The 57671-nt window shown below is 31.0% G+C and carries 61 protein-coding genes and 1 tRNA gene (2 of these 62 cut by a window edge); 20 read left to right on the top strand and 42 right to left on the bottom strand.

Features of this window, described 5'->3' with window-relative positions; translation table 11 throughout:
• Together mraY and murD are read left to right on the top strand one after the other, a co-directional pair.
• Window positions 1–642 carry the 3' portion of a phospho-N-acetylmuramoyl-pentapeptide-transferase gene (gene mraY / locus AAH949_RS01510; RefSeq protein ID WP_348518764.1) on the top strand. The gene continues 420 nt to the left of window position 1, outside the view, so the window shows 642 of its 1062 coding nt (coding positions 421–1062); its start codon lies off the left edge, out of view; the stop codon is at window positions 640–642.
• Window positions 642–1853, top strand: a complete 1212-nt coding sequence (murD, locus tag AAH949_RS01505; RefSeq protein WP_134237614.1) for a UDP-N-acetylmuramoyl-L-alanine--D-glutamate ligase — start codon at window positions 642–644, stop codon at window positions 1851–1853. Before mraY ends, murD begins: the two co-directional genes overlap by 1 nt.
• A gap of 152 nt (window positions 1854–2005) precedes the next feature.
• Here murD and rsfS read toward each other — a convergent pair whose 3' ends face one another.
• Both rsfS and nadD read right to left on the bottom strand, forming a co-directional pair.
• Window positions 2006–2332: a ribosome silencing factor gene (rsfS, locus tag AAH949_RS01500; protein ID WP_348518763.1), complete on the bottom strand. Its 327-nt coding sequence runs from the start codon at window positions 2330–2332 to the stop codon at window positions 2006–2008.
• Window positions 2333–2360: 28 nt separating this feature from the next.
• A complete protein-coding gene (gene nadD / locus AAH949_RS01495; RefSeq protein WP_348518762.1) occupies window positions 2361–2906 on the bottom strand; it encodes a nicotinate (nicotinamide) nucleotide adenylyltransferase in 546 nt (181 codons plus the stop codon).
• A 59-nt stretch (window positions 2907–2965) separates the two neighbouring features.
• Between nadD and gap the strand changes: the two genes are divergently transcribed.
• Genes gap through AAH949_RS01470 form a run of 5 tightly spaced genes read left to right on the top strand, consistent with a single transcriptional unit; the run spans window position 2966 to window position 8167 of the window.
• Window positions 2966–3964 carry a type I glyceraldehyde-3-phosphate dehydrogenase gene (gap, locus tag AAH949_RS01490; RefSeq protein WP_348518761.1) on the top strand — a complete coding sequence of 333 codons (999 nt, stop codon included), beginning with the start codon at window positions 2966–2968 and terminating at the stop codon, window positions 3962–3964.
• A gap of 2 nt (window positions 3965–3966) precedes the next feature.
• Complete coding sequence (locus AAH949_RS01485) at window positions 3967–5169, top strand: phosphoglycerate kinase (RefSeq protein WP_348518760.1); 1203 nt, start codon at window positions 3967–3969, stop codon at window positions 5167–5169.
• On the top strand, window positions 5166–5837 hold the full coding sequence (locus tag AAH949_RS01480; RefSeq protein ID WP_348518759.1) for a triose-phosphate isomerase: 672 nt from the start codon (window positions 5166–5168) through the stop codon (window positions 5835–5837). The genes AAH949_RS01485 and AAH949_RS01480 overlap by 4 nt, the downstream gene beginning before the upstream one ends.
• Before the next feature lie 3 nt (window positions 5838–5840).
• The gene (gene fabI / locus AAH949_RS01475; RefSeq protein WP_348518758.1) at window positions 5841–6665 is read left to right on the top strand and encodes an enoyl-ACP reductase FabI; all 825 of its coding nucleotides are present in this window, start codon (window positions 5841–5843) and stop codon (window positions 6663–6665) included.
• Window positions 6666–6667: 2 nt separating this feature from the next.
• Complete coding sequence (locus AAH949_RS01470) at window positions 6668–8167, top strand: hydrogenase small subunit (RefSeq protein WP_348518757.1); 1500 nt, start codon at window positions 6668–6670, stop codon at window positions 8165–8167.
• Here AAH949_RS01470 and feoB read toward each other — a convergent pair.
• The 8 genes from feoB to AAH949_RS01430 form a co-directional block, all read right to left on the bottom strand.
• Complete coding sequence (gene feoB / locus AAH949_RS01465) at window positions 8164–10200, bottom strand: ferrous iron transport protein B (RefSeq protein WP_348518756.1); 2037 nt, start codon at window positions 10198–10200, stop codon at window positions 8164–8166. The two genes, AAH949_RS01470 and feoB, sit on opposite strands and share 4 nt — an antisense overlap.
• Entirely contained in the window at window positions 10197–10427 is a 231-nt protein-coding gene (locus AAH949_RS01460; RefSeq protein ID WP_134237605.1) for a FeoA domain-containing protein, read from the bottom strand. The genes feoB and AAH949_RS01460 overlap by 4 nt, the downstream gene beginning before the upstream one ends.
• Before the next feature lie 84 nt (window positions 10428–10511).
• The gene (locus AAH949_RS01455; protein ID WP_134237604.1) at window positions 10512–10874 is read right to left on the bottom strand and encodes a RidA family protein; all 363 of its coding nucleotides are present in this window, start codon (window positions 10872–10874) and stop codon (window positions 10512–10514) included.
• Window positions 10875–10946: 72 nt separating this feature from the next.
• Window positions 10947–12278 carry an MmgE/PrpD family protein gene (locus AAH949_RS01450; RefSeq protein WP_348518755.1) on the bottom strand — a complete coding sequence of 444 codons (1332 nt, stop codon included), beginning with the start codon at window positions 12276–12278 and terminating at the stop codon, window positions 10947–10949.
• 9 nt (window positions 12279–12287) lie between these two features.
• Complete coding sequence (gene purB, locus AAH949_RS01445; RefSeq protein ID WP_348518754.1) at window positions 12288–13655, bottom strand: adenylosuccinate lyase; 1368 nt, start codon at window positions 13653–13655, stop codon at window positions 12288–12290.
• A gap of 9 nt (window positions 13656–13664) precedes the next feature.
• Entirely contained in the window at window positions 13665–14828 is a 1164-nt protein-coding gene (locus AAH949_RS01440; protein WP_134237601.1) for a PLP-dependent aspartate aminotransferase family protein, read from the bottom strand.
• A 12-nt stretch (window positions 14829–14840) separates the two neighbouring features.
• Window positions 14841–16280 (bottom strand): C4-dicarboxylate transporter DcuC, encoded by a 1440-nt coding sequence (gene dcuC / locus AAH949_RS01435; RefSeq protein WP_134237600.1) that lies wholly within the window; start codon window positions 16278–16280, stop codon window positions 14841–14843.
• A 3-nt stretch (window positions 16281–16283) separates the two neighbouring features.
• On the bottom strand, window positions 16284–16646 hold the full coding sequence (locus tag AAH949_RS01430; protein ID WP_134237599.1) for a RidA family protein: 363 nt from the start codon (window positions 16644–16646) through the stop codon (window positions 16284–16286).
• A gap of 163 nt (window positions 16647–16809) precedes the next feature.
• Between AAH949_RS01430 and AAH949_RS01425 the strand changes: the two genes are divergently transcribed.
• Window positions 16810–17484, top strand: coding sequence for a PAS domain-containing protein (locus AAH949_RS01425; RefSeq protein WP_134237598.1), 675 nt, complete (start codon window positions 16810–16812; stop codon window positions 17482–17484).
• Between the two features lie 2 nt (window positions 17485–17486).
• Here the strand turns inward: AAH949_RS01425 and AAH949_RS01420 are convergent, their stop codons facing one another.
• The 23 genes from AAH949_RS01420 to AAH949_RS01310 all read right to left on the bottom strand — a co-directional run bounded on the left by AAH949_RS01420 (window position 17487) and on the right by AAH949_RS01310 (window position 36830).
• The gene (locus AAH949_RS01420; protein WP_134237597.1) at window positions 17487–17954 is read right to left on the bottom strand and encodes a Cj1386 family hemin-binding protein; all 468 of its coding nucleotides are present in this window, start codon (window positions 17952–17954) and stop codon (window positions 17487–17489) included.
• A 59-nt stretch (window positions 17955–18013) separates the two neighbouring features.
• Window positions 18014–19438 carry a catalase gene (locus tag AAH949_RS01415; protein ID WP_348518753.1) on the bottom strand — a complete coding sequence of 475 codons (1425 nt, stop codon included), beginning with the start codon at window positions 19436–19438 and terminating at the stop codon, window positions 18014–18016.
• 207 nt (window positions 19439–19645) lie between these two features.
• On the bottom strand, window positions 19646–20137 hold the full coding sequence (fldA, locus tag AAH949_RS01410) for a flavodoxin FldA (RefSeq protein ID WP_134237595.1): 492 nt from the start codon (window positions 20135–20137) through the stop codon (window positions 19646–19648).
• Window positions 20128–20865, bottom strand: a complete 738-nt coding sequence (locus tag AAH949_RS01405; protein WP_348518752.1) for a hypothetical protein — start codon at window positions 20863–20865, stop codon at window positions 20128–20130. Before AAH949_RS01405 ends, fldA begins: the two co-directional genes overlap by 10 nt.
• A gap of 3 nt (window positions 20866–20868) precedes the next feature.
• On the bottom strand, window positions 20869–21186 hold the full coding sequence (locus AAH949_RS01400) for a DUF2325 domain-containing protein (RefSeq protein WP_134237593.1): 318 nt from the start codon (window positions 21184–21186) through the stop codon (window positions 20869–20871).
• A 142-nt stretch (window positions 21187–21328) separates the two neighbouring features.
• Entirely contained in the window at window positions 21329–24094 is a 2766-nt protein-coding gene (locus tag AAH949_RS01395) for a RecB-like helicase (protein ID WP_348518751.1), read from the bottom strand.
• The gene (locus AAH949_RS01390; RefSeq protein WP_348518750.1) at window positions 24091–26466 is read right to left on the bottom strand and encodes a PD-(D/E)XK nuclease family protein; all 2376 of its coding nucleotides are present in this window, start codon (window positions 26464–26466) and stop codon (window positions 24091–24093) included. The genes AAH949_RS01395 and AAH949_RS01390 overlap by 4 nt, the downstream gene beginning before the upstream one ends.
• The gene (locus AAH949_RS01385) at window positions 26466–27026 is read right to left on the bottom strand and encodes a FixH family protein (protein WP_348518749.1); all 561 of its coding nucleotides are present in this window, start codon (window positions 27024–27026) and stop codon (window positions 26466–26468) included. The genes AAH949_RS01390 and AAH949_RS01385 overlap by 1 nt, the downstream gene beginning before the upstream one ends.
• Entirely contained in the window at window positions 27019–27612 is a 594-nt protein-coding gene (locus AAH949_RS01380) for a hypothetical protein (protein WP_348518748.1), read from the bottom strand. Before AAH949_RS01380 ends, AAH949_RS01385 begins: the two co-directional genes overlap by 8 nt.
• Window positions 27609–27710, bottom strand: a complete 102-nt coding sequence (locus AAH949_RS01375) for a hypothetical protein (RefSeq protein WP_134237588.1) — start codon at window positions 27708–27710, stop codon at window positions 27609–27611. The genes AAH949_RS01380 and AAH949_RS01375 overlap by 4 nt, the downstream gene beginning before the upstream one ends.
• A complete protein-coding gene (locus AAH949_RS01370; RefSeq protein ID WP_134237587.1) occupies window positions 27707–27925 on the bottom strand; it encodes a DUF4006 family protein in 219 nt (72 codons plus the stop codon). Before AAH949_RS01370 ends, AAH949_RS01375 begins: the two co-directional genes overlap by 4 nt.
• Complete coding sequence (ccoP, locus tag AAH949_RS01365) at window positions 27925–28803, bottom strand: cytochrome-c oxidase, cbb3-type subunit III (protein ID WP_134237586.1); 879 nt, start codon at window positions 28801–28803, stop codon at window positions 27925–27927. The genes AAH949_RS01370 and ccoP overlap by 1 nt, the downstream gene beginning before the upstream one ends.
• Window positions 28803–29066 carry a cytochrome c oxidase, cbb3-type, CcoQ subunit gene (locus AAH949_RS01360; protein WP_348518747.1) on the bottom strand — a complete coding sequence of 88 codons (264 nt, stop codon included), beginning with the start codon at window positions 29064–29066 and terminating at the stop codon, window positions 28803–28805. Before AAH949_RS01360 ends, ccoP begins: the two co-directional genes overlap by 1 nt.
• Window positions 29067–29071: 5 nt before the next feature.
• Window positions 29072–29737, bottom strand: coding sequence for a cytochrome-c oxidase, cbb3-type subunit II (gene ccoO / locus AAH949_RS01355; RefSeq protein WP_348518746.1), 666 nt, complete (start codon window positions 29735–29737; stop codon window positions 29072–29074).
• Window positions 29738–29746: 9 nt separating this feature from the next.
• Window positions 29747–31213, bottom strand: a complete 1467-nt coding sequence (ccoN, locus tag AAH949_RS01350) for a cytochrome-c oxidase, cbb3-type subunit I (protein ID WP_134237583.1) — start codon at window positions 31211–31213, stop codon at window positions 29747–29749.
• Window positions 31214–31330: 117 nt separating this feature from the next.
• Window positions 31331–32017, bottom strand: a complete 687-nt coding sequence (locus AAH949_RS01345) for a response regulator transcription factor (RefSeq protein WP_134237582.1) — start codon at window positions 32015–32017, stop codon at window positions 31331–31333.
• A gap of 21 nt (window positions 32018–32038) precedes the next feature.
• Window positions 32039–32695, bottom strand: coding sequence for a sulfite exporter TauE/SafE family protein (locus AAH949_RS01340; RefSeq protein WP_134237581.1), 657 nt, complete (start codon window positions 32693–32695; stop codon window positions 32039–32041).
• Complete coding sequence (carA, locus tag AAH949_RS01335; RefSeq protein ID WP_134237580.1) at window positions 32692–33810, bottom strand: glutamine-hydrolyzing carbamoyl-phosphate synthase small subunit; 1119 nt, start codon at window positions 33808–33810, stop codon at window positions 32692–32694. The genes AAH949_RS01340 and carA overlap by 4 nt, the downstream gene beginning before the upstream one ends.
• Window positions 33807–34358, bottom strand: coding sequence for a DUF507 family protein (locus AAH949_RS01330; protein WP_134237579.1), 552 nt, complete (start codon window positions 34356–34358; stop codon window positions 33807–33809). Before AAH949_RS01330 ends, carA begins: the two co-directional genes overlap by 4 nt.
• A gap of 96 nt (window positions 34359–34454) precedes the next feature.
• Window positions 34455–34994, bottom strand: coding sequence for a MotE family protein (locus AAH949_RS01325; RefSeq protein WP_348518745.1), 540 nt, complete (start codon window positions 34992–34994; stop codon window positions 34455–34457).
• Window positions 34987–35412, bottom strand: coding sequence for a flagellar export protein FliJ (locus AAH949_RS01320; RefSeq protein ID WP_348518744.1), 426 nt, complete (start codon window positions 35410–35412; stop codon window positions 34987–34989). The genes AAH949_RS01325 and AAH949_RS01320 overlap by 8 nt, the downstream gene beginning before the upstream one ends.
• Complete coding sequence (locus tag AAH949_RS01315) at window positions 35409–36659, bottom strand: adenylosuccinate synthase (RefSeq protein WP_348518743.1); 1251 nt, start codon at window positions 36657–36659, stop codon at window positions 35409–35411. The genes AAH949_RS01320 and AAH949_RS01315 overlap by 4 nt, the downstream gene beginning before the upstream one ends.
• A 76-nt stretch (window positions 36660–36735) precedes the next feature.
• Window positions 36736–36830, bottom strand: a tRNA-Sec gene (locus AAH949_RS01310).
• Between the two features lie 160 nt (window positions 36831–36990).
• On the opposite strand from AAH949_RS01310, the gene AAH949_RS01305 reads away from it, so the two are divergent.
• The 5 genes from AAH949_RS01305 (at window position 36991) to AAH949_RS01285 (ending at window position 42573) form a co-directional block, all read left to right on the top strand.
• Complete coding sequence (locus tag AAH949_RS01305; protein WP_348518742.1) at window positions 36991–38166, top strand: capsule biosynthesis protein; 1176 nt, start codon at window positions 36991–36993, stop codon at window positions 38164–38166.
• A gap of 84 nt (window positions 38167–38250) precedes the next feature.
• The gene (locus tag AAH949_RS01300) at window positions 38251–39396 is read left to right on the top strand and encodes a DUF829 domain-containing protein (RefSeq protein ID WP_348519175.1); all 1146 of its coding nucleotides are present in this window, start codon (window positions 38251–38253) and stop codon (window positions 39394–39396) included.
• Window positions 39397–39401: 5 nt separating this feature from the next.
• Window positions 39402–40781 (top strand): cytochrome P450, encoded by a 1380-nt coding sequence (locus tag AAH949_RS01295; protein WP_348519174.1) that lies wholly within the window; start codon window positions 39402–39404, stop codon window positions 40779–40781.
• On the top strand, window positions 40778–41131 hold the full coding sequence (locus AAH949_RS01290) for a hypothetical protein (RefSeq protein ID WP_348518741.1): 354 nt from the start codon (window positions 40778–40780) through the stop codon (window positions 41129–41131). The genes AAH949_RS01295 and AAH949_RS01290 overlap by 4 nt, the downstream gene beginning before the upstream one ends.
• A 167-nt stretch (window positions 41132–41298) precedes the next feature.
• Complete coding sequence (locus AAH949_RS01285; protein WP_348518740.1) at window positions 41299–42573, top strand: major outer membrane protein; 1275 nt, start codon at window positions 41299–41301, stop codon at window positions 42571–42573.
• A 16-nt stretch (window positions 42574–42589) separates the two neighbouring features.
• Here AAH949_RS01285 and AAH949_RS01280 read toward each other — a convergent pair whose 3' ends face one another.
• Together AAH949_RS01280 and AAH949_RS01275 are read right to left on the bottom strand one after the other, a co-directional pair.
• Window positions 42590–43774, bottom strand: a complete 1185-nt coding sequence (locus AAH949_RS01280) for a replication-associated recombination protein A (protein ID WP_348518739.1) — start codon at window positions 43772–43774, stop codon at window positions 42590–42592.
• Complete coding sequence (locus tag AAH949_RS01275; RefSeq protein WP_348518738.1) at window positions 43774–44985, bottom strand: DUF945 family protein; 1212 nt, start codon at window positions 44983–44985, stop codon at window positions 43774–43776. The genes AAH949_RS01280 and AAH949_RS01275 overlap by 1 nt, the downstream gene beginning before the upstream one ends.
• A gap of 162 nt (window positions 44986–45147) precedes the next feature.
• Between AAH949_RS01275 and AAH949_RS01270 the strand changes: the two genes are divergently transcribed.
• Window positions 45148–46689 carry a class I SAM-dependent methyltransferase gene (locus AAH949_RS01270; protein WP_348518737.1) on the top strand — a complete coding sequence of 514 codons (1542 nt, stop codon included), beginning with the start codon at window positions 45148–45150 and terminating at the stop codon, window positions 46687–46689.
• Between the two features lie 60 nt (window positions 46690–46749).
• On the opposite strand, the gene AAH949_RS01265 is transcribed toward AAH949_RS01270, so the two are convergent.
• From AAH949_RS01265 to AAH949_RS01255, 3 genes are all read right to left on the bottom strand, one after another.
• Complete coding sequence (locus AAH949_RS01265) at window positions 46750–47721, bottom strand: iron-sulfur cluster assembly scaffold protein (protein ID WP_134237568.1); 972 nt, start codon at window positions 47719–47721, stop codon at window positions 46750–46752.
• Between the two features lie 12 nt (window positions 47722–47733).
• Window positions 47734–48915, bottom strand: coding sequence for a NifS family cysteine desulfurase (locus AAH949_RS01260; protein WP_134237567.1), 1182 nt, complete (start codon window positions 48913–48915; stop codon window positions 47734–47736).
• A gap of 110 nt (window positions 48916–49025) precedes the next feature.
• Window positions 49026–50168, bottom strand: a complete 1143-nt coding sequence (locus tag AAH949_RS01255; RefSeq protein WP_134237742.1) for a hypothetical protein — start codon at window positions 50166–50168, stop codon at window positions 49026–49028.
• Window positions 50169–50325: 157 nt separating this feature from the next.
• Between AAH949_RS01255 and rpmI the strand changes: the two genes are divergently transcribed.
• Both rpmI and rplT read left to right on the top strand, forming a co-directional pair.
• Window positions 50326–50517 carry a 50S ribosomal protein L35 gene (gene rpmI / locus AAH949_RS01250; protein WP_002862434.1) on the top strand — a complete coding sequence of 64 codons (192 nt, stop codon included), beginning with the start codon at window positions 50326–50328 and terminating at the stop codon, window positions 50515–50517.
• Between the two features lie 93 nt (window positions 50518–50610).
• A complete protein-coding gene (gene rplT, locus AAH949_RS01245; protein WP_134237566.1) occupies window positions 50611–50967 on the top strand; it encodes a 50S ribosomal protein L20 in 357 nt (118 codons plus the stop codon).
• 42 nt (window positions 50968–51009) lie between these two features.
• Here the strand turns inward: rplT and AAH949_RS01240 are convergent, their stop codons facing one another.
• The gene (locus AAH949_RS01240; protein WP_134237565.1) at window positions 51010–51489 is read right to left on the bottom strand and encodes a cysteine permease; all 480 of its coding nucleotides are present in this window, start codon (window positions 51487–51489) and stop codon (window positions 51010–51012) included.
• A gap of 2 nt (window positions 51490–51491) precedes the next feature.
• Window positions 51492–52364: an HDOD domain-containing protein gene (locus tag AAH949_RS01235; RefSeq protein ID WP_134237741.1), complete on the bottom strand. Its 873-nt coding sequence runs from the start codon at window positions 52362–52364 to the stop codon at window positions 51492–51494.
• Between the two features lie 253 nt (window positions 52365–52617).
• Between AAH949_RS01235 and AAH949_RS01230 the strand changes: the two genes are divergently transcribed.
• Entirely contained in the window at window positions 52618–55167 is a 2550-nt protein-coding gene (locus AAH949_RS01230; protein WP_348518736.1) for a hypothetical protein, read from the top strand.
• 1 nt (window position 55168) lies between these two features.
• Here the strand turns inward: AAH949_RS01230 and AAH949_RS01225 are convergent, their stop codons facing one another.
• Together AAH949_RS01225 and AAH949_RS01220 are read right to left on the bottom strand one after the other, a co-directional pair.
• Window positions 55169–56509 carry an MFS transporter gene (locus AAH949_RS01225; protein ID WP_348518735.1) on the bottom strand — a complete coding sequence of 447 codons (1341 nt, stop codon included), beginning with the start codon at window positions 56507–56509 and terminating at the stop codon, window positions 55169–55171.
• A complete protein-coding gene (locus AAH949_RS01220; RefSeq protein WP_208335046.1) occupies window positions 56509–56658 on the bottom strand; it encodes a highly acidic protein in 150 nt (49 codons plus the stop codon). Before AAH949_RS01220 ends, AAH949_RS01225 begins: the two co-directional genes overlap by 1 nt.
• Window positions 56659–56750: 92 nt before the next feature.
• Here AAH949_RS01220 and moaC point away from each other — a divergent pair, with 92 nt between their 5' ends.
• The 3 genes in view from moaC to AAH949_RS01205 are tightly spaced (at most 11 nt apart) and all read left to right on the top strand, a layout consistent with a single transcriptional unit that may run on beyond the window.
• Window positions 56751–57224, top strand: coding sequence for a cyclic pyranopterin monophosphate synthase MoaC (gene moaC / locus AAH949_RS01215; RefSeq protein WP_348518734.1), 474 nt, complete (start codon window positions 56751–56753; stop codon window positions 57222–57224).
• Complete coding sequence (locus tag AAH949_RS01210; protein WP_348518733.1) at window positions 57202–57465, top strand: DUF493 family protein; 264 nt, start codon at window positions 57202–57204, stop codon at window positions 57463–57465. The genes moaC and AAH949_RS01210 overlap by 23 nt, the downstream gene beginning before the upstream one ends.
• 11 nt (window positions 57466–57476) lie before the next feature.
• On the top strand, window positions 57477–57671 hold the beginning of the coding sequence (locus AAH949_RS01205) for a hypothetical protein (protein WP_348518732.1). It continues 936 nt past the right edge of the window; the window shows 195 of its 1131 coding nt (coding positions 1–195); it begins with the start codon at window positions 57477–57479; the stop codon falls past the right edge of the window.

Genomic DNA, 57671 nt, shown 5'->3' with positions numbered 1-57671 from the left:
ACACCTTTGTACTTTAGTCCAGAATTTAATACGCAATTTTACATTCCTTTTTATAAATATCCACTTTTTAATATGCAAATCTTTGCCATAGCTTTTTGGATTTTGGTTTTGATTTCAAGTTCTAATGCTGTAAATTTAACCGATGGACTTGACGGACTTGCAACCGTTCCTAGCATTTTTTCTTTGGCAACTTTAGGGATATTTTTATATTTAAGTGGAAATTTAAACTATAGCGAATATTTACTCCTGCCAAAATTTCAAGGCTTAGGCGAAGTTGTGATTATTTGCGCGGCTTTAATTGGTGCTTTGATGGGCTTTTTGTGGTATAACTGCTATCCTGCACAAATTTTTATGGGAGATAGTGGAAGTCTAAGTCTTGGAGCTTTTATCGGTTTCTTGGCTATTATCAGTAAAAATGAAATATTGCTTTTACTTATAGGTTTTGTTTTTGTTTTAGAAACCATTTCGGTTATTTTACAAGTGGGTAGTTTCAAGATTTTTCATAAAAGGGTGTTTAAAATGGCACCAATCCATCATCATTTTGAAAAAATAGGCTGGGTAGAAAATAAAATCATCGTGCGTTTTTGGATGATTGCCTTACTCACAAATTTACTAGCCCTTGCTTCACTAAAGATAAGATAATGAGAAATTCACTTTTTGGTTATGGAAAAACTACTCGTGCTATCGCAGAAATTTTGGGAAAGAAATTTGGTGGTTTTGATATTTATGATGATAAATTTCAAAACCAAGACGAAGATGAATTTGGTAACCGTCTTTTAAATCCTAAAGATTTTAATGAGAATTTAAGCAAGCTTGAAATTCCAAGTCCTGGTTTTCCAAAAGATCATATTTTGATTAAAAAGGCAAAAAATTTACAAAGCGAGTATGATTTTTTTTACGATGCAATGCCAAAATCTGTTTGGATTAGCGGGACTAATGGTAAAACCACAACCACACAAATGACACAACATTTATTAAAGCATATTGGTACACAAATGGGTGCAAATGTAGGTACACCTCTTGCTAAGCTTGATCCTTATGCTAAACTTTGGATCTTAGAAACCTCATCCTTTACCCTGCATTACACTAAAATAGCAAAACCTGAAATTTACGCACTTTTGCCTATCACGCCTGATCATCTTTCATGGCATGGAAATTTTGATAATTATGTTAAGGACAAATTAAGCGTTTTAGAAAGAATGAATGAAGGTAATGTAGCTATACTGCCAAAAATTTACGCTAAAACACCGACAAAAGCTTATGTTATAACTTATGAAGATGAATTTGAACTCGCTAAAAGATTTAGTATTGATACGCAAAAAATTAATTTTAAAACCCCATTTTTACTTGATGCTATCATGGCTTTGAGTATAGAAAAAATTTTACTTGATCGCGCTAGTATTGATTTTTTAAATACCTTTGTGATGGAAAATAATAAATTAGAAGAATTTAAAGATAAAAAAAATAGACTTTGGGTCAATGATACAAAAGCTACCAACGAAAGTGCCGTAATGGCGGCTCTGAATCGCTACAAGGATAAAAAAATTCATCTCATTATAGGTGGTGATGATAAAGGGGTAGATTTAAACCCCTTGTTTGAATTTATGAAAAATTTTGATATAGAACTCTACGCCATAGGAACTAGCACTAAAAAAATGCTTGATTATGCTTTAAAAACGAATTTGAAAGCTCACAAATGTGAAATCCTAGAAAAAGCCGTGCAAGAAATTTCTAAAGTTTTGCAAGAAAATGAAGTAGCCTTGCTTAGCCCAGCTTGTGCAAGTTTGGATCAATTTAGCTCATATTTAGAACGCGGAGAAACTTTTAAAAAGGAAGTGGCAAAAATTCAATAATTTTTAACTTTTATAAAACAACGGTTGTAAAAACAAAGTTTTCTAAAAAATTCAGCAAAAAGAATCTTTCAAAAAATATCCAAGCAATAAAGATCTTTAATAAGTAAAAATTTATCAAAAATCTTATTTATTTCAAATTTTATATTTTAAAGTTAAGTCTTGCTTTTTTTAAGGCTTTCTAATAATTCTTCTATATTATAAATTCCTCTATGTTCTGGGGTTAAAAGATGGATAAGTATGTCGCCTAAATCAATCACACTCCATTCTTCGCTGCTTTCTATGTTTAAAAACTCTTCGCCCTTGGCTTTTAGCTTGGTTTTAAGCTCATCGATTAAAGATAAAGCGTGCCTTTCACCCAAAGTTGCAGCAATGATAACATATTTTACAAAGTATTCTTGCTCGCTCATATCGAAAGTTTTTACATCTTCTGCTTTTTTTTCATCTAAAATTTTAACGATTAAATCTACTCTTTCTTGCATTTTTTTCCTTTAAATTTTTGAAATTGTATCAGTTTTTTTGTAATTTTTCATAATAGCTTTTTACCTCATCTTTAATCTCATCACAAACTTCATTAGTATCTAAAGTACTTCGTATAAAAGATGAAGCAATTTTTATATCGGTTTTTAAATCTTTAAAATTCTTTGGGATTTCTATACCATTGCGATTTGCAATGATAAATTCCACTAAAGAATTTAATTTTTCAAATTCGTGCCAAAGATGAAGTTTTTCTAAATGATCTGCACCGATTAAAAGATAAAATTTACTAGGATGATAAATCTTATAAAGATACTCCACGCTTTCAATGCTTGGTACAGGGCGTTTTTGCTTGATTTCAAAGTCGCAAATTTCTACTTTTTCTAAATTCCCCCAAAGTTTTTCCACCCAAAAAAATCTTTGCTTTTCATCGGCAAAAAAGCCTTTTTTAAAAGGATTAATAAAAGTAGGCATGATCACAAGCTTATCAATATCAAGTTTAGCTAAAGCTTCTGTTACAATAGCGTTATGTCCTTTATGTGGCGGATCAAAACTACCACCAAAAAGTGCGATTTTCATTAAATTTTTAACCTTTTTTTTGTAGAATAGTAGCATTTTATTTTGCAAAAGGAAATTAAATGGCTATAAAAGTTGCTATAAATGGTTTTGGGCGTATAGGAAGATGTGTTGCAAGAATTATTTCGGAGCGTGATGATATCGAGCTTGTGGCAATTAATGATACCACAGATATTGAACTTACAAAATATCTTTTTAAATATGACACGGTGCATGGTGAATTTAAAGGTGAAGTAGATAGCAAAGGTAATGATTTAATCATCAATGGCAAGTTAATCAAAGTATTTAAAAGTCGCGATGTAAAAGATCTTGACTTTGCAAAATACGGTGCACAAATTGTTTTAGAATGCACCGGTGCACATTTAACGAAAGAAAAATGTCAAGGCTTTTTAGATATGGGAGTGCAAAAAGTGATCATGAGCGCTCCGGCAAAAGATGATACACCTACTTATGTTTTAGGGGTAAATTCACAAAATTATCAAGGTGAAAATATCATTTCAAATGCAAGTTGTACTACAAACTGCTTAGGACCTGTGTGCCGTGTTTTACAAGATAGTTTTGGCATAGAAAAAGGTCTTATGACGACCATACATGCTTACACAAACGGACAAAGCATTATTGATGCAAAAGCCAAAGATAAACGCCGTTCTCGCGCTGCAGCACAAAATATCATCCCAACTTCTACAGGTGCTGCAAAAGCTATGAAACTTGTAATGCCAGAACTTAATGGCAAACTTCACGGACAAAGCATGCGTGTGCCAGTGATTGATGTTTCAAGTGTGGATTTAACCGCACAACTTAGCAGAAAAGTTAGCAAAGAAGAGCTTAATGAAGCTTTTAGAAAAGCTGCTAATGGAAATTTAAAAGGCATTTTACTAGTAGATGATGATGAGAGAGTATCAAGCGATTTTATCACTTCGCCTTATGGGGCTATTGTAGCAAGTGATTTAACTCAAGTGATTGCAGATGATTTTATCAAAGTGATTGCTTGGTATGATAATGAGTGGGGCTATTCAAGCCGCTTGGTAGATATGGCTGTGTATATTTCACAAAAGGCTTAATAATGAGTGATATTATTTCCATAAAAGATATTAATTTAGCAGGTAAAAAAGTTTTTATAAGATGTGATTTTAATGTTCCGCAAGATGATTTTTTAAATATCACTGATGATAGACGCATCAGATCGGCAATTCCTACGATAAGATATTGTTTGGATAATGGTTGTAGCGTGATTTTAGCCTCACATTTAGGTCGTCCAAAAGAAATTAGTTCAAAATATTCCCTAGAACCTGTTGCAAAACGCTTAGCAAGACTAATGAGTAAAGATGTGATTATGGCTAAAGATGTTATAGGCGAAGATGCAAAAAATAAAGCTACAAATTTAAAAGCAGGCGAAATTTTATTGCTTGAAAATTTGCGTTTTGAAAAAGGCGAAACTAAAAACGATGAAAATTTAGCTAAAGAATTAGCTTCTTTTGCAGAAGTTTATATCAATGATGCTTTTGGTGTGTGTCATAGAGCACATTCTAGCGTGGAAGCTATTACTAAATTTTTTGATGAAGAACATAAAGGCGCAGGATTTTTACTTCAAAAAGAAATCGATTTTGCTCAAAATCTTATCAAATATCCTACTCGTCCTTTTGTAGCCGTTGTAGGCGGATCAAAGGTAAGTGGAAAATTACAAGCTTTAACTAATCTCTTACCAAAAATCGACAAACTCATCATCGGTGGTGGTATGGCTTTTACTTTTCTAAAAGCACAAGGTTATGATATAGGAAATTCACTTTTAGAAGAAGGATTGATAGAAGAAGCAAAAAATATTCTCACAAAAGGCAAAGAACTAGGGGTTAAAATTTACCTACCTGTTGATGTGATCGCAGCACAAACTTGCTCCCAAGAAGCCGTGATGAAATATGTGCCAATTCAAGAAATTCCTGCAGGTTGGATGGGGCTTGATATTGGTCCTGCAAGTGGAAGGCTTTTTAGGGAAGTTTTAGCTGATGCTCAAACCATTTGGTGGAATGGACCTATGGGCGTTTTTGAGATCGATAAATTTTCAAAAGGTAGCATTAAAATGAGCCATTATATTAGCGAAAGCAATGCCACAACCGTTGTGGGTGGTGGCGATACTGCTGATGTTGTAGCTCGTGCTAGAGATACAGATGAAATGACTTTCATTTCTACAGGTGGTGGTGCCTCACTTGAGCTTATCGAAGGTAAAGAACTTCCAGGTGTTAAGCCTTTAAAAGCCAAGGTTATAGAATGATATTTGCCGCAAATTTAAAATGCAATCATACAAGATCAAGTTTTAAACTTTATGCAAATACCTTAAACAAAGCCCTTGAAAGCACAAACGATGAAATCATTGTTTTTCCACCAAGCATAGCTTTCTTAGAAGATAAGTGCAATTTCATACAAGGGGCGCAAAATTTTTATCCTTGTGTAAATGGTGCATTTACAGGCGAAATAGGTAAAATGCACTTGGATGAATTTAGCATAAAATGCGTTTTAATAGGACATTCTGAAAGAAGAGCTTTGGGTGATGAAAATCTTATTAAAGCTAAATTTGATTTTGCAAAAGAGCATGGTTTTAAAATTATTTTTTGCATAGGCGAGGATTTAGAAATCAAAAATCAAAATAAAACCTTAGAATTCTTAGAAAAACAATTAAAAATAATTGACTTAAATTATGAAAATTTAATCATTGCTTATGAACCTATTTATTCCATAGGAACTGGAGTGAGTGCTACAAAAGAAGATATTAACAAGGTGCTTGAATTCATTTCTTCGCTTAGCAAAGCACCTTTACTTTATGGCGGAAGTGTGAATGAAAATAATATTAAAGAAATTTTAGCTATTAATCATTGTAGCGGGGTTTTAATTGGATCTGCTGCTTTAAAAGTAGAAAATTTTATAAAATTAATTAAAGGATAAAAAATGATAATGAAAGGTAAAAAAGGTCTTATTGTAGGTGTTGCAAATAATAAATCCATTGCTTATGGTATAGCAAAAGCTTGCTTTGAGCAAGGGGCGAGTTTGGCTTTTACTTTTTTAAATGATGCTTTAAAAAAACGCGTTGAGCCTATCGCAGAAGAGTTTAATTCTAAATTTGTTTATGAACTTGATGTGAATAATGAAGAACATTTAGCAAGCATAGCCGATAAAGTTAAAAAAGATTTAGGCGAGATCGATTTTATAGTTCATGCAGTAGCTTACGCACCAAAAGAAGCCTTAGAAAATTCCTTTTTGGAAACTTCAAAAGAAGCCTTTGATATTGCAATGGGAACTTCTGTGTATTCTTTACTTTCTTTAACAAGAGCAGTGCTTCCAGTGCTTAAAGAAAATGGTTCAATTTTAACACTAAGCTATCTTGGTGGTGTTAAGTATGTACCTCATTATAATGTTATGGGTGTGGCAAAAGCAGCACTTGAAAGCTCTGTGCGTTATTTAGCAAGAGATTTGGGCATAAAAGGAATTCGCGTTAATGCAATTTCAGCAGGACCTATTAAAACTTTAGCAGCAAGCGGGATAGGCGATTTTAGAATGATACTAAAATACAATGAAATCAATGCCCCATTAAAACGCAATGTAAGCACTCAAGATGTAGGAAATTCAGCAATGTATTTACTTAGCGATTTAGCACGAGGGGTAACTGGCGAGGTGCATTATGTCGATGCGGGATATAATATCATGGGTATGGGCGATGTAGAAAAAGATGAAAATGGAAATACCATACTTTGCTGGGACAAACAAAAAGGATAAAAATGACAAAACTTAGCAATGAGGAATTAAAAGAAATACTCACAAAACGCATTGAAAAAATCAAAAATTCAAGTTTAGTAGATGAAAAAAACATCAACGAAGAAAGCGTTAAAACTCTTGCTAAGCATTTATCTTTAGGCAATGAAATTCCGCCTTTAGCAGCGAAATTTTTTCAAATTGCACCGAAAATGAAAGTCGTTTGGCTTCATCTTTGCGAATGCACGGGGTGTAGTGAGAGTTTGTTGCGTTCAGAGCTTCCTAGTTTTGATGAATTTATTTTTGATTTTTTTTCTTTAGAATACCACGAAACCTTAATGGCTGCAAATGGGACTAAGGCTGAAGAACTTTTAGAGGAAGTTTTAGAAGATGAATTTGTTTTGGCTGTAGAAGGCGGTGTTGCAGCTATTGATACCTTTTTTCTTACTATCGGATCAAAAGGCGAAAGTGGCTTTGAAATTCTTAACAAACTAGCTACTAAAGCTAAAGCTATTTTTGCAGTAGGTACTTGCTCAAGCTATGGTGGAATCCAAGCTGCTTATCCAAATCCTAGTAAAACTTGCGGTATAAGCGAAGTTTTAAGCCAAAAGGTAGTTAATATCCCCGGTTGTCCGCCAAGTGATGTTAATATCATAGCAAATTTAGCTTTTTATGCACTTTTTGATACCTTACCAGAGCTTGACGCACAAAATAGACCTGTATGGGCTTATGGAAAATGTTTGCACGATTTATGCGAAAGAAAAGCGAAATTTGAAAGTGGCATTTTTGCGGATACTTTTGATGATGAAAAGGCTAAAAATGGAGCTTGTTTATTTAAAATAGGTTGCAAGGGACCTTATACTTATAATAATTGTCCCAAAGTAAAATTTAATTCCAAAACCTCATGGCCAGTAGCCGCAGGGCATGGATGTATCGCTTGTAGTGAAAAAAATTTCTGGGATGAATTTGGAAATTATGAAAAACCTATGGCAAATATTTTTTCTTATGCTAAGCTTACAAATGAAAAACAAAATATAGAATTTACGCTCAAAGAGCAGATTGAAATTTTATCAACTATGGACTTTGAATTTGAAAGCAATGTTAAACTTATTTTACAAAATATAGCTAAAAATAAACTTGGGGCATCATTGATAGAAAATTACAAAAAAGCATTTGAAAAAAATTATCATTTTATAGAACAAAATTTTGATGAAAATTCTCAAATTTCAAATGATATTTGGAAATATTTTGAAATTAATTTTATTTTAGCCAAGGGTGAATTTTTAAAAGATAAAAATGACTTTTTAAATGCAGCAAAAAATTATGCTTTTAAACATGCAAGTCCTTATGATTTTAAACTCACTCTTGCCGAAAAATCAAAGCTTGATATTAGCAAATCCTTTCGTATGCCTTTAATTTATCTTTGCGGTGGACTTGATTTTGAAGGTATTGCTTATAGTGCTTTAAAAGCTTTTGAAAAAAGCATTCAAAGCGTGGTGGAATTTAACAAGCAAAAAATAGGTTAATTTAACACAAATTTTGTAATATTTAAACCCACAAAAGCGACTATATAAGCCACAGTGCAAGTAAAGATAAAAAGATATAAAGTATATTTAGCTTTACCGCTTTCTTTTGAAAAGACTATAGTAGCTGCAAAGCAAGGATTGTAAATCATTACAAATAAAATATAAGCTACCGCAGTTGGAAATGGGATAGTCTTTGCAATGGTTTCTCTTAAAGCTAAATTTTCTTCATCTACTTCAGAACCCAAAGAATAAAGCACTCCCATGGTTGAAATCATCACTTCTTTTGCCGCTAAACCGCTGACTAAAGAAACGCTTAATTTCCAATCAAGCTCAAGCGGAGCAAACACAGGCTCAATAGCCTTGCCAAACTGTCCTAAATAACTATTTTCAATAGCAAGCTCTTGTTTTTCTAATTCACTCAAATTTACATCAGCAACATTATTTTGCGGAAAGTTACTCGCAAACCATATAAGTAAAGATGCTAAAAGTATGAAAGTTCCAGCCTTTTTAAGATACATTTTAGCTTTATTGTAAACCATAAACCAAACTAAATGCCAATTTGGCATACGGTATTTTGGCATTTCCATTACAAAAGGCTCATCAAATCCACGAAAAGCTGTCATTCTTAAAAGTTTTGCCGCACAAAGTCCTAAAATCGCACCTAAAATGTAAATTCCAAAAAGATAATTTCCTGCTTTTTCGCTTGGAAAAAAAGCCCCGATGAAAAGTACATAAACAGGAAGTCTCGCACCGCAACTCATAAAATTTATAACAAAAAGAGTTAAAAGTCTATCCCTTTTATTCTTTAGCGTTCGTGTAGCCATAAAAGCCGGCACAGAACAACCAAAACCAGTAATAAGTGGAATAAAACTTTTTCCATGTAAGCCAAATTTATGCAAAATTCCATCAAGCAAAAAAGCGACTCTTGACATATAACCTGTTGTCTCTAAAAGTGCGATGCCAAAAAACAAGATGATAATATTTGGCAAAAACAATACCACAGCACCCACACCACCTATTATTCCATCAGCCAAAATAGAAGCTAAAAGTTCATTAGAAATATACTCTTTGCATAAATTACCAAAGGCGGCAAATCCACTCTCTATATAATCCATAGGAATTTGTCCTAAAGTAAAAGTTAGCTGAAATAAAGCCCACATAAAAAATAAAAATATAGGAATTCCTAAATATTTATTTGTCAAAATAGCATCAATATTTTTGGTGAGATTTTTATTCTTTTTTTTGCTTTGGCTTAAAACCTTCATCGCTACCGCTTTTGCAAAAGCCATTAAATTTTCTCTAAAAATCATATTTAAATCTTGAGTGTCGTACTCCATAAATAACCTATTACGCGCACTATTAATAAGTGAATTTAACTCATCAAATTCACTTTGCTGTTTTCCTAACAATAAATCAAAAGCAAATTGCCTATTAGAAAGATCATGGTGATTTAATTTTTTATTATTTAAAAATTCAGTGATTTTGTCAAGTTCATTTTCAATAACATCGCTATAAATTCTTTGCGGAGCGATGAACTGTTTTTCGTGATTTTGGATAATAAGTTCTAATAAGCTATTTAAATTTTGCTTTGTTTTTGCAGAAACACTAATACAAGGAATTTTTAAAAGCTCTTCTAGAGCCTTGTCATTAATCCAAGCACCTTCATTGTGCGCCTCATCTTGCATATTTAAAGCTAAAATCATTTTTTTATTTATATCCAAAAGTTGCATACTTAAAGCAAGATTGCGTTCTAAATTTGTAGAATCTAAAACATTAACAATAATATCGTAATTTTCATTTTCTATGTAATTTTTTGTGATTTTTTCTTCTTCAGAATAACCATCTAAGGCATAAGTTCCAGGCAAATCAATAAATTTAATTTCATAATCTTTATAATATGCCTTTGCCACAGCCTTTTCAACGGTTACACCTGGGAAATTTCCCACTTTCATATTAGCTTTACACAAAGCATTAATCAAAAGACTTTTACCCACATTAGGTTGCCCTACAAGTACAACATTAATTTTTTTCATTGCGTTATCTTTTGTATTTTAATTGTTTTTGCTTCATTGGCTCTTAAAATCACGCAACTATTTTCGAGTTCCACCATTAAAGTAGATTTTCTTAAAGATGATGAAATTTTTTTAATTTTTCTCCCTTTGATAAAACCAAAACTAAAAAATCTATTTTTAAGCTCATCAGAAGCATCAATATCAATAATTAAAGCTACTTCATCATCTTTTAAAACATCAAGCGTCATTTTGCATCCTTAAGAAACAATAAATAAAAAATTGTAACATTTTTAAGATAAATCATATCTTAATTTTGATAACGATTAGCAAATTTATTTTTTAAATGCTATAGCTTCAATTTCAACCTTTACACCCTTAGGAAGATCTTTAACGGCAATAGCTGAACGCGCAGGATAAGGGGCTTTAAAAAACTTGGCATAAATTTCATTCATTGGAGTAAATTCATTAATGTCTGCTAAAAAAACCGTTGTTTTCACTACATTTTCAAAACCAAGTCCATTTTCTTCTAATATAGCTTGCAAATTCTTTAAAACTTGAGTGCTTTGCTGAGCAATATCTCCATTTACAACTTCACCATTTTGCGGATCAATAGGAATTTGACCTGATATAAAAATAAAACTATTCGCTTCTCTATAAGCCGAATATGGACCAATAGCTTTTGGATATCTTTGCATAAATTTTCCTTTCAAAATACAATAAAATCAAATTTTAGCAAAGATATGTAATTTTTAAGTTTTTATTAAAAGCTAAAAAGAAAAAGTTTGTAAATTTTCTAGATCTTGAATTTGATTTATTATATTTTGTGCTCTTTTTAGTTCGACACTTCTTAAGGCATTATCTAAAAATTTAGCCTTTAGCTCTTCAAAGCTCAAAGGATTATCGAAATTACCTTTATTTATAAATACATCCTTTTTAATCACTCTTCTATCTTGCAAAATAGCTTCTATATGCCCTGGGAAATACTTTGGAAAGCCGCTTGATTTTCTTTTTTCATAAGTGATTTTTTTAGCAAATTCTAGTACTTCATCTCTTTTTAAATTTTCATAAGAAGTCAAGGTAATTTTGCCATCAAAAAAACCTAAAGCCATCAAAAAAGGCATGGAAAATTTAGCCGCGTAAGCACTATTTGGGGTATATTTTGCTTCTAAAGGATCACAAATAAAAGAAATAGGCACCTCATCTACAAAACAATGTATGCTTTTAATTTCGTCTGCTTTTAAGCCGTCATTTCTTAAAGCAATAGCACAATCAATAAGCCCATGTGCAAAATGACAACTCGGATAAGGCTTTATAGAAACTTGCATAACTTGCCAAATTTCACCCAAAGCTTCACAAAGTTTAGCTTTATCGCAATCTTGCTCTATGCCAAAACATCTAAAGATATTATCCCTTCCTTCAAAGATACTAAGAGGACCACTCATACCATTTTTAGCGCAATTTGCAACAAAAATTCCATTCTTTATAGCATTGGCAATATGCAAAACTTTTGAATTTGATCCATTCGATAAAAATTCATTTACCCCACTTGCAAAGCTTCCTGCAAGCCCTAAAGCATTAATGATTTGTTCTTTATTTAAATCAAGCATGACACAACTCGCACTCACACTTCCAAAAATTCCAGCAATAGCAGTAGTATGAAAACCGCGTTTGTGAAAACTTCCCTTACTTGCAATGCCAACTCTAGCAGCTACTTCCCAGCCTATGATAAAAGCTTTGATGATTTTTTTAGCATCTTTACTCACACTAAAACCATAACTCAAACAAAGCGGAGTTAAAATAGCACTTGCATGTAAAATAGCTTCTGTGTGCGTATCATCAAAATCAAGCGCATGGGCTGCTATACCATTAAGCATAGCAGCGCTTATAGCGTCAATTTTTTCCTCTTTGCCCCAAATTTGAGTATCACCTTTAGTATTAAAAACTTTTAAAGCATTATTAACACATTCTTCATTACTTGCAGCCAAAGCTGTCCCAAGGCTATCGAGCATTAATTCCTTAGCCCTTTGCACTACACTTGATGGGATATCTTCAAATTTAAGCCCTACGATAAAATCAGCTAAAATCTCGCTATAAAGCATTTTTATTTCCTATTTTAAAATTTCAGATGAAGCGATTTTTTCTAAAAATTCATCTACAAGTTTTGGTGCATAACCCACATAAGTAGTCGCATCAAGCAAGGCATCAATGTCTTTTTCATTTAATACTTTACTTACTCTTTCATCACTTAATAATACTTCTTTAAATGTTTTATGACCTTCTATGCCTCTCATCGCATTTTCATAAACAATCTCATGTGCGTGTTGCTTTCCATAATGATCACTTAATGCAAACATAACGCGTTCTGCTAAAACAAAGCCATCTAAAATATTTAGATTTTTAAGCATTTTGTCTTTTTTAACTTCTAAATCACTAAAAACAAATTTCATATTTGCCAAAACCACTGAAAGCATTAAGAAAATTTCAGGTAAAAGTTTCCATTCCATTTTCCAAACTTGTCCATCTCTTTCATGCTCATGTCTTTCAATATCACTTAAAATCGCAATATTTGCTCTTAAAGCATTACTAACAGTTACTGCATTTTCACTTACCGCAGGATTTCTTTTGTGTGGCATAGTGCTTGATCCAACTTGTCCTTTGCCAAAAGGCTCTGCTATTTCATCTATTTCATTGTGTGTAAGGATTAAAAGCTGATGTGCTATTTTGTTAAAGGTTGCATTAATATTTCCTAAAACATAACCAAGCTCTATAAAACGATCTCTTGCAGGCTGCCAAGAAATATCAGGTACATTTAAATCTAAATTTTCCAAAGTTAGCTTTTCTACTTCATTACACTCATCGCTTAAACTTGCTTTAGTTCCTACTGCACCTACGATTAAACCTACATATAATCTTTTTTCAAGCTCCATTATCCTATCATAATGGCGGTTTAATTCACTAAGCCAAATAGCAACTTTGTGTCCAAAAGTTATAGGTAAAGCTTGCAAAGCTAAAGTTCTTCCCATCATAGGGGTGTTTTTATGTGTTTTAGCAAGTTTTGCTAAATCTTTTGCTATAGCCTTTAACTCGCTTTTTATGATTTGCATTGCTTCTTTAAATTGCAAAACAAGTCCAGTATCAATAATATCTTGAGTAGTAACTCCAAAATGCACAAATTCGCCCAAACCATTTTCACAAGCCTTTTCTAAACCACGAACGGTCGGCACTAAAGGATGTTTGGTTTTTTTAAATTCAGCATAGATAAAATCCATATCCATAAATTCATAATGAGCTTTTTTTGCTATCTCTTCTGCGGCATCTTCTGGTATGATTTTAAGCTTTGCTTGTGCTTTTGCTAGGGCAGCTTCTACATCAAGCCATTTTTGAATTCTATTTTCTTCACTAAAAATAGCTCTCATTGCAGGAGTGCTCCAAGAATCTGCTAATAATCTATGATCAAATACACTAATTCCTGTCATTTTATCCCCTTATTTTTTAATACTATCAAAAGCCTGTGTTAAATCAGCAATTAAATCTTTTGTATCTTCAAGCCCTATATGAAATCTTACAAATGGACCTCTTGCACTCCAATCGGTTGCTGTTCTTGGCGGAGTAGTAACGGTTGCTAAACTTTCATATCCACCCCAACTAGCACCTATTGAAAAATACTCTAATTTATCTACGAATTTAATAGCATCTTCTTTGCTATACCCATTTGCAAATTCAATTGTAACCATACCATTTGCACCTTTATGATCACGCATAAAAATTTCATGATTTGGATGAGTTTTAATTTTTGGATAAAAAATAGTTTTTATTTCTTTTCTTGTTTGTAAAAACTCTACGATTTCATCAGCACTTTTTTCATGAGCTTTCATTCTAACATCTAGCGTTCTCATACCGCGAAGTACTAAATAAGCATCATCAGGACTTGTTGTAAAACCTAAAGCTTCAGGAAGTTTGTCAAAATTCTTCCATTCTTTTTCATTAATCACTACTATACCCATAGTAACATCTGAATGTCCACTTAAATATTTAGTTGCAGCAATAACTGAGATATCTACACCAAGCTCAAGTGGATTTAAAAAATACCCACTAGAGTATGTATTATCAATAGCTACAGGAATATTGTGAGCATGTGCTATTTTGCAAAGTTTTGGCAAATCTATGATTTCATAAAGTATAGAACCTGGACTTTCACATAAAATAAGTTTTGTATTTGGTTTAATTTTTTCTTCTACATCAGAAGCATCTGCTTTTAAGAAGTCAATTTCTACACCCATTTTTGCTAAAAATAAATCACAAATAGTTCTAACAGGTCCATAAATAGCATCAGTAATTAAAAAATGAGCATCTTTACTAGCATAATTTAAAAGCACCATAGCTAAAGCTGCAAGTCCTGTTGGGAAAAGTTGAGCTCTATGTCCGCCTTCTAGCTCACAAATTAATTTTTCTAACTCAAAATTTGTAGTCGTTCCTCTAGCGCCGTAACTTAAAACACGCTGAGTTTTTCTTAATTCTCTGTATTCTTGCCAAGTAGCGTGATCTTTAAAAAGTATGGTTGATGCACGCATAAGTGTAGGGTTAACCGATCTTACAGGAACATTTTGATCTCCTCTACCACAATGGATAAGTTTAGTTTTTGAATTCATTTTTTCTCCTTTTTATAAATAAATATAAGTCATAATAATATTAGTAATCGCAGCCACCAACATAGGAATAGCTGTTCTTTTAACCACTTGCAAAGGATTTACTTTTGCAATAGCTGAAATTGCCAAAATTGCCGGTGCTATAGGACTAACACATCTTCCAAAACCTGTCATAATTTGAATTGGTGCTATCATAGTAATGGTTTCAACACCAAAATGTTTTGCTATGTTTGGAATTAATGGCGCAAAAGAAAAAAATGCTGCATTTCCAGAACCCATCAAAAAAGCACAAACTGCAAGTAAAATAGATACTGCAATAATAATAGCAAGCACGCCAAATCCAGCACTTTGGCAATATCCTATCAAAGTATCCACAAAACCAACCGATAAAAGTCCATTTGCAAAGACCTGACCGCAAACTATCAAAGAAACTGTGATTACAAATAAATGCCCCATTCCTTTAAAGAAAATCATAATAGAATTAAGAGTTTCTACTATACTTTTATAGCGTATCATTTCAAAAATAATAGCCACAAAAGTTGAAATTACCATTGCTACTGGAACATTCATTTTAATTGCAGTGCTAGCAGCTGCTTCAACCTCTTCGACACTACTAATTCCAATCAAAACTAAAAAACTATCTAAAACCGAACTAAAACCTAATATTAAAACTAAAGGGATTATAGGCAAAATAGCATAAATTCTTGGTGGTTTTTTTAATTCTTTTTCTTTGTCCTCATTTTGACTTAATTCTTTTTCTACTTCTTGAGCGTTGAAAACAAAATTATCTCTTTTATCAAAGAATTTATTGCTAAGATAAATCGCAAGTCCCACTGCTAAAATGATTGGTAAAGTTGTAGGCAACTGATAATTTACAAAATAGATCGCAGGATCAATATCAGCCACTTTTGAAGCCATGATAACATTACCACTTCCAGGTCCATGATCTATGTATTGACAAATTGCAATCACGCTTAAGGCAGATAGTTTTGAAACACCCGAACGCACCAAAATAGGATACATGGTAACCATAAGCAAAAGTCCAAGTCCTGCATGAGATGGGATAAAAAGAACTAAAAATTGCACGATAAAATATGCAATTATAAGCAAAACATAGGGAGATTTTACCATTTTTAGAGGTTTTTCAAAAACCTTAAAAAGTGCATAGGAAGCCCCAACATGATCCATATAAGCAGAAAATCCAGCAATACACATTAAGGTAAGACCAAGACCTGCTAAAGTACTTGACATTGTTTGGTTAAAAACTTGAAAAATATCAAAAAAGGCTAAATTTAAAGAGCCTTTTTCAATAACATGTGGAGAAAGCCCAAAAATAGCAGCCAAAGAAAGCAACAACAAACCACTTAAAAGCAATGCCATGTGAGCATTGACTTTTTTATAAAGCATAAAAACAAGTAAAATTACGCTTAATAAAGAAAAACTAAGACCTAGCATGGCTTATCCTTTTGAGGCTATGACTTCTATTTCAATTTTTGCTCCTTTTGGTAGATCTTTTACCGCAAAAGCGCTTCTAGCAGGATAAGGAGCTTTGAAAAACTCGGCATAGACTTCATTAAAAGCTAAAAAGTCAGAAATTTCAGCTAAAAAACAAGTCGTTTTAACAACTTTATCGTAAGAAATTCCATTCTCTTCTAAAATAGCACCAATATTTTTTAAAGATTGTCTAGTTTGTTCTTTGATATCCAAACTTTCAATCTCACCTGATGTAGGGTTTATAGGTAACTGTCCCGAAATAAAAAGCATACCATTTGCTTCTCTATAGGCCGAGTAAGGACCGATAGCCTTTGGATAATTTGTCATTTTGTCTCCTCTATAAATAAAATTACAATAAAATATTATCAATTTAATAATAACTTGTCAATATTTTTTTATTACAATAATAAAATATTATTTATTAAGAATATTTTTAAAAATTTAAAGTTAGAATAAAATCTTAATTTCAATCTAAACTTTGGGGTATGTTATGGATGAAAAGCAAAAAGAACAATTTATCAAACTTACAAATTTTTTAGGACAAGTTTTAGGCAAACAATATGAAATAGTTTTTCATGTAATTGACGAAGAAGGTGCTTATATCGCAGCCATTGCCAATAATCATATCAGCGGTAGAACTTTAAAATCTCCACTAAGTGCTTTTGCAAGCGAACTTATACAAAATAAAGCTTATTTAAAGGAAGATTTTTTATATGACTATAAGGCTTTAATTGGAAAGTCAAAACTTGTTAGAGGTTCAACTTTTTTTATAAAAAATACCGATAAACTTGTGGGAATTTTATGTATAAATCACGATACTAGTGCGATAAGAGATGCAGTTTGTAAAATCATAGACATAGAAAAATTAGATGATATGAGTGAAATTTTAAATCCAAACAAAGAAAATAATGAAAACAATATTGAAATAAATGATTTGGGAAATATAGAAACTTTAAGTCATTCCATAGAAGAAATTTTAGCCCAAAGTATTGATATGAATTATTTAAACGCTAATTATCAATTAAGTATTAGCCAAAAAGAAGAGATAGCAAAAACCTTATACGAAAAAGGTATCTTTAACATTAAAGGTTCTGTACCCATAGTAGCTAAACTCTTAAAAATTTCAGAGCCTAGCGTTTACAGGTATTTAAAAAAATTTAAATAAAATCATTTTTTAAATAACTGCAAAATTTTTAACGAAATCTTTTTTGCTAAACTTTTTTTGGAATTTTTACTTAAAAACTCTGCTACATCTTTACGGCCAAACATAATAGCAAAAGTATAAGGCGTCATCCCTAAACCATTATTTTCATCAATATTTGCTCCATATTTCACCAAAAGCTCACACATAGGCAAATAACCTTTAAAACAAACCCCTGCAAGCGGAGTTTGACCGCGATCATTTTTCTCATCAACTTTTGCACCTTTTTCTAAAAGCATTTTAGCACACTCATAAGAATTATTATAAGCGGCAAGCATTAATAAAGTATCACCTTTGTGTGTTTTTAAATTAACATTAAGTCCTGCTTCTATCATGGTTTTTAGGTTTTCGCATTCATCATTTCTAGCAAAATTAAAAGCCATTTTGCAAAGCTCGGCAAATCTTTTTTCTTCTTCTAAACTCAAAGTCATCATCACTTTTCCTTAAATATTTATAATCTTTAGTTTGCCACTTTTAAAGTGGCAAGTAAAAATTATTTTCCTAAAGCTTTTTTTACTCCATTTGCATAATCACTTGAAATTTTTTCAAAATGATTTAAAGCTCTAGTGATAATTTTTTCATCTACTCCTTTCATAGAGGCAGCGATATTGTTAAAAAGTTGTGCTTTTTGACTATCATTCATAATGTTAAATAAAGCCCTTGGTTGAGTATAAAAATCATCATCTAGTGGGGCAAATCTTTGTGCAACATTATCTATGGCAAGATCGGGCTCAAGATAGCTTTTATCTTCTTTTGGACTATAATCATAACTATTTGGCTCATAATAAGCTGCTTCATTTTTATAAGTGTCAAAATTCATAGCACCCGCTACATTATAAGTATTTACTTCGCTTTTAGCACGATTTACAGGAAGTAAATGGTAATTTGTTCCTATGCGATATCTGTGCGCATCAGGGTATGAAAAAATTCTAGCTTGAAGCATTTTATCAGGACTAAAACTAATACCTGGAACTATATTGCTAGGGCTAAAAGCTGCTTGTTCAACTTCATTGAAGTAATTTTGCGGATTTTTATTTAAAACCATTTCACCAACATCCATTAAAGGCACGATAGAGTGTGGCCAAATTTTAGTTAAATCAAAAGGATTAAATCCAAGTTTTTCTGTGTCATTTTCGGCTAAAATTTGCACTTGTACTTTCCATTTTGGAAAATCTTTATTTTCAATAGCTTCATAAAGATCTCTTTGGTGACTTTCTCTATCATCTGCGATGATTTTTGCTGCTTCTTCATTAGTGAGATTTTTAATACCTTGCATAGTTTTAAAATGAAATTTTACCCAAAATCTTTCATTTTTATCGTTGATGAAGCTATAAGTATGGCTTCCAAAGCCGTGCATATGACGATATGACGCAGGAATTCCTCTATCGCTCATAAGTATGGTTACTTGGTGTAAGCTTTCAGGGCAAAGTGTCCAAAAGTCCCAAGCAGCATTATTGCTTCTTAGATGAGTTCTAGGATCTCTTTTTTGAGTGTGAATAAAATCAGGGAATTTGTAAGCATCACGGATGAAAAAAGTCGGGGTATTGTTTCCCACTAAGTCCCAATTTCCTTCTTTGGTGTAAAATTTAATTGCAAAACCTCTTACATCGCGTTCTGCATCAGCTGCACCTGCTTCACCTGCAACGGTTGAAAAACGCAAGAAAAGTGGAGTAACCTCACCTTTTTGAAAAATTTTAGCCTTAGTATAAGCACTTAAATCTGCAGTGATTTTTATCTCACCATAAGCTCCACTTCCTTTTGCATGAACAGTTCTTTCTGGAATTCTTTCTCTATTTTGATGAGCAAGTTTTTCAAGCAAAATATAATCTTGCATAAGTAATGGTCCCTTAGCACCTGCACTTAATGAATTTTGATTGTCAGCAATAATATTGCCAAAATCATTAGTTAGTTTTTTCATTGTCTTCTCCTAAATAATAAATTTTATTAATTGATAAATTATATTATTTTAAAAATAAAAATAACATTAAATAATAAAATTTATTATTTAATAAATACAAAATATTTTTGCAGATAACTAAACATAAACTAGAATTAAAAAATAATTTTTAAAAAAGCAGGAAAAGGATAAAAAGAGTAATGCTAGAAAAATTTCTAGCATTAAAAATTAAGAAAAATGAGGTTTAATTTGTGCTATCCAAGCATCAATTCTTGACTCAGTTTGATCTTCTTGGTTGTCATTATCCAGCGCTAAACCTACAAATTTACCATCAACAACGGCATCACTTGCTTCAAAATTATAACCATCAGTCGAAATCTCACCTACTAAATTTGCTCCAGCATCTTTTAAATTTTGTGCAAGTTTTCCCATACCACCGCAATAAGTATCAGAGTAACTTTCACTATCTCCCATGCCAAATACAGCTACTGTTTTACCTGAAAGCGAAAGTCCTGAAAAATCAAAACCATCCCAATCATCTTGCAAATCGCCACTTCCCCAAGTTGAAGTTCCGCAAATCAACTTATCATAAGAATTGATTTTTGCTGCATCTACATCACTAACATTCAATACATCACTAATCCCTAGTTTTTCAGCGATTGTATTTGCCGCACCTTCAGTATTTCCCATTGAACTACCATAAATAACTGCTACTGACATTGTTTTATTTCTCCTTTTAATTTATTTGTAATTGAATACGGAACTAATTTTAGCATAGTTTTGTTTTTTTCGGATAAAAAATGTTTGATTTCTATGTGTCTTTTGAAATTTTTATTCTTAGGAAAAATAATATAAAACCTTGAAAATTCTTGGTTTTGTATCATTTTTAATGCTTGATTGACTTCTAAAGCAAAATTTGACTTTTGATTTATATCGCAATTCTTCGCATAAATTAACACAGCAAAATGTCCATCAATAAGCAAAAAATTATCTTTTAATTCTAATTGTCTTTTTGGATTTTGTTTAGCAATTTTTTCATACACATAATTGATAAAAAATTCCCTTGCATTAAAAATCAATTCCTCATTTTGATAAAGCATTTGTATCATTCTTGCTACTGGCATTTTTGGTGTAAAAAAAACATTTTTGAGTACTGAAAAATCCTTGTATTTATACGCTTTGATCCATAAATGAGAAAAAATACAAAATTTTTTCAAAGGACTTTTGTGCTTAGCCTTTAAAAATGAAAATTTTAAAATATCTTGAATTCTTTTTTCAAAAATCATTCTAAAATTTCTAGCATTTTTTGCATAAGCTATAGGAATCACAAGTTTTTCATCAACAAAAGCATTGTACTGATGTAAAAAAGTTAAATTTAAATCCTCCCTAGTCAAATCCTTAAAAACATCAGGAATAAATTCTTGTTTAAAATTAAAACCAAATGGCATCGTTTAATCCTTATTTTTGCAAGAAAAATTTTGATCAAGATTAAAAACTTTGCAATACTCACAATACACACAACTCACACTTCTTTTCGCGCAAACCAAAGGAATATTTCTTTTTTTAGCCTCGCCTTTAATTTTTTTCATCGTATTGTGGTTTAAAAAACTTGTCAGCATAACAATACATTTTGTATCTTGAGGAATAGGTTTTTTATTAACTCTGTTTTCATTTCTAGCATCCCAGTGTTCGATTTTTTTAGCCCCCAAATCATATAAAACCGCCTTAATAGGCGTTATTTCATCAGCACCTATAACCAAAACAGACATTTTGCTCTCCTTTTATATAATTATTTTGAGAATTATTATTAATAATATCATAAAATATATTAATTTATTTTGAATTTTATTATCAAAATAAATTAATCGTGAGATACTGCTAAAAATAAAAAATGATTTACTTAGATTTTAATCACACTTCTTGAATTTTAATTTCATCTTCTAAACAATACACCAAAAAGGCAGAAGTCTCTTTTTTAAGAATTTCTCGCAAGGAATCTTTATAAAATTTCACTTGCTCTATATGCTTAGTTTGCATCAATAAACTTGTCTTATAATCCAACACACAAGCGCTTTTTTCATCTAAAGCCAACAAATCCACTCTTTTAATTTCACCATTAAAACTAAAATCCTGCTCTTTTAAAAGCTGTTTATTGGCAATAAGCTTGGAAAAATCATCGTTTTGCAAAAGCATTTTGATTCTTTTAAAAAGTCTCGTAAAATCCTCTTTGCTTAAAAAATGCCTAAATTTTCCTTTCGTTTTCTCACAAAGTGTTTCAAAATTTTCTCCATAAGGCAATTTAAGATTTTGCATAAAAAAATGAAAAGCATTACCAAAATAAATTTCAAAGGAATTAAGATACTGCTTATCTTCGACTTCTTGCAAACCCACTTTGACAAATTCTAATAATGCTTGTTGTTTTTCATTGGAGTTAGTATCGAGTTTTTCTTCAGCTATAATCTCACCTCTTTCCTCACAAGCCAAATTTAAATATCTATCGCTGCTAAAATAACTTAGATAACTTCCATTAACCAAAGCTTCATTTCTTTTGATGATAATCAAAGATTTTTTAGCCCTAGTCATAGCCACATAAAGTTTATTAATTTCATCTTCTAGCTCGGCTTTTTGTATGGACTCTAAAAAAGCATTATATTTTTCATCTTGAGTGTTTTTGCGAATTTTATCCCTAATCTTAAGCTCCCAACCCATTGAAATATCATACTCTAACAAAATTTTATCTGTATTATTTTGCGGCTTTGAAAGACTATCAAGTAAAATCACATGATCAAATTCTAAACCCTTGGACTTATGCACACTCATAATGCTAATACCCCAATTTTGCTCATTAAGAATTTTTAAATTACAAGGCTCAAACAAAAGTTCTAAAAAATTATTTTTACTTCCGGCGTATTCGATAAATTGTATCAAAGCAATATCGCTTAGATTTAATTTTAATTTTTTTGCCAAATAAAGCACATTTTTCATAGCGCTTTTACTTAAATCAAGCTCTAATCTTGGAAATTCTTCACCTAACAACTCCTTTAAAAATACGCCATAAAATTCATCCCCAAAAATGCAAAATTTAGCATATTCTAGCACTGCCTTTACGCTGGCTTTATTTTCTAGCAAAACATTACTTTGCGTAAAAGCAGAAATTCCATTTTGATGTAAAAATTCCAAAACAAGATCCGCATCATCATTCTTCCAACACAAAATGCAAATTTTTTCTAAAGCGATATTCTTACTTTGCAAAAAGCGAATTTGCCCTAAAAGTGTTTCTAAGGTTTTTTCTTTGATTTCTCTTGATTGTTCCTCTTTAGGTTTCTTTTCTTCATTTGACTGGATAACACGCACAAAACCACCTTTTTTGCTCTCATCATTAGGGGTTTTTTGAGCTATATAGTTTTGAAATTTATTTTCAAAAATTTCATTAACAAAATCAACCAAAATCTTTTGTGAGCGATAATTTGTGTCCAAATTTTCTTTTTGAATTTGCACAAAATCTTTTTGCAAAAGATCAAAAAGCTCTTTTTTACCTTTGCGAAAACGATAAATACTTTGTTTTTTATCACCCACATAGAAAAAACTTCTATTCTTTTTCACGCCTTCACCAGAAACTAATTCTGAGATAATAGGAAGTAAAATTTGATATTGTATCACACTTGTATCTTGAAATTCATCGATTAAAAGATGGGAAATATTGCCGTCAAGTCTAAAATATATCATATCCTTTAAATCGCTTTGCATCAAATCAAGCACTTTTTTACTGACATCACTAAAACTTAAAATATTTTTATTTTTATGGATAATATTTTTAGCCTCACCAAAATGCTCTAATAAATTCATCAATTTAGCGATTTTAAATTCTTCAAGCTCGTTAGCATAAACATTTAAAATTTTTAAGAACTCATCTCTTTTTTTAGAAAAAATTGCATCTTCATTATACAGATCTCGCAAATATTTTGTGCTTTCAAATTTAGACATAAAAGGTTTTTCTAAAAACTCGTTCAGTTCAAGCTCTTCATTGTCAAAATTAGCACTTAAATTCTTATGATTTAAACCTAAAGCATAAGATCTAAGATCTCTATAGGCTTCATTAAGTTTTGTTTTATCACAAAAGCTAATTTTTAGATTATCTTTAAAATAAGCATTCTCATAAAGCCTTTCAAGCTCTTTAAAAAAGGCTTCTTTTTCATCAAATTCACAAATATAATAAGCCAAGTCCCTAAGCTCTTTCGTGCTTAAAATTTTTAAAAATACTGCCTTAACATCAAGCTCTTCTTCGCTGATCTCAAAATCACTCATAAGCCCCAAATTTAAAGAAAAACTCCTTAAAATTCGACTAAAAAACGCATCAAAAGTTGAAATTTTTAAATTTTGCCTTAAAAAATCTTGCTTCTTTTGATCCCTTAAAGCAATAAGCTCGTCTTTAGAAAAGTCTAAAAGCTCACAAAGAGCTTTGCATTCTGCATTTTTACTGTCTTGCTCTAAATACAAAAAAGTATCAATAACGCGTTTTTGCATTTCATTGGCTGCTTTTTTTGTGAAGGTTAATGCTAAAATTTCATTGATTTTTGCACCCTGTAAAATCAAAGCCACAAAACGCACACTCAAAGCAAAAGTTTTTCCACTTCCAGCACTGGCTTCTAAGGCTAAAAAAGGCTTAAATTTACTCATTTTAACTCCTTTTTATAAAGAAGCTTATAAGGACAATACTCATCTTTTGTATTTTCAAATTCTATCTCTTCTTTACTTTGCAAAACAAGCTCTTCAAGTAATTCTTCAAGCTCCAAAACATCTTTGGTGTTTTTGCCATTTTTAATTTTAAAATCATTTAAATCATAAAATTTTGCAGCACAATTCTTGCCTATCAAAAGCTTATAAAAAGCCAATTGATATGAATTATCTTCTATTTTTCCGCTTTTATAATCAAGAATCAAACGATCATTATTTAAGTTATCAATACGGTCAATAGTCCCTATTAAATCCACGCTAAAACCATTTTTTAATTTATATTTCTTAGGAGGCTTTATCTCAAATTCAGTTTTTTCTACCCTATATCCTTGCGAAAAACGCTCATTTTCTACCTTTGCAAAGCGTGCGAATTTTAATTTCAAAATTTCAACATCAAGTTCTGAAATTTTCGCAATTTTTGCTTGTTTATGCAATAAAAACATAAATTCATCTTCATCAAAAAAATTCTTATTTTGCTGATAATAGAGTTCTAAAATTTTATGTATAAAAATACCTAAATTTTTAGCACTTTTTTGCTCCTCTAAGGCACGAGGTTCTAAAAGATTTAAAATATAACGATAATAATAAGTTCTTTTTTGCTTCAAAAATAAATTCAAACGACTAAAAGATAAAGGGGTGGCAAAAATATTATGCCTTAAAATAGGTGCCTTAAGAGGCTCTAAATTGGGTTTTTTTTCTTCATAATCTAATTTTAAAGCATCTAAATAAGCTTGGGGACTGATTTTATTATCCTCTTCAAATTCAAAATCCAGCTCGTCTAAAAAACGCGATTTGCAACTTTGCTCATTTTCCACATAAGAAATGCTAACTTTTTTCGCTCTTGTCATCAAACTTTCATAATAAAATCTTTGTAAATTTTCTCTTCTTTCATAACTTATAAGTCCTGCTTGTTTGCGAATATCATTGTTTAAAAAAAGCTCATTAATACTTCTTTTGGGAATAATATCATCATTAAAATCAACCATTATTACCCCATCAAAACTAAGCCCCCTACTTTCCAAAAGCCCCATAACAGTAACTTTCCCGCCACCAATATCGCTTAAAGTGAGTGAAGAAATTTGTATAAAAAAAAGCTCTAAAAGCTCTTTTAGTGTTAAAGTTTGATTTTTTAGCAAATCCTTAATAAAATAAAGCTCCTTTTCAATCAAAACAATCAGTTCTTTTTTTTCATTCAACAAAAATACTTTTACAAGATCTTCAAAAAAATCCACTTCACACTTTTCATTAAAGCGCGCCTTAAAAGTATTAAAATCAAGTTTAAAATAATGCAAAAGCGTATTATGATAGTCAAAAACACTCTCTTTATTTTCAAAATAATCAAGGCTTTCATTAAATTCAAAAGACTCCAAATTTGCACTATCATAAAGCGCTTTTAATTTCTGATAAAAAAAGCTTTCTTTAATGCTAATTCCACTTGCAAAATTCAAAACATTGTTCTTATCCCAAAGCCTTAAAGTATTGCAAAAACATTCATCTGGAGTAATAACAACTATATTTTCAGGTTTTAAACCCGCACGAATGAAATTTGAAATTTCATCCATAACAAAAGAAACTTGCAAGGTTCTTATTTCAAAAGCTCGAAGTTTAACACTTATCTTCGTTTGTGGAATTTTTTCTTGTTTTACAATAGTATGAGTTTTAATATTAAATTCATAATAACAATTTTCATTTAAAGATAATTTTCTTAAAAAATCAAGGTTCGAAAGATATTCTAAATTAAAAGCACTCGTTCTAAAGCATAAAATAAAATCTTTATATTGCGAAATTTGCACAAACAACTCTTCTTCAAAACGACTCAAAAAACCTTGTAAATCATATTTAATACTTTCATATTCATCCAAAAAATCTAAATTTAAACTATAGTTTTTTACCAAAGAAAGCTCATCATGCAAATTTGCCCTATCAAGCAAAGAAAGATAATTTTGAAAAACCTCTTCTAAAATATCCAAATGTTCATTATAAGCAGCATAATAGTCATTATTTTTAAGATCGCAAATACTTCTTTTTTCTAAAGCCAATTCTTTAAAAAAAGAAAAAAGATATTCGTTATTTTTCAAAAAAGCAAAAAATTCAGTCGAAATTCCCAACTTACTTTCCAAATCCTTACTTTTCTTGCAAGCTTCTTGCATCAAAAGCAAAGTCTCATAAGAACTCGCTTTATGAGTATTAAGCAAACAAACTCTATCCAAAAAATCACTGATATGAAGCACAGGATCGAGCAAAGAATTGGCATTTTTATTTTGCCTATAATACTCTTTAATTTGTCTTGTAGAACTAAAAATATTAAGCTTCATTAACGAACAAAAATTTCATAAGTATAAAAACCTACAGCCTGAGTATTTATCCCATCATCTTTATCTGCAATGATTTTAAGCTGAAGTTGCCATCTGCCTTTTTCAAGTCTAGGCAAAACCACATTTATAAAATGTTCTTTGACATTTGAATTTATACCTGTATTTTGCAAAATTTCAAGTCCCAATTTCGCATCTTGCTCATTAGTATGCGGACGCGTTAGCAAAAGCTCTGCGCTAAATTCCGATGATATATTTTCAATTTTATCTTTAAGCACAAAACGCAAGGTATTTTGATCTTGATTTAAATCATAAACTACGCGTCCCTTTTTATCTTTACTTGAATTTAAATCCAAACTCACGCTAAAAAATTTCTCAAAAATTTCCTGTTTAGCTCTAATTTCATTGATATTTTCATCCACTTCTTGATAAGTTTGAAAATAAACTTTATCTTCATAAACAGGATACTGACTAGCAAAAACAATAGTAGCAATACAAGCAAGAACTATTGCAAAAAGCGAAAGCAAGATTCCATAAGGCCAAAAAGTTTTCTTTTTAGACATTCTTTTTTCTCCTCATTTTTTTCTGAATGTATAGTAAAGCCATAATACAGATAAAGCCGTAAATTCCAATTCTTAAGACATTTAAAGTATCTCTATTTGCATTGCCTATAGAATGAACGAGTTTAATATTAAAATAACTTGCCACCTGATCAACAATATCAGAATAACCATTCAAAACCGCAGCATTAAATTGATCTTTTGCCTTATTTGATGAAAGTAAAGGAAGTATAGAACCACTCCATGGATAAGGACTTAAAACCTTTTCTTTATCAAAAAACACTAAAGCTTCTTTAGTAGCTATAATATCAAGTTGATGAGATTTTTTAGAAAGAACTAGCAAAATAAAAGGACTTGGGAGTTTATCTTTAAATTTAAGCAATTCGTTAAAATCAGTCTTATCACTAATTGCAGCAGCTACAAATACCCCTGTTTTTTCATAGAGCTCATTTCCCATTAAATTAAGCTCATTCACAACTTTATCATTTAAAACATTTTCATTAAAAACAACATGAGAATTGCCTTGCGCTAATAAAGAATTTATAAAGAAAAAAGCAGCTAAAAAGCCGCTTTGTATTAAGAATTTCATCCTATATTAAGATGATTTGCAGTTAAAACAGACCAAGCAGTTACAGCAGCTGCAACAATCAAACCTATAACAATTAAATATTCTAAAGCTTTGCTCATTGTCCATCCTTTACTATCATATGTTTATTGGCATCAGCACCTTTCATAGGAACACTTTGAGGATTATTTAAAGTATAAGGTTTTTGCATTACATCTTGCTGTGCTTTAATACCCCAAATCGTAAGTCCTACCAAAATAGCAAGCAGCAAAACCGTAGCAATTAACATTCCTGTTACGCCCGAAAGTGAAAATACATTTCTATTCATATTTTCCATTACTCACCCCTTGAAAGAGAAATCACATATTCGCCAACAGCTTGTTTTTGAATATCATTTAAAATTCCGCTATTAAACATAGGCATCACACCAATAGCACCGCTTTTACCCCTATTTAAAACTTCTACCACAAATTCAGATTGTCCATACTTGGTAAGATCGGGTGCTAAAACTTCTCCACCTACTATTCCGGTCCCATCTTCACCATGACAAGCAACACAAGTAGCAAAAACCTCTTTGCCGCGAGCTACTAAATCTTCATTTGCTGTTTTTTTAATCGCTGAAATTTCCTTTGCAACATAAGCAGCAACCGCTGGAATATCTTCTTCCGCAACACCAAGTTCAACTGCTGGAGCCATCTCACCCATAAGATAATTCATACCCTTAGAACCTTTTTTCAAAACATCAATAAGCCCTTCTTCAGAACCCCACATAGTAAGATTTTGTGCTTTTCCATTAATCCCATCAGCAGTGATTCCATGGCATTGAGAACATTGGACTAAAAAGATATTTTCACCCATAGCAACTTTATCTTCAGCAGAAAGATTTTTGAATTTTTCTTCAAATTTAACCGTATGAGCCATTACCTCTTCATTGTATTCACCTATTCTCGAATAACCATTTAAAGGATACCCCCAAAGAAAATACCAAATAGCCCAAACAATAGTAAGGAAAAACACAACAGCCCAACCTGTAGGAATAGCATTTTTATACTCACCTATACCATCCCAACTATGCTCACTAAGCTCCGCATCACCTCTTTTTTCTTTCATTTGTTTAAACATTCTACCCACAATTACAAGTGTGATTAAAATGATAAGAATAGCTCCAATTAAAGATAAGAGATTGATATTATCTTCTAAATTTAACCATTGCATCAAATACTCCTTTTATTTTCTAAAATGCTATCATCAATATCATCTTTTAAGGCAAGATTAGCGTATTTTTCGTAATTTCTCTCACCTTTTTTTTCTGCTCTATAAAGATGATACCAATAAGCATATAAAACAACTACCAAAAAAACAACAAAAGCAAAAAAACCATAACCTTGGAAAAGTTCCCATTCTTGTTTTGTAATGGCATCAAAATTTAGCGTGATGATATCTTTAATCACGCCAAATACTATTTCTAAATCTTCCATAAATCCTACTTTAAGCTATTTAAATAAGCAATTAAAGCAACAATTTCTTTAATTTCACCTCTAGCAAAAGCATCTTTTACTTCTTGATTTTTCATTTGATCAACAATGGCTTGTGCTTCAGCTTTTACTTCCTCGCTAGCTTCCTCCCAAGTGCCAAGTTTGGTTTGTCCTTCAACATCATAAGGAACATTAAACACTTTCTTTACAGTCAATGCCTCAGCATAGGCAGTTTTAATATCAGCGTTATTGCTAAACATGTGTTTGTAAGCGGGCATTACCGATGCTGGAACTACAGAAGTTGGATCCCACATATGATTTTCATGCCAATCAGCTGTCCTATAATTTCCTACACGTGCTAAATCAGGACCTGTTCTTTTTGAACCCCATAAAAATGGTCTATCATAAGCAAATTCACCACTTACAGAATACATTCCATATCTATCAGTCTCTGATTTAAAAGGACGAATAAGCTGAGAATGACAAGCATTGCAACTATCTTTAATATAAACTTGGCGTCCCGCAAGCTGTAAAACAGTATAAGGCTTTTTACTTTCAAGCGGTCTTGCATTATTTGCAAAATCTGGCAAAACTTCAACAATACCTGCATAAGCAATCACAACAAAAACTGCTACCGCGAAAAAGAATGGATTTTTTTCTAACCAACTAAACATTTTCTCTCCTTATGCTGCCATAGGTGAAGCACTTTGTGGTTCTTTGTCAAGTACTTTTCCATTAGCAATTGATTTATAAATATTATAAGTAAACATAAAAAAGCCTACAAGATATAACAAGCCACCAATTGCTCTAATCCAATAATAAGGAACAATAGCCGTAACCGTATCTATGAAAGTATAAAGAAGAGTTCCGTATTCATCTGTAGCTCTCCACATCATACCTTGAGTGATTCCTGCAATCCACATAGATGCAAAATAAAGCACTATACCTGTAGTTTGAATCCAAAATTGTGCTTCCATTAATGATTTACTATAAAGCTCTCTTTTAAACATTCTAGGAGTCATATGATAAAGCGCTGCCATAGTCATAAAACCAACCCAACCAAGAGTTCCATCATGCACATGCCCTGGAATCCAATCCGTAAAGTGAGCTAGAGCATTTACAGACTTAATAGAAAGAATTGGTCCTTCAAGAGTTGAGAACATATAAAAAGTTGATGCCAAAATCATAAATTTAATCAATGGACTTTCTCTTAATTGACTCCACTCACCTTTCATAGTAAGTAAAATATTAATAGCTGAACCCCAAGAAGGCAAAATAAGCACAATTGAAAAAACAGAACCCATTGTTTGCATCCAATCAGGCACAGTCGAGTAAATCAAATGGTGTCCACCTGCCCAAAGATAAACAAACATTAAACCCCAAAATGCAAATAAGGAAAGTTTATAAGAAAAAATTGGTTGTCCACTTTCTTTTGGAAGAAAATAATAAATTTGAGCAATAATACCTACGGTGAATACAAATGCAACTGCATTATGTCCATACCACCATTGCACCAAAGCGTCATTGGTTCCTGCATACATTGATACACTATGCCACCAATTTCCCATACCGCTTACAAAATAAGTCGGAACAGACATATTATTAAAAAGATAAAGCATGGCTATACCTAAAAATGTAGCTATATAATACCAAAGCGAAATATACAAAGTTTTTTCACGACGAATTCCAATGAGTCCAAAAATACTTATACCCCATAAAATCCATACAAGAACTACAAGTATATCTAAAGGCCATTCAAGCTCTGCATACTCCTTTGAGGTGCTAACTCCTATAAACAAAGAAATCACAGCCAAAATCATTGTGATCATATAGAGCCAAAAGTGAATTTTTCCTATAGCCATCAAAAATGATGACTCTGCCATGCTTACTTTTAAAACGCGTTGGCCTATATAATACCAAGTAGCCCAAATTCCTGAAAGCATAAAACCAAAAATCACACCTGAAGTATGAAGCGGTCTAAGTCTTGAAAAAGTTCCGTACTCACCAGCTAAATAGTTTAAATCTGGATACGCAAGTTGAAAGGCTATAAGCGTGCCAATGGCCATACCTATAATACCAAACAATATGGTAGCAAACATAAAGTATTTAGCAACCGTATAGTCGTAGTTTAATGCATTACCTGGGTGCATTTCCTCTCCTTATTTTGGAATTAACAAGCTAATATTATAAAATAATAATTATAGAATTTTTCTTAAAAATAACATTTTTGTTAATCGTTTGTTATTTTTTATATTTCAAGGTATTTCTTATCCTAAATTATCAAGACTAATCTTATAGCCCAAACCTGGAATATTTTTAATAAATTTATCATCTGTTTTATCACGAATTCGTTTTATAAAAGTTCTAATTGCCGCATTACTCACACACTCATCTGCCCAAATATTTTTTTTAATACTCTCATGAGACACTAAAACTCCAGGCTGCTCGGTAAGTAAATCAATAAAGGCAAATTCTTTTTTTGTTAAATTAATCTCTTGATTGTCTTTTAATAGAATTTTTTTAATTTTATCAAAACGATAATGCTTGGAAATAACCACAATACTAGAAGGTTCTATTTTGCTATCCGCTAATAATGTAAAAATTTGTAACAATTCCTTAATATCTACGGGTTTTATTAGGTATTTATCTACACCAACATCAATAGCTTTTAAAAGCCTATCCTTCTCAGAAAAAGCTGACATAATAACAATAGGCACTTCTTTTGAAATGCTTTTGATTTCTTTTGCCATATCCAAACCGTTCATAATAGGCATACTAATATCCGAAAGTACCAAATTGGGTTTAAATTTTTTAAATTTTTTTAAACCCTCATTGCCATTTTGTGCGATCAAAATTTTTAAAAAATATGGCTTTAAAGCATCAATCAGCGTTTCTCTAATGCTTTCTTCATCCTCAACGATTAATAAGCTTAATTTTTTAAAATTCGTTTTCATTAATACCCTTATCACTTTAAATTATAAATATAAAAATCCTAAATAACAAAGATAAAATCCATATAATAATATAATAATATAAGATAAATTATTAAATATTTTTTTATAAGTCATATTAATCATTTCTATTAAACTTGATAAAAGCATCATAGCGGGTAAAGTAGAAACACCAAATACTAACATAATTAGCACTGCTTCATATACATTGGCTCTGCTCATTGCACTTGCCAGAAAAAAATACACTAGACCACAAGGCACAAAACCATTTAAAAAACCCAAAATAAACGCGGCCTTAAATCCCTTAAATTTAATGTATTTTTTCATTATTTTTTTAATATAAAAATCAAATATAAAATTATTCTCCAAAGCGTAAAGCAATTTTGTTCTAAAAAATAAAGAAAAAGCCAAAATAATCATAAATAAGCCCAAAACAAACATTAATAAAGATTTTGTCAAAGGAGTAAAAGCCAATAAACCCCCAAAAATTCCAAATAAAATTCCCAAGCAAACATAGGCTAAAATTCTAGCACTATGATAACTGAGATTAAGTAAAAATAAATTTTTTGCTCCTGAGTTTGAACGATTAAAAGCCAAAGCAAAGCCTCCGCACATTGAATAACAATGACCAAAACTTGATAATAACGCTGTGCTTATGATGGTTAAAATATCCAAACTCATAATAAAGCCATGAATTCCTTAAAAATATATTTGCTTTCATGAGGACCTGATGAGCTTTCTGGATGATGCTGTACTGAAATAATAGGATAGTCTTTATATTTAACCCCTTCAACATTATCACCAAATAAATTTCTATGAGTGATTAAAGCCACTTCGCAAAGCTCCTCTGGGACATTATAATTATGATTTTGTGCTGTGATTTCAACTTGTTTTGTAATCTGGTTCAAAACAGGATGATTGGCTCCATGTTGACCAAATTTCATTTTATAAGTTTCATAACCAAAGGCATTGCTTAAAAGCTGATGGCCTAAACAAATTCCCAGCATAGGAATTTTAGCTTGAGCTAATTTCTTAATCTCTGCAATTTCTTGTTTTAAAATTCTTGGCTCTCCTGGACCATTAGAAAGAAAAACACCGTGAATTTTTCCTTCTTTGTATAATGAAATTAATAAATCTGCTTTGGTATTATAAGGAAAAACTTCAACTTCAAAGCCTACATTTACTAATTCATTTAAAATATTTCTCTTCACACCATAATCTATCACGGCAACTTTTTTAGCACTTTTTTTAACACTTGCGTAATTTTGACTTTTTTCGTCCCAAACGCTTTGTTTGTGGATATAAGACTTTTTAGTACTTACTTTTGCAACATAATTAACCTCATCAATTTTCGCACTCTTTAATAATCTTTCTTTTAATTCTTCTTTGCTTGAAATTTCAGTAGAAATAACCGCTCTTAAATTTCCACAATCTCTTATCATTTTGACTAAAAACCTTGTATCAATATTATAAACCCCTATTTTTTGGTGCTTTTTAAGATAAGTGCTTAAACTTTCTTTGGCTCTAAAATTTGAAAAATTATCATTTAATTCACGCATCAAAACGCCGCTTGCAAAAACTTCCTTGCTTTCATTGTCATCATCATTTGTCCCTACAATGCCAATTTCTGGCATAGAAAAAACAATAAATTGTCCAGCATAAGAAGGATCTGAAATGATTTCTTGATAACCAGTTAATGAAGTATTAAAAACCAATTCACCAAAAAAAGTTCCTTCTTCTCCAAATGCATCAGCACTAAGAAAAATGTCATTTTCTAAGTAAATGAAAACTTTCATAGCATACCTTTTTTTCTAAGCTCTTCTTGATAAAGTTTTTCGAATACAAGTTCGTATTCCTCAGATCCTGGAATAAGCTTTTTCTTGTAATTTAAAATTTTTTCCAATACCTCATCTTCTAAATCTTCATAAATTTTAAGATAGCTTTCAATGCTTAAAAAAATAAGATTTTTTACTCTATTTTCTGATACATTGAAATTAATATAATCATTTTCTACAAAATTCTCTAAAATTTTATGCGCTAAATTATTATAGCGATCTTCAGAATTTAAAATCACACCAAAATCTGGAGCAAGTTTTTTCTTCACAAGCCAAAACATATTTTTTCTATCAACTTGCATCAATTCCATTTCTTCTTCTTGTTCTTGCAAAAGTTCTTTGGCTTTCTCATCAAGCTTTCTTTCTTGCGCTAAATCCTGCTCTAAAATTTCTCTTGCACTTTTGTTTAAATTATCAATATTATCTTTGATTTCTATAAAAGAAGAATTTACCATATCTAAAACTATTTTATTGCAAATATAAGGCACATGGGGTAATTTGATACGCATTTTTAACCTTTCTTTATAAATTCACAAATCTTATCTCATTTTTGATAAAATAAGGGTTAAATTACAAAATTCATAACAAAAATTATTTAAAATTTTTCAAGGCGAAGTTATATTCTTATCTTTTGCCTCATCTTCAAAATTTTTAAGCACTAAAGTTAATTCTCCAGCCTTTTTAGGATCCATTTTTGAAAGCACACCTGAAATTTTTCGTGGTTCTAAAGAAAACATAATTTTTGAAGCCTCTTCATTATCCATTTGACTTAATACATCTGCGATAGCTGCATCTTTCATCTGAGAATAAATTTCTTTAATGCGCCCTGTGGTTTTTTCATTGATAGATTTTAAAATTTGTTCTTGTTGAGCTAATAATCTTTGATTTTCATCTTTTAAGCTTTGTATCTGAGCTAAAGTAGCATTTAATTCTTTTTCTTTATTTAACAAATAATCCGACTTTTCTTTTTGCAAAGCTTCAAAAGATGCCCTATAAGCTTCTAAAGCCTGTTTTGCTTCATCAAATTCTTTTATTTGTGCTGCAAGTTCAGCTTTTTTAGCTTCAAAATATAATTGACATTCTTGTTCATTTGCCCCTAAAATTACCCCGCACAACGCTAAAAAAACACAAAATTTTTTAATCATTTATCTTCTCCATAAAATACCTACTAACAGCCAATTCATCTATAAATTTTTCTTCACTTTTTTTGAGTTGAATTTGAATTTTTTTGAGTTCTTCACTTTGCAAATATTTCATTTTTTCATAATCTAAATGCGCCTTTTTATAAAGATGTTGATAGTGCACCATTTCTTTTTTAGACAATTCCACCTTTTGCAAAGCCTCATTCTTAACACTTCTTGCAATATCAATAATTGTTAAATTTGATTTTAAAAGTTCAATACTGCCAGATTTTGGCAAGCTAAATTGCTCACACTCTTGTTTAGCAAGCACATAAGCCTTCTCATGTTCCATTTGCCTTGCTCTTGCTTTGTTTAAATTATTTTCAGCATTATCCAATTGTCGTTTTTTAACTTTTAATACCGTTTCATATTTTGTTTTCATAAAACAATAGTATCATCTCTTTCAGGGCTTGTAGAAATATATTTGACTTTTACGCCACTTAACTCTTCTAAACGCTTGATATATTTCTTTGCATTTTCAGGCAACAAATCATAATCTCTTATACCAAAAACTTTGTCCCACCCATCCATTTCTTCATAAATTGGCTTTGCATTTTCCAAATCACTTGGTATATAAGTAATTTCTTCTCCTTTGTATTCATAAGCACGGCAAATTTTCACTTTCTCAAAGCCATCCAAAACATCGAGTTTCATTAAAGACAAGCTATCAAGTCCGTTAAGTCTTGCAGTATATTTCACCGCTACGGCATCATACCAACCACAACGCCTTTTTCTACCAGTACTTACACCAATTTCTTTGCCAATCTGTGCAATTTTTTCGCCATACTCGCCTTTATCTTCCGTTGGAAAAGCACCATTGCCTACGCGGGTCGTATAAGCTTTTACTATGCCTATTACTTCACCAATTTCCTTAGGATTTAATCCAAGCCCTGTTAAAGCTCCAGCTGAAATAGTATTAGAACTTGTAACATAAGGATAAGTCCCATGATCAATATCTAGCATAGAACCTTGTGCGCCTTCAAGTAAAATTCTCTTATCTTCATCCAAAGCTTTCCATAGCATTCTTGTGGTATCTGTAATATAAGGACTTAAAATTTCACTAAAACGCTTTAAATCTTTCAATAAGCTTTCGTATTCAGGAATATCAATCTCCAAAATAGAAAATAAAATTTTATTTTCTTCAAAATCTTTAAATAAATTCTCGCATAATCTCTCAGGCTCTAAAAGCTCACCCACTCTGTGTCCTACGCGATTAATTTTATCAGCATAAGAAGGTCCTATACCCTTACCTGTTGTACCAATGGCTTTATCGCCTTTTAATTTTTCTTTTGCAATGTCTATTAAAGAATGATGCGCCAAATTTAAATGCGCTCTATCGCTGATATATAATCTTCCTTTTAAATTCTCAAATTGTGCCATTTCGGCAATCAAAACTTCAGGTGATACCACAACGCCATTACCTATAACATTTATACATCTTGGATGCAAAACCCCGCTTGGCATTAAGTGAAGTGCGTAACGAATTCCATTTACCCAAATAGTATGCCCTGCATTATGCCCACCCGCACTACGACATACAAAATCATAATTTTCACATAATTTATCTACAACTTTACCTTTGCCTTCATCACCCCATTGAATTCCGACGACAATATCTGCTTTACTCATTTATTTATCTCCATTTTATGAATCACGCTTATTTTACAAAGAAAACTTAAAACTAAGCTAAAACACGATTTTACGGCGAGAAGATGAGAGAATCGAACTCCCCAAAGAATAGCCAGCTACCCTTTCATCTGATTTGAAGTCAGTGGCGATCACCAGATACGCTAATCTTCCAAAAAAGCTTTATTATATCTTTTTTTCAATAAAAACAAAGAAAATTCTAAAAGTTTCTATATTTTAAATCATTAAAAATTTATACGAATTGAAGTTAAATTGAGATAAAATACAAAAATTATTTTAAATGAAACTATAATGAATTTAAAGATAACTTAAGATGAATTTTAATGAAAAAATAGAAAAAGAATTAAGCAATAAAAACGTAACTCTTTTACAAGGTCCCATAGGTAATTTTTTTACCCACCTTTCTAAAAGATTGCAAAAATATAATGCTAAAGTCAGCAAGATTAACTTCACAGGCGGGGATTTCATTTTCTATCCAAAAGGAAAAAAATATAAAGGTTCTAAAGAAAATTTGGCTTTGTTTTATGAAAATTTCTTTAAACAACACAATACTCAAGCCATTATTATGTATAATGATTGTCGTTTTATTCATAGCACAGCTATTGGGGTGGCTAAAAAATTAAATATCGAAATTTGGATTTTTGAAGAAGGCTATCTTAGACCATATTGCATTACTTTTGAAAAAAACGGAGTCAATGCAAATTCGCAAATTCCTAGAAATAAAGAATTTTATCTCTATAATCATTTCAATGACGATTTAAAAATCAAAGAAATTCCAGGTGCGTTCAAATTTATGGGTTTTTACGCGTTTTTATATTGGCTTTTTTCTTTTTTACTTGCACCATTTTTCAACAACAAACTCCACCATCGCACGCTAAATCCTTTAGAATGCTTGATTTGGTTGCGTTCTTTAATTAGAAAATATTATTATAAAATCAGCGAAAAAAAATTAAACAATAAAATTGCAAATTTAGAAAAAAAGTATTTTCTTGCCATTTTGCAAGTTTATAATGACACGCAAATTTTATTTCATTATCAAAAAAGCATTGAAGATTTCATTGAAGAAACCATACTTTCTTTTGCAAATCACGCAAGAGCAAAGTCTTATTTGATTTTTAAGCATCATCCTATGGATCGTGGTTATAGAAATTACGCTAAATTAATCACCGAACTCAGTGAAAAATACCGTGTTGAAGGAAGAATTTTATATGTACATGATAGCTATCTACCACGTCTTTTAAAAAATGCGCTAGGCTGCATTACCATAAATTCAACAGTAGGTCTTAGTGCTATTTTAGAAGGTTGTCCGACTAAGGTTTGCGGAAAAGCATTTTACGATATAGAAGGTTTAAGCTATCCTAAAAAACTTCATTCTTTTTGGAAAGAAGCACATGCTTATAAACCAAATCCAAAAATTCAACATAACTTCAAACAATATCTCTTAAAAATAAATCAAATCAATGGAAATTTTTATAAAAACATTTTTTAAAATTCAAAAAAACGCTTGACAAAATAATCTTGCTTAGGTAGCATTTTTGAAAATTTTTATCTTAAACAATGGTGTTTTATGAATATAACTCGTGATACTTTTTATATAGCTGGATATGATCCTAGAGGCTATAGACATTATTTTTCTATGTTTAAAAAAAATATTAATGAGCAAAATAAAATCTCATCTTTCACATATCAAACAAGTAAAGCCGAAATAAAAAAATACCCCACATGGAAAATTTCAACCCCAAATTCAAACACAACTTATACTTTTCTAGCTTGGAATGATGTCGTTAAAAAAAACTGGTCTGAAAATTTACTCGATGCGCTAAAAGATTGGTGGAGTTTTTTTCGAATTTATACCATTACAGGACTTTTTATTAAATTTGGTAAAGAGTCTATTTATCAGCTTATCACTGGATATTACCCTTTTTTTTATGTGCTTTTTTCTTTTTCACTCACTTTTTTCATTAGTGCATTTGGGTTTTATGGGGTAAGATTTTTAATGGATTTTAATTCCTTAAGCTTGATATTTGCAAGTTTTATTTTCATTGCACTTTTTTATTTTAGCATTAAAATACTATTTGAATTTGGCAAAAAAATCGGCGCCTTTTGGATTTCGCGAATTTGTTCTTTTTGTGCTAATTGGGAAAAACGCAGACAAGGGGTGCTAGATCTTAGAATGAATGAATTTGCAGATACTATTTTTAACACTTTAAAAAACAATCAAAATACAAAAAATTATGAGTTAATTTTATGCGCCCATAGCGTTGGAACTATACTTTGCGTTAAAGTTTTAGCCTTGCTTGTTAAAAAGTGTTTAAAAGAAAATGTTAAATTTCACTCTTTGAAAGTTTTAACTTTAGGAGAGTGCATTCCTTTGGTAAGTTATCAAAAAATATCTGAAAATTTCAGACAAGATTTAAAATTTTTGATAAAACAAGATAAAATTTTATGGTATGATTTTGGCTCGATAATTGATGGAGCTTGTTTTGCTGGAGTTGATTTTATAAAAACAAGTGGGGTAAAAGAAGATAAAATTTTTACCTATCCTAAGTTTTTATCCCCAAAATTCCATACCTTATATAAAAAAGAAAATTATAAAAAAATAAAAAGAAATAAATATCAAGCGCATTTTTTATATCTTTTTGCCAATGAAATCAAAGGCGATTATGATTTTTTTGATTTCGTTGCAGGAGAAAAAATGCTTGAAGAAAAGATTAAATAGGAGTTATCATGCCATGTCCTTTTCATCCTAAACCCTATAAAAATAAAGCTTCTACACTTCTAACCTTCTTACTTAAACGCAGATCTTGGCTTGATGGTTTATATGAACGCAGCTACAAAATGCAAATGGGTAGAGTCAAAATGCCAAATTTTGATCTTTATGTTGTAAATGACCCTAAAGAAGTTAGACGCATTATGGTAGATGAAGTAAGGGATTTTCCAAAAAGCGAATTGCTTCATAGACTTCTAAGCCCTTTGCTTGGCGAGAGTATTTTTACTACAAATGGCAGAGTTTGGGAAAAGCAAAGAGAGCTTTTAAGACCTTCTTTTGAGATGACAAGGATTTCTAAAGTTTTTGATTTGATGAGTGATGCAGTACAAGATTTAATGCAAAAATTTGAAAAATACCCTGATAAAAGCATCATCGAAGTAGATGAATATATGACTTTTGTCACTGCTGATGTGATTTTTAGAACTATAATGTCTGCCAAGCTTGATGAAATTAAAGGAAGAGAAGTTTTAGAAGCCTTTGTTAGCGTGCAAGAAGAAACTGTAAAAACCGCAATGAGGAAAATGTTTCGCTTTCCTGAGTGGCTTTCTTATATTTTAGGTGAGAGAAAAAGATTAAAATCAGCTGCACTCATACGCCAAGTTTTATCAGATATCATAAAGCCTCGTTATGATGCCGTGAGCAACGGTAAGCATGAAGGGTATTCAGATATTCTTTCTTCTTTACTTGAAGTTATTGATGCAGATACCAATGAGCGTTTTTCTTTTGAAGAAATTCTAGATCAAGTTGCTATGCTTTTTTTAGCCGGTCATGAAACTACAGCAAGTTCTTTGACTTGGACACTTTATCTTTTAAGTCTTTTTCCAGAGCACCAAGAAAAAGCTTATGAAGAAATTATACAAATTGCTGGCCAAGAAAAATTCAAAATTCAAGATCTAAAAAATTTCAAATACCTTACTTGCATTTTCAAAGAATCCCTAAGACTCTATCCGCCAGTAGGATTTTTCGCAAGAGAAGCCAAAAAAGAAACCAAAATACGTGACAAAATAGTAGCACAAGGCTCTGGTGTCGTTGTAGCACCTTGGCTAATACACAGACATGAACAGTTTTGGAAAAATCCAAATGGCTTTGATCCTACAAGACACGGAGATAAAAATAATATCAAAAAAGATACTTATATGCCTTTTGGCATGGGTGAGAGAATTTGTATAGGACAAGGCTTTGCAATGCAAGAAGCGATTTTGATTTTAGCAAATATTTTAAGAGCATATAAACTTGAACTTGAAGAGAGTTTTGTCCCTGATATCATCGGTCGCTTAACCATAAGATCAGCCAACGGTATGCGTATAAAATTCACCAAAAGAAAGTCGCAATGAAAGAAAGATTAGCTGGAACAATTTTACTTTGTGCCTTAGTACCTTTAGCAATACTTGGATATTTACTCATTGTTATCATTGGAACTTTTGGAAGCGTAAAACGCGTAAGACAAGGAGTAAGAGCTTTAGATCATTTTGTCAATGCAACGATTTTCAATGGCTATGCTTGTGAGTCTATCTCATCTCATGCTTGGCGCAATCGCCACAAAAAATGGGCAAAATTTGTTATAAAACTGACTGATTTTTTTCAAAAAGATCATTGCAAAAGAGCTAATCGCAGAGAACAGCCTATAGTAGATCTTTATCTTTCAAAAAAACTTGATAAACAAACAGTAGGAAAACAAATTTAACCTAAATTGATGGGGATGGGTATGTCAAGTTTTATTTAAAAATATACCTAGACTTAAGAGAAAATTTTGAAAATTTAAAATTCAATAAATGATAATAAAAATCAAAAATTTACAAATTTTTAAGTTTATTTTCATATAATCAGAAAATTTAAAAAACAAGGAAAAATATGAAAAAATTGAAACTTAGTTTATGTGCCACTTTGGTTTTATTTACAAATTCTTACGCCCTGCCTTTAGAAGAAGCTATAAAAGATGTTGATATATCTGGGGTTTTAAGATATCGCTATGATAGTGCTAGCGGGGATTATACAAGAGGTTTTACTGACGAAGTTGGCGCAGGCTATATCAAAGATAAACAAACTCATAACTACAAAACACAAATAAATTTTGGTGCTAGTATAGCAGATAATTTCAAAGCTTTTATCCAACTTAGTTATACCGCAAAAGATGGTGGTTTTGGAGCAAATAGCGTAAGCAGTACGCAGGATACTTTAAATGTGCGTCAGTTATACTTAACTTACACCAATGAAAACCTTGCTACAAGCATAATTGCTGGTAAGCAACAGCTTAACACCATTTGGACAGATAATAGCATCGATGGTCTAGTTGGAACAGGTATTAAGGTGTTTAATAATAGCTTTGATGGACTTACCTTAAGTGCTTTTGTCTTTGATAGTTTTGGTATCGATGAGCAAGAAGGTGATTTATGGAATGACGGACACGCTGTTTTTAATGCGAATGGCAAAATTTTAGCTGATTTATTTGGAGAAAATCTCTACGGCGTGGCAGCCTTAGGAAGTTATAAATTAGGCGAAGGTTCTTTAAATTCACAAATTTGGCTTTCGTATTTAAATGATAATGCTTTATTTTATGCTGCCGATATAAGCTATGATACTTTATTATTTAATCATGTAAATTGGAAATTAGAAGGTGCTTATCTTGGTAATCACATTGATAATTCCCTAAAAGATCATCTTGGTTTTGATGATGGAAATCTTTTTGTGCTCAAAGGCTCTATCGAAGTTTATGGCTGGGATGCAAGTTTAGGAGGCGTGTATTATGGTGATGATAAAGCATTAACGATACAAGTTCTTGAAGATAAAGGCAATTTAGATCTTGGCGGAGAAGAAATTTTTTATACCGATGGCTCTAAGTTAAATGGCGATGTGGGAAGAAATATTTTCGGTTTTATAAGTGCTGGATACACTTTCAATGAAAGCTTTCGCTTGGGTGCTGATTTTGTTTATGGCGGAACAAAAAGCAGCGATTTAGCTACTCTTCGTTATAGAGGAGGTGAGAAAATGGAAACCGTTGCAAGAGCAAGTTATCAATACTCGCCAAAACTCTCTTTTGAAGCTTGGTATTCTTATGTAAGTACCGATGCTAAATATGAAAACGGGGACAAAAATACAGTTAGACTTGAGGCAAATTACCATTTTTAAATTTTAAGAGATGATTTCATCTCTTAAAACAATTTTTCATTTTATTTAAATTTTCCAAAAGCCTTTTTTCATCACCCAAACCATCGCTATGATAAAATTTCAAATCCCTACTAAGATATTTTTGCTCTACCCAACCACCAAAATCATGGGGATAAAGATAGTTTTTCCTTTCTATGTGATTGTTGTTTAGATAATTTGGTATTTCAAGCGGTGGATTGTTTTTGACAAAACTAAGCGCATCATTAATAGCCATATAGCTTGAATTTGATTTAACCGCACTGGCTAAATACACCACGCATTGTGCAAGTATAATCCTTGCTTCAGGATAGCCTATATTTTTTACCGCATTTAGGGTTGAAACCGCTAAATTTAAGGCATTAGGATCAGCATTTCCCACATCTTCACTTGCAAAAATCACCAAACGCCTAGCGATGAAATCAGCACTTTCTCCCCCATCAATCAGCCTTGCTAGATAATAAATCGCCGCATCCACATCACTTCCCCTAAGACTTTTTATCATCGCACTTGCTAAAAGATAATGCGTATCTTTAGAACTCACACCCTCACTATTTACCCCATTGCGAAGTTTTTTTAAATTTGCCAAAGTAATATTTTGTTTATCCAAAACCAAAGCAAATTCCAATAAATTTAACATTGCCCTAGCATCAGAACTTTTAAGCAAAAAATTCCTAGCCTCATCTTCAAGCTCAAATTTTAATTTTTCTTGCACTCTTGAAAGTAAAATCTCTAATTCCTTTGCTCCCAAAGGCAAAAATTCAAAAAGCATAGAACGACTTCTAATGCCAGAACTTAAAACAAAATAAGGATTTTCGGTGCTTGCACCTATAATAATACATCGATAATTTTCCATAGGAATCAAAAGCATTTCTTGCTGAGTTTTGCTAAGACGATGAATCTCATCGATGAAAATTAGGGGCTTGTAAAGACTATTTTTGTAATTATCCAAAATCTTTCTTAATTCTTCAAGCTTAAAATTACCTCCATCGAATTCAAAAAAATCTAAGCCAAATTCCTTAGCTACCGCCCTTGCAAAACTCGTTTTTCCAGAGCCTGCCACGCCATAAAACAAACTATGTGGCAGTTTTTGCATGGTAATGAATTTTTTAAAAACCTCAACGAGTTCATATTGTCCTAAAATTTCGTTTAAATTTTTAGGCCGAAATTCTAAAGCCAAACTCATCAATCAATCACCAAACCTTCCAAAGCATAGCTTTTGCCATTAAGTTCCATACTCTCTTCACCTCTAATCATAGTATTAGCCTTTAGATCAAGATAAAATTTCCCATCTTTTTCGATAAAAAATCCTTCAGTTAAATTTAAAATAGGGAAAAATTCTCCCACCCCAACATCACTTTGTGCATGAACATTGACCTTATAACCATCTAAACTTAATTTTGCATCCGCCTTTGATATGAATTTATTCTCATTTTTAGAAAAGCTGAAATTATTAAGTTTAACAAAAGGATTAAAAGACAAAAATTCGCGGATCAAAACCTTTATATCCATAGTTTTTTGCATAATAAAATCTTCATAAGCTTTTTTTGAAATTTTATCAATTTCCAAATTTAAAAATATATTTTGAAAATTTCCTTCAAACATAGGAAAAATATCATTTTTAAGTATCAAACTTTTTATTTTTAAATCCAAATTTAAATCAAAAGTCGGCGCACTGATATCATTTTTACTACTAGAAAAATCAATGAGCAAATCCTCTATCTTACTCTTTTGTATCTGTATTTGCTTTAAAGATAAACTTGAATTTCCAAATTTTAAATCTTTACCAAAATTATTAATTTCGATACCTTCTTTAAATTTTTCATCATAGGATAAATCAGTTAAAATAATATCATCTTGATTGCTTGAAAATTGTAATTTATTAATTTTAAGTCCTAATGTATAGATTTTAGTTTCATCTAAATTTATTACAATATCCATTTTATCAAACTTTAAAACCGCCATATCATCTGAAAAATCAATACTTGGAAAAGAAATCAAAATATCATTTTTCATAAAAGGAAAAAATTTAGCATTAATCTTCGCAATTATATTATCCTCTAAAATAGCTTCAAAATCTTTAGAAGTATTTTCTAAAACACCTAAAAAAGTATTTTTAGAAAAAACATTATGTGAAATTTCTAAGCTCATATGTAAGGGATAATTTTCCAAATTTGGACTTAAAAAATCAAATTCTTCTTGCTTTAAAAAAATATCAAACTCTAAATGAGAATTAAAAAAACCTTTTTGGTAATTTATATTTTGAACTTGAAAAAAACGTTTTTCATTAAGTATTTGCGTGACAATTTTTTCATTCATCAAACCCATAAAATAAATTTGTATGAAATATAATAAAATTAAAACAAAAATTATCATACCAAAAAGTTTTTTTCTCATAGGCATAAACTCCTTAAAAAGCTGCAAATAAAGCATTCTAATAAAAAAGATATAAAAAAGATATAAAATAAATCAAAAATAAAAAAGAAAATTATTTTATTTATGTTTAATTTCTTATTGGTTATACTTTTGAGCGTAGATTTTATTCAAAAAGGAATGATTATGAATTGGAATCAAGGATATGTAACAGATATCAACTACACTAGAGGATACTGTAAAATGCTTAATCCACTTAGGATTAAACTTTGCTTTTTAGCACATAAACTTTTACCACCAAAAATAGAAAATGCTTGCGAATTAGGTTTTGGTCAAGGTATTAGTCTTAACTTTAATGCTGCAAGCACAAATGTAAATTGGTACGGAACAGACTTTAATCCTTCTCAAGCGGCTTTTGCAAAAAATATGGCCGATATTTCAGGAGCTTCTGTCAATATTTTCGATGATTCTTTTGAAGAATTGCTTCAAAGAGATGATTTGCCTAAATTTGACTTCATCGCTTTACATGGAATTTATAGCTGGGTTTCTCCAAAAGTTAGAGAGCAAATTACTGCTTTCATTCACAAAAACTTATCAATAGGCGGAGTTTGCTACATTAGCTATAATTGCCAAGCAGGATGGGGTTCTGTAACTCCTTTTAGAAATTTATTAAGAGCGTATTCAACCAATCTAACAGCTGGCGGAAAAGCAAGTTCGATTAGAGCTAGAGAAGGACTTAATTTTGTTAGCGAACTGGTTTCTCTTCCATCAACAGAAGTTATTAAAAGCCCAAGAGTTATAGGAATGCTTCAAACTTTACAAAGAATGGATGATAACTATCTTGCTCACGAACTTTTAAATGAGCATCAATATGCTTTTGATTTCTTGGAAATATCAAAAGAACTTGGAAATAACGCGAAACTTAATTTTGCATCTTATGCAAATTTTAACGATCATTTAACAAATATCCAACTTTCTAAAGAAGAAAGAGAATTATTAGCAAAAGTAGCTTATAATCAAGAGCTTTACGAAATGTTAAAAGATTTAATTTTTGCTAACAATTTAAGATCAGATTATTGGGTAAAAGGTGCCGTAAGACTTAATGATGCTGAATGGGAAAGAGAAATGCTTGATTTAAGAATTGTGCTTACCATTCCATTATCCGAAGCAAATTATAGCATTCAAACTTATAAAGGTACTTTGGATCTTAATAAAGACTTCTACACTCCATTATTTGAAATACTTCAAGATAATGAACCTAAATTGCTTAAAGATATCAAAGCAAGTTTGGAAAAAACTCTAAAAAGAGAAGTAAACTTAATTGAACTTCTTGAAGCTTTAATTGCACTTAGCTCAAAAGACTATATCAAACTTGCACAAGATGAGGCAACTATAGAAAAAGCACAAAACCATACTCAAAAGCTTAATAAATATATCCTTGAAAGAAGTACAGAAACTTTTGGATTTATTAATCACCTTATCAGTCCAGTAACAGGAGAAGCAATTTCATTAAATCAACTTGATCTTATGTTTGTTTATGCTTCAACTCTAAAAGACAAAGAAAAAGATTGGGTTGAATTTGTAGCTAATGTTCTACAAGAGAAAAATGAAGGTATCATCAAAGATGGTAAAGAAATTCCAAAAGAAGAAATGAAAGCTGAACTTGAAAAACAAGCTAAGAAATTAAAAACTTGGTTGGCTGTATTTAAAAAGCTAAAAATTATTTAATCTTCAATTCACCGGTAGCTTTCCGGTGAATTTTTACTCAATTTAAATTAAATCAAAAAATCAAACAGGCATCACACGGATATTAGGGCTAAGTTCTTCTTGTAAGACAGTTTCAATAGCATAAAGTGTCGCACCGCTTCCACTAGAACACCCACTACAAGCACCAAGATATCGGATATATATATCAATTGCCGCACCTTCAGCCTTTTGTATATCAATAACCTCTAAATCCCCACCGTCTCCATGAAGCATAGGGCGAATTTCAGCATCTAAAACTGTCTCTACCGCCTTTAACTGACCTACTAAAGTCATCTCATCAAAAGCTACATCGTTTTTACTTGCATTTTTAAGTTTTTCTTTATCCATTTCAGCCCTAGTTTGTGCCAAAATATCTACAAGATAATAATCTCTTTTTTCATGTCCGCCAGGCTTAACACAAGATTTACAAAAAGCCCCTGCTTTAGTGTATTGAGTGATTTCTTCTACTGTGTGTAAATCATTTAGTCTTATTACTTCTTTAATTGTTCCAAGGCTTACTCTAGCACACTCACAAACCATAATTTCATCTTCAAAATGTTCTGGATCAACACCTTTATAATGTGCTGCAGCTTGTTTAATTACATCATAAGCCATAACAGAACAATGCATTTTTTGTGGTGGAACGGCTGGAGTTTCAGGGTTATCACGCATCGCAAATTCTACATCTAAATTAGTAATTTTTACCGCTTCATCTACCGTTTTTCCTATACAAAGATCAACCATTGTATCGCTACTTGCTATAGCAGTGCCACAACCAAAGCTTTTAAATTTCGCATCGATGATTTTATCGGTTTTTTCATCCACAAGCCAAAAAAGTCTTACCGCATCACCACAACTTTCTGCACCAAAATCAGCTACTATAAGCTTAGCGTTGCGATTTTTAGCATCTTCTTCGGTAAATTCTCCCATATGTTGTGGATTATTCATTCTATCTTGAACCTTTTGTGAGTATTCATCCCAAATGGAACCACCTATTAAATTATTTTTTGCCATATTTTTTCCTTATTATTTGTAATTATTTGGATTATAAGCGTAAGTACAAGAAATTGCCCTTAAACGCTCTGTCGCAGCTTTGATTTGTTTTGCTGCATAATCAATCTCATCTTCTGTATTAAAACGCGATAAAGAAAGTCTTAAAGCTGTATGAGCCAAATCGCTTTGTGCGCCGATTGCTTCCATGATAGGATTGCTTTCTAATGCCTCACTTGCACAAGCTGATCCTGTGCTTGCTGCAATGCCATTTTTGTTTAAATCCCAAAGCATTGCTTCGCCTTCTACGCCTTTAATACTTGCCAAAATTGTATTTGGTACGCGGTGCTCTCTTTTCCCCACCACTGTTGTATCAGGTAAAGCTAAAATTTGATCTTCTAATTTATCCCTTAAACGGCGTATATGAGAATCTTCAAATTCGAGCATAGTATTTGCGATACGCAAAGCTTCGCCCATTGCTACGATATAAGGCACATTTAAAGTCCCACTTCTTCTACCGCCCATATGCTCTCCACCGTGTAAAAGCGGAGTGAGTTTTAAGCCTTTTTTAATGAAAAGCCCACCTACGCCTTTTGGTCCGTGGAATTTATGAGCCGAAAATGAGGCAAAATCCACACCCACTTGGCTTAAATTCACTTTGATTTTTCCAACAGCTTGGGTAGCATCTGTGTGAAAAAGTGCGCCAAATTCGTGAGCAATTTCTGCCATTTCTTTTATATTGAAAATCATTCCGGTTTCATTGTTTGCCCACATTACACTTACAAGTGCAGTTTTATTGCTTATAACTTCTCTTAAATCTTGTGGGGTTGAAATTCCTTCTTCATTGACAGGAAGCTCTATGACTTTTACTCCAAGGCTTTTTAAAAAATAAGCCGCCGCAGTTACTGCAGGGTGTTCTACACTTGAAATGATAACTTCATTACGATCTTTGTTTAAAATATGATCAAAATAAACACCCTTAAGTACCCAGTTAATACTTTCAGTCGCACAGGAGGTTATAACTATATCATCTAAGTCATTTGCTCCAAGCCCAGCATAAAGCTTATCCATTGCTTCTCTTAAAGCAGGGTGCGTTGCACTTCCCCATTGATGAAGGCTATTTGGATTGCCATACATATCTTTCAAAAAAGGCAACATTAACTCGTAAGCATTAGGATCAAGCATGGTTGTTGCGTTATTGTCTAAATATACTTTCACTTTAATTCCTTAACTTATCCTTAATTAGGATATTTTTTATCTTTTTTTGGGGATAATAACAAAAAAATATAAAAATAAGTTTAAAAATTATAATACAAAAAACTTAAGTTTTATGCCATAGCTTGAAGATAAGAATTTAAAATTTTATTTAACCCTGCTTGTTTTTTTCTGTGATTTAAAAAATAATCCATCGCTTGACTTTTATTTTCATTAGCTTTAATAAGTTTTTCTTCATCATTTTGAGTGGAATATTCTTGCTTGATTTGAGAAAAATTTTCCAAAGATTCTTGCATATAAAGTCCAAAAATGGAGCTTGAATTTGCAAAATCTTGTAAATTAATATTATGTTGATAATTAACATATTGTTGAAATAATAAAGCAAGCTTATCATCAGCAACACTATTTTTATCCACACCATTAACATAAAGATAAAGATCAAAGCTCATTTTTTCCTTATTTTGTTCCTTGATAAATTCTTCGAAAGAATTTTTATTGTCAAGTAAATTATAAAAATCTTTATGTGCGTTAAGACTTAATTCAACAGGATTCATAAAAAAATTTGCTTTATTTTCATTTTGACTTTTTAAATCTTGATAAATAAAATTTAAAAAAAGACCTGATTTGGCAACACTAGAATTTTTTGACAAGTAAGGCTTGATAAAATTATTATCGGCTGTATTGTTAATAGCTGAATCAAAATTAAAATTAATGATTTTATTATCCAAATTTAATACATTAAGATTTCTGGTTTGTTTAAGTGCTGTTTTTAACTCATTTAAATCATTATAAATTCGCTTAATTTCAGAATTTTGCATCCCATCTTGAGTTGAAAAACCTTGCACTAAAGAAGAAATTTGCTCACGAGTTAAATACTGCTCGCCATTTTGTTCAAATTCAGAATTTAAAGCTTTTAAGCTAGAATAATAATGATTTAAAATTTGAGGAAGATCAATTTTATTATAATTGAGCATTTCATCTTGCTTTAAAAGTTCTTTAGAAATAAGTCTAACACTCTTTATATCCAAATCATAGCTTTGCGGAATTTGAGAAATTTTATTTAAATCTTTATCAAAAATTCCATTTTCATCAGTTCGAAAACCAAATTCGCTTGCATAAGTGATTTTATAATTATGAATAATAAAATCAGATGTTTGCTCCACTTGATTTTGTTTGTTTTGGCTGCTAAAATTATAATTTTGTGCAAAATTAATAGAATTTAAATTTGTATAAGAATTTTTTGCTTCTAAAATCATAAAATATTCACTTTTTTTTCAAAAATATTGCTTTCAAGCTATAAGCAAAAGTTGTGCCAAAAATAACATCTTAAATTCAGAATTTAAAAAGCAAAAATTTGCTAGTATTTAGCTTTTCTTTTTGAAAAAATTTAAAATTTATCCGAAAGGAAAGCGTATGCCAAAGATGAAAAGCGTTAAAAGCGCAGTTAAACGCTTCAAAGTGGGTAAAAATAAAATCAAAAGAGGCTCTGCTTTTAGAAGCCATATTTTGACTAAAAAACCTGCAAAAAGAATGCGTGATCTTCGCACAGCTAAATATGTGCATAGCACAAATATAAAAGCTGTTGAAAAAATGCTAGGAATTTAAGTTTTTGACAAAGTCATTCAAACTCCCCTTAAATTTTAAAGTTTTTAAGGGCAAGCTCCAAATTTGGACGCCACTTTATGAAAGGAAATAAAAATGGCAAGAGTAAAAACAGGTGTTGTAAGACGCCGCAGACATAAAAAAGTTCTAAAGTTAGCACGTGGTTTTTATAGTGGACGCCGCAAACATTTTAGAAAAGCAAAAGAACAATTAGAAAGAAGTCTCGTTTATGCGTATCGTGATAGACGCCGCAAAAAAAGAGATTTTCGCCGTCTTTGGATCGTGCGTATCAATGCTGCTTGCAGGCTAAATGATTTAAGTTATTCTAAATTCATTAATGGGCTTAAAAAAGCAGGTATTGAACTTGATAGAAAAATTTTAGCAGATTTAGCTATGAATGATGCTATTGCTTTTGCAAAAATCGCAGAAGCTGCAAAAAAAGCTTTAGCTTAAACTATAAAAGCGAGATTTTCTCGCTTTCTTCTTTTAGATACTTTAATAATACCCCACACACATACTGTCAGTGATTTTAATGCGTTTTTCAAATGGAGTTGGACTAAAAAAATGGCATTTTTCTATATAAATATATTTATCGTATTCAAGCCCTAAAAAATCATAAAATGCCTTAAGATTAACAAATTTTATCCCACATATTTCTTGAATGTCTAAAAGCTGATAAATTTGTGAATTATTACTCTCAACCAAATGAGAAGGCGCAAGTGTAGTAAATGAGCAAAAAGCACTTGCCAAAACATAACCATTTAAATTTGCACATTGTTTTACAATATCTTGATATTTACTCAAAATATAATTTTTATGCAAAAAAATCGTTCTAGTTCCTTGATATTTCGCCACTTGTGCATTTTTCCAAAATTTATAAGCATTTTTAGAAATTCCTGCAAGCTTGTAAAATTGAATATTTAAAACATAATCATCCAAAAATTCATTTGGTGGAAGTATGGTTGATAACATCAAAACTAAATTTCATCATCAGTGCTATTAAGATTTACTTTTGCAAATTGCGGAAGTTTAGCAATGAAATGATCAATATTAAAATTCATTCCTTGCCCATTGGCTTCTTTAAGTAAAGAAATTGCTTTTTTAGAATTAAAAACCGAACCTCCGTTATAAGGTGCAAAAATACAATTTACTGCAGCTAATGCATAAGCATTTTTTTTAATTTCATCTGAAGCAGAATGTGGGGTATTAGCAAAACAAATGCTCTCAATTAAAATTTCATCAAAATCCCAACGATAAAATAAAAATCCCAAAAAAGACAAATGATCAACGCCCAAAAATTGATTTTCTATCATTGTAATATCGCGAAAATTATTTTGTTTTAAAGTTTCTAAAAATTCCTTATCCTTATGATTTTGAATGAGAAAATTAGAAAAAATAATCATTCCAAGTCTTAAAAGCATAGCACAAGGCACAAGCAAATAAGAAAGCTGCTTATCTTCTTCTAAAAGCCATTCTGAAATAAAACCGGCTTCTTCATTGCAAGTCTGGATAAATTTTTGAGTATCAAGTCCATAAGGAGAAACATCGATGGTAAAATTACTTCTTATAGAGTCTGCCAAAATGATATTTTTAATATTATTAATCCCAAACAAAGTCACAACTTGATTGATGGTTTTAACTTCCCTTGAAAAACCATAAAAGGGAGAATTTGCAAGCTGTAAAAGCTTTGCTGTAACCAAAGGATCAGCTTGTATGATTTGAGCGACTTTATCTGTTTGGATATTTGTTCTTTCTTCATCTATATATTTTTTTAATTTATGGATAGTTTCTGGAAGTGGTGGTAAGGTTTCGACGCTTTTGAGTAATTTTTCATTCATATCATGGCGAATTTGTTCCATTAAGTTCTCCTTCAAAATTTTAATTTTTATTATAGCTGAAAAATCATATTTTTCAGAAAAATTAACACAATCAAACATTTAAAAAAAATCTTTATATTTGCAAAATGCTTTTAAAAAAATTATATATAAAAAATATTATATAAATATTTTAAATAATTTAATATATATTTAAAGTATTTATATATAGAATTTTTTGATAAGAATAGCATTAATTAGCATTAATTGGTCATAAGGAAAAAATTCTATGAAAATATATAAAAACACTAAAATTTTATTTACAATAAGTTTAATAAGCTCCATAACTTATGCAACACAAGCTATAGAAAAAAACGAACAAGAATTTTTTATTCCAAAACACTCATTTACAAATCAAGAAATTTATGATAACACACTCAAACAATTCAAAAAATTAAATGGCACAAATTACTATGCGATTAAATCAAATACAGATATTAATGACATCACTTTATTTCTCAACAATTCACAAAATACTACACCCAATATGAATGAGCAAAATGCAACCATAGAGATTTTAACTCCTGATTTTACTGAAAATTTTAAAGTTACAAGCCAGCATGGATTTAGCGTTCTCGAAAAAGAATTTAAAGATGCAATTTTTATCCCTTTTATAACCACTGCTTATGTGCAAAACGCTAATGCAAATAACAACAAGCTGATTTTAGAAGAGGGGGAATTGAGTTCAGAAATTTATTTTAAACCTCAAAATATAAAATTACCTGATCCTAAAGCAAAAAATTCAGAAATAGCACATAATTTTATCATTACGGCAGCCTTAGTCAATGGCGGAGAATATGCGCAAAATAACCAAACCATCATTAAAAATGCTTATATTAATATAGGAGCAAATGATGATTATACCGTCTCTTTAAACGGTGCACCTTATATTTTAGGGGCGATGGGCATAAATGCTGATGTAATTTCTAACACTCTTTTGCTTGAAAGTGGTTCAATGATAGATATTCATGCATCTATTTTCAAAAAAGATCGTTATGAAAATATCATTGAAGATGAAAAAATCACACATCTTATAGGTGGATTTACAATCAATGGCTTAGCAAAAAATAATAAGTTAATTTTCAATGGAACTAATTTAGTCACACATGGTACTTATAAAGCATATTCGGCAAATTCAGCTGCACATATCATTGCAGCTTATGTTGATGTTAATAATAATGCAAATTACGATGCGACCAATAACACCCTAGAAATCAATAATTTAAATTTGGGACTTAATTTCTCAAAAGCTTCATTAACTTACAGTTCTGTTTTCTTTGCAGAATTTTGGGGCGGAAAAACCGAGCAAGGTAACGCGCTACAAAATAAAATTTATATAAAAGATTTACAGACTCTTCATTCTTATGATGATTCTACTTTTATACAAGGTTCTTATAATTTTTATGCAGGAGAGGCAAACAAGGGAGAGGCAAATTCTAACGAAATTCACATAAAACTCGATCAAGCTTTTTTTGCACATGAAAATTTCACAGGAGAAAATATTTTTGGTTTTTATGGTGGCTATGGAACAAAAGGCGCAAATTCAAATATCATAAACTTAGAAAATGATTTAACTCAACTTGATATAGCTCAAAATTATAAAGATAAAATCAACATTGTTGCTGCAAAAACCTTAGAAGGAAAAGCTAACTTTAATGAAATTCATATCAAAAATTCCCTTTCTTCTTTGCCACTTTTCATCTATGGTGTGCAAAAGGCAGAATTTAAAGACAAACAGTATTTTGCACAAGAAGCAAATCATAACAAAATTTATTTAGATACCCTAATTTCAGCAAGAAATTTAAGCATAATCAACGAAGCACAAAATTGTAATAATAACCTCATATCATACAATAATGTTCAAAGCTTAAGCGAAGCTAGTAACATTTCTTTTGGTTCAAAAACCATCATCAAAGCACTTAAAAACGCAAATTCAAATACTATTATCTTAAACAACTACTCTTCAGCCACTCCATTTAACGAACATTATATTATTGCCAATGAAGAAAGTGCTTATAATAATATCTTTATTGATACTATTGCAATGGGAACAGCATCAGATAAAAGAGAGGGAAATATCAATATTATTGCAGGACTCTCTAAAAATTCACATCATAATACTTTAAGTATTAAAAATTTAAATATTGATGAGTATAAAAACGATAACGCTATTTTTATTGCCCCTTCGGCACTAAATTTACAAAATAATGCAAAATCTTATGATAATACCTTATATCTTGGTGGAGAATTTAACACCTTTGAAAACACGCTTGTTGATGCTATTTCAGGAGCTTTAATGTATAGTGAAGATGCGTTAAAAGTTAAGCTTAATATTGCCCCTTCTTTGCAAGAATTTTCCAAAAACAATCGTCTTATCTTGGACACTAATGCTAAAGCAAAAATGGTAAATAATTTCGAGCACTTTACTTTCATTATATCAGATATGACAATGTTTGACTCTGCATTATTAGACGCAAGAGATTTAGCCATTAATCTTTCAAGACAAGGAATTTTACAACTTTTTGCAAAAGATGGTTTTAAGGTTAAAAAAGGAGAAAAAATTACCCTTATACACTCCAATCACGGCTTTGTGGATGAAAATGGTAATTTTATAGATTCTGAATTAAAATTTAAAGATTTTTTCAAACAATTCAAAAACAATAAAGATAATTTTGATTATAAAAATTTTCAAAGTCTAAAAGGAAATAAATTAGAAAGCATAAATTACGAACTTGAAATTTCAAAAGATTTTACAACAATTTATGCTTTGATAAAATAAATTAAATTTTAAATTTATAAAATCTAATCATTAAAATACTTGCAATTAACGCAACTAAACAAACTAAAAATACATATAAACTTGGTCCATAAATTCCAAAATAACTTTGATCAGAACTTGCTTTGGAATGCAAATATACAAAAAGTTGTGGAGTAAAACCTCCTGATATAGCATAAGCAATATTATATGCAAAAGAAATCCCGCTGTATCTAATATGAGGTTTAAAAACATCACTCATAAAAATAGGGCAAAAATTTGCAACTCCTGCACTAAAGCAAGTCAAACCATAAAGAATAATAATCAACACTTCATCTCTAACTTTAGGCAAACTATAAATTTCTTCAAAAAATAAAAAGCTAAATAAAGCAAAAATAAAAATAAAAGCAATGCTAACTTTATAAGGTTTAATTTTATCTGCCAAATAACCGCTTAAAATCAAAGCACAAGCCAAACAAAGCAAACCAAAAATTTGCAAGTAAGTCTTTTCAAAAACATCAAAATGAAGTATTTGATGACCTAAATTGTCTTTAATTAAAAAATCAGGCATCATTAAAATAAAAATTAAAATACAAACCGTTAAAATCCAAGTCATTAGCATAGAAATCACAATGCCAATTTTTGAGCTTTTAAACACTTCCTTAAGGGGAAATTTTACTAAAACACTATCATTTTTCATTTGTTTGAAAACTGGGGTTTCTTCTAAAAATTTTCTTAAATAAATAGAAATAATCCCAAAAACACCGCCCAAAGCAAAAGCTATACGCCAAGCCCATTCTTGCACTTCTTTTGTATCAAAAATCGCATAAATTCCAAGATAAACCAAAGCTCCAAGTAAAATTCCTGCTGTTACCGAAGCGGTTAAACAACCCAAATAAAGATTTTTTTGATTTTGCGGGGCATGTTCGTGTACAAAAATCCAAGCCCCAGGTAACTCACCACCCACAGCTACACCTTGACAAATTCGCACAAAAATTAAAAAAATCGGCGCAAGATAACCTATGCTTTCAAAAGTTGGCATCAAAGCTAATAAAAAAGTAGGAATCACCATAAGTAAAATGCTTAGCATAAACATATTTTTACGCCCAAATTTATCCCCAAAATGCGCCATTATGATACCGCCTAAAGGCCTTGCAAGATAACCTGCAGCAAATATACCATAAGTGTTAATATCCCTCCAAAGCGGGCTTAAGGTGCTAGGAAAGAAATGCATAGAAATGATATTTGCAAAAAATACAAAAATGATAAAATCATAAAATTCCAAAGTCCCGCCCAATGAGGACAAAGCTAAGGTTTTAATATCTTTAACATTTAAAATTTTGCGTTTTTTATAAGAATTTTTCATTAAGGCATTTCATAGGTATCTTCGTTGGAATCATCATCATCGTAAGAATAATCATCCTCATCATAATTGTAATTTGTTTTAGAATAATCATCATCAAACACATCATCTTCATAATCATCAAATTCTAAATCATCGTCATTATAAGCCATTATTTATCCTTTTTATAATTAATTTAAAAGTTTATTTTAGCTTAAATTTTATTGTATTTGATATAATTTTTAGAATTTTTTAAAGGCAAATTATGAATTTAACTCATTTAGATGAAAAAAATCGCCCTAAAATGGTTGATGTGAGTCAAAAAAATATTACTCAAAGAATAGCTAAAGCAAGCGGAATGATTACAATGAACAAAGAAGCTTTTAAGGCAATTAAAGAAAATTCAGCTAAAAAAGGTCCAGTACTTCAAACAGCTATTATAGCAGCGATTATGGGCGCTAAAAAAACAAGCGAACTCATACCTATGTGCCATCCTTTGATGATTTCTAAGGTTGAAACTGATATTGAAGAATTTAGCGACGCTTGCACTTTCAAGCTCATTGTTTGCGTTAAATGCGAAGGCAAAACCGGAGTGGAAATGGAAGCATTAACAGGCGTTAGCATAGGACTTTTAACCATTTATGATATGGTAAAAGCCATTGATAAAGAAATGACTATACACCAAATCATACTTGAAAATAAAGAAGGAGGAAAAAGTGGTAAATTTGTGCGATCTTAAAAAAGAACCTATAGTTAATTATCCTACTTTTTGGGATTATAAAGTTATTTTTGAAATAGGTGTTAATGCGGGAGAAATTTTTGAAGAACTTTTAGGACAAAGAGAATTTAAATACCGACACTCCAACGCTAGCACAAGCGGAAAATACCACAGCTACTTACTTAGCGTATATGTGGATAGCAAAAAAGATAGACTAGATATTTTTGAAAAACTTAAAAATAAAGCCAAATTTGTATTATAAAAGGATAAACAATGCTTAATTTAATAAATATTTTTGAACAAACCCTATCAAATGCCAAAAATGAAAATATTTCTTTGCTCATAGAAGATTGCGTTTTTAGTCTAGTTTATAAAAAAACCAAAGAAGAAAGAGTTCGATTTGCTCTTGATGTTTTATTAGAAGAATTTCTAAAAACTCTAAAAAAACTTAATATGCTTAACCAAAAT

Source organism: Campylobacter sp. CCS1377 (genome assembly GCF_040008265.1).
Classification (GTDB): domain Bacteria; phylum Campylobacterota; class Campylobacteria; order Campylobacterales; family Campylobacteraceae; genus Campylobacter_D.
The sequence above is the reverse complement of the archived record's forward strand: the minus strand, read 5'-3'. Positions and strand labels throughout refer to the sequence as shown.

Excerpts from the sequence above, each read along its gene's own strand:
- AAH949_RS01280 (WP_348518739.1), bottom strand. The coding sequence starts at position 43,774 with ATGAGTTTGGCTTTAGAATTTCGGCCTAAAAATTTAAACGAAATTTTA.
- AAH949_RS01275 (WP_348518738.1), bottom strand. The coding sequence starts at position 44,985 with ATGAGAAAAAAACTTTTTGGTATGATAATTTTTGTTTTAATTTTATTA.
- feoB (WP_348518756.1), bottom strand. The coding sequence starts at position 10,200 with ATGAAAAAAATTAATGTTGTACTTGTAGGGCAACCTAATGTGGGTAAA.
- AAH949_RS01390 (WP_348518750.1), bottom strand. The coding sequence starts at position 26,466 with ATGAAGCTTAATATTTTTAGTTCTACAAGACAAATTAAAGAGTATTAT.
- AAH949_RS01385 (WP_348518749.1), bottom strand. The coding sequence starts at position 27,026 with ATGTCTAAAAAGAAAACTTTTTGGCCTTATGGAATCTTGCTTTCGCTT.
- AAH949_RS01460 (WP_134237605.1), bottom strand. The coding sequence starts at position 10,427 with ATGACGCTTGATGTTTTAAAAGATGATGAAGTAGCTTTAATTATTGAT.
- AAH949_RS01405 (WP_348518752.1), bottom strand. The coding sequence starts at position 20,865 with ATGCCATTTGGTTTTAATTTTAAACAAGAATTTATTCCTGATGTTTTT.
- AAH949_RS01480 (WP_348518759.1), top strand. The coding sequence starts at position 5,166 with ATGATATTTGCCGCAAATTTAAAATGCAATCATACAAGATCAAGTTTT.
- AAH949_RS01400 (WP_134237593.1), bottom strand. The coding sequence starts at position 21,186 with ATGTCTGTTTTGGTTATAGGTGCTGATGAAATAACGCCTATTAAGGCG.
- AAH949_RS01415 (WP_348518753.1), bottom strand. The coding sequence starts at position 19,438 with ATGAAAAAACTAACTAATGATTTTGGCAATATTATTGCTGACAATCAA.
- AAH949_RS01430 (WP_134237599.1), bottom strand. The coding sequence starts at position 16,646 with ATGACAAATTATCCAAAGGCTATCGGTCCTTACTCGGCCTATAGAGAA.
- fldA (WP_134237595.1), bottom strand. The coding sequence starts at position 20,137 with ATGTCAGTAGCAGTTATTTATGGTAGTTCAATGGGAAATACTGAAGGT.
- AAH949_RS01305 (WP_348518742.1), top strand. The coding sequence starts at position 36,991 with ATGAATTTTAATGAAAAAATAGAAAAAGAATTAAGCAATAAAAACGTA.
- AAH949_RS01395 (WP_348518751.1), bottom strand. The coding sequence starts at position 24,094 with ATGAGTAAATTTAAGCCTTTTTTAGCCTTAGAAGCCAGTGCTGGAAGT.
- ccoO (WP_348518746.1), bottom strand. The coding sequence starts at position 29,737 with ATGTTTAGTTGGTTAGAAAAAAATCCATTCTTTTTCGCGGTAGCAGTT.
- AAH949_RS01255 (WP_134237742.1), bottom strand. The coding sequence starts at position 50,168 with ATGATTTTAGAAGCAAAAAATTCTTATACAAATTTAAATTCTATTAAT.
- AAH949_RS01440 (WP_134237601.1), bottom strand. The coding sequence starts at position 14,828 with ATGAATTCAAAAACTAAACTTATCCATTGTGGTAGAGGAGATCAAAAT.
- rpmI (WP_002862434.1), top strand. The coding sequence starts at position 50,326 with ATGCCAAAGATGAAAAGCGTTAAAAGCGCAGTTAAACGCTTCAAAGTG.
- AAH949_RS01285 (WP_348518740.1), top strand. The coding sequence starts at position 41,299 with ATGAAAAAATTGAAACTTAGTTTATGTGCCACTTTGGTTTTATTTACA.
- nadD (WP_348518762.1), bottom strand. The coding sequence starts at position 2,906 with ATGAAAATCGCACTTTTTGGTGGTAGTTTTGATCCGCCACATAAAGGA.
- AAH949_RS01330 (WP_134237579.1), bottom strand. The coding sequence starts at position 34,358 with ATGCGTATCAAATTACCCCATGTGCCTTATATTTGCAATAAAATAGTT.
- murD (WP_134237614.1), top strand. The coding sequence starts at position 642 with ATGAGAAATTCACTTTTTGGTTATGGAAAAACTACTCGTGCTATCGCA.
- AAH949_RS01420 (WP_134237597.1), bottom strand. The coding sequence starts at position 17,954 with ATGATGACTTTGAGTTTAGAAGAAGAAAAAAGATTTGCCGAGCTTTGC.
- AAH949_RS01485 (WP_348518760.1), top strand. The coding sequence starts at position 3,967 with ATGAGTGATATTATTTCCATAAAAGATATTAATTTAGCAGGTAAAAAA.
- AAH949_RS01470 (WP_348518757.1), top strand. The coding sequence starts at position 6,668 with ATGACAAAACTTAGCAATGAGGAATTAAAAGAAATACTCACAAAACGC.
- AAH949_RS01375 (WP_134237588.1), bottom strand. The coding sequence starts at position 27,710 with ATGAGCAAAGCTTTAGAATATTTAATTGTTATAGGTTTGATTGTTGCA.
- AAH949_RS01315 (WP_348518743.1), bottom strand. The coding sequence starts at position 36,659 with ATGAGTAAAGCAGATATTGTCGTCGGAATTCAATGGGGTGATGAAGGC.
- AAH949_RS01265 (WP_134237568.1), bottom strand. The coding sequence starts at position 47,721 with ATGGCAAAAAATAATTTAATAGGTGGTTCCATTTGGGATGAATACTCA.
- AAH949_RS01270 (WP_348518737.1), top strand. The coding sequence starts at position 45,148 with ATGAATTGGAATCAAGGATATGTAACAGATATCAACTACACTAGAGGA.
- AAH949_RS01225 (WP_348518735.1), bottom strand. The coding sequence starts at position 56,509 with ATGAAAAATTCTTATAAAAAACGCAAAATTTTAAATGTTAAAGATATT.
- AAH949_RS01325 (WP_348518745.1), bottom strand. The coding sequence starts at position 34,994 with ATGATTAAAAAATTTTGTGTTTTTTTAGCGTTGTGCGGGGTAATTTTA.
- dcuC (WP_134237600.1), bottom strand. The coding sequence starts at position 16,280 with ATGCTAGGTCTTAGTTTTTCTTTATTAAGCGTAATTTTACTTGTTTTT.
- AAH949_RS01370 (WP_134237587.1), bottom strand. The coding sequence starts at position 27,925 with ATGGAAAATATGAATAGAAATGTATTTTCACTTTCGGGCGTAACAGGA.
- ccoN (WP_134237583.1), bottom strand. The coding sequence starts at position 31,213 with ATGCACCCAGGTAATGCATTAAACTACGACTATACGGTTGCTAAATAC.
- AAH949_RS01345 (WP_134237582.1), bottom strand. The coding sequence starts at position 32,017 with ATGAAAACGAATTTTAAAAAATTAAGCTTATTAATCGTTGAGGATGAA.
- AAH949_RS01220 (WP_208335046.1), bottom strand. The coding sequence starts at position 56,658 with ATGGCTTATAATGACGATGATTTAGAATTTGATGATTATGAAGATGAT.
- gap (WP_348518761.1), top strand. The coding sequence starts at position 2,966 with ATGGCTATAAAAGTTGCTATAAATGGTTTTGGGCGTATAGGAAGATGT.
- AAH949_RS01380 (WP_348518748.1), bottom strand. The coding sequence starts at position 27,612 with ATGAAATTCTTAATACAAAGCGGCTTTTTAGCTGCTTTTTTCTTTATA.
- AAH949_RS01450 (WP_348518755.1), bottom strand. The coding sequence starts at position 12,278 with ATGCTTTATAGCGAGATTTTAGCTGATTTTATCGTAGGGCTTAAATTT.
- AAH949_RS01425 (WP_134237598.1), top strand. The coding sequence starts at position 16,810 with ATGGATGAAAAGCAAAAAGAACAATTTATCAAACTTACAAATTTTTTA.
- rplT (WP_134237566.1), top strand. The coding sequence starts at position 50,611 with ATGGCAAGAGTAAAAACAGGTGTTGTAAGACGCCGCAGACATAAAAAA.
- fabI (WP_348518758.1), top strand. The coding sequence starts at position 5,841 with ATGATAATGAAAGGTAAAAAAGGTCTTATTGTAGGTGTTGCAAATAAT.
- AAH949_RS01340 (WP_134237581.1), bottom strand. The coding sequence starts at position 32,695 with ATGAGTTTGGATATTTTAACCATCATAAGCACAGCGTTATTATCAAGT.
- AAH949_RS01230 (WP_348518736.1), top strand. The coding sequence starts at position 52,618 with ATGAAAATATATAAAAACACTAAAATTTTATTTACAATAAGTTTAATA.
- AAH949_RS01455 (WP_134237604.1), bottom strand. The coding sequence starts at position 10,874 with ATGCAAAGATATCCAAAAGCTATTGGTCCATATTCGGCTTATAGAGAA.
- AAH949_RS01360 (WP_348518747.1), bottom strand. The coding sequence starts at position 29,066 with ATGGAAGATTTAGAAATAGTATTTGGCGTGATTAAAGATATCATCACG.
- carA (WP_134237580.1), bottom strand. The coding sequence starts at position 33,810 with ATGAAAGTTTTCATTTACTTAGAAAATGACATTTTTCTTAGTGCTGAT.
- AAH949_RS01290 (WP_348518741.1), top strand. The coding sequence starts at position 40,778 with ATGAAAGAAAGATTAGCTGGAACAATTTTACTTTGTGCCTTAGTACCT.
- purB (WP_348518754.1), bottom strand. The coding sequence starts at position 13,655 with ATGACAGGAATTAGTGTATTTGATCATAGATTATTAGCAGATTCTTGG.
- AAH949_RS01320 (WP_348518744.1), bottom strand. The coding sequence starts at position 35,412 with ATGAAAACAAAATATGAAACGGTATTAAAAGTTAAAAAACGACAATTG.
- moaC (WP_348518734.1), top strand. The coding sequence starts at position 56,751 with ATGAATTTAACTCATTTAGATGAAAAAAATCGCCCTAAAATGGTTGAT.
- ccoP (WP_134237586.1), bottom strand. The coding sequence starts at position 28,803 with ATGCAATGGTTAAATTTAGAAGATAATATCAATCTCTTATCTTTAATT.
- rsfS (WP_348518763.1), bottom strand. The coding sequence starts at position 2,332 with ATGCAAGAAAGAGTAGATTTAATCGTTAAAATTTTAGATGAAAAAAAA.